The sequence below is a fragment of the Brasilonema octagenarum UFV-OR1 genome, assembly GCF_963888615.1.
Taxonomy (GTDB): domain Bacteria; phylum Cyanobacteriota; class Cyanobacteriia; order Cyanobacteriales; family Nostocaceae; genus Brasilonema; species Brasilonema sennae.
Genome location: NZ_CAWPKW010000256.1, coordinates 1 through 48,361, shown reverse-complemented (window position 1 = coordinate 48,361; position 48,361 = coordinate 1). Strand labels below are relative to the sequence as shown.

The 48,361-nt window shown below is 42.3% G+C and carries 12 protein-coding genes and 3 pseudogenes; 3 read left to right on the top strand and 12 right to left on the bottom strand.

The window, feature by feature from the left end:
• Positions 1–108 precede the first annotated feature (108 nt).
• From AC5590_RS20855 to AC5590_RS20800, 12 genes and pseudogenes are all read right to left on the bottom strand, one after another.
• A complete protein-coding gene (locus AC5590_RS20855) occupies positions 109–1,287 on the bottom strand; it encodes a hydroxymethylglutaryl-CoA lyase-like TIM-barrel protein (protein ID WP_169265348.1) in 1,179 nt (392 codons plus the stop codon).
• A 169-nt stretch (positions 1,288–1,456) separates the two neighbouring features.
• Positions 1,457–9,250 (bottom strand): non-ribosomal peptide synthetase, encoded by a 7,794-nt coding sequence (locus AC5590_RS20850; protein ID WP_169265347.1) that lies wholly within the window; start codon positions 9,248–9,250, stop codon positions 1,457–1,459.
• Between the two features lie 34 nt (positions 9,251–9,284).
• Positions 9,285–10,595: a valine--pyruvate transaminase gene (locus AC5590_RS20845; RefSeq protein WP_169265346.1), complete on the bottom strand. Its 1,311-nt coding sequence runs from the start codon at positions 10,593–10,595 to the stop codon at positions 9,285–9,287.
• Positions 10,596–10,645: 50 nt separating this feature from the next.
• The gene (locus AC5590_RS20840; protein WP_169265345.1) at positions 10,646–13,855 is read right to left on the bottom strand and encodes a non-ribosomal peptide synthetase; all 3,210 of its coding nucleotides are present in this window, start codon (positions 13,853–13,855) and stop codon (positions 10,646–10,648) included.
• 4 nt (positions 13,856–13,859) lie between these two features.
• Positions 13,860–20,444: pseudogene (locus AC5590_RS20835) on the bottom strand (amino acid adenylation domain-containing protein).
• Positions 20,445–20,564: 120 nt separating this feature from the next.
• Positions 20,565–27,178, bottom strand: a pseudogene (locus AC5590_RS20830) (amino acid adenylation domain-containing protein).
• Positions 27,179–27,343: 165 nt separating this feature from the next.
• The gene (locus AC5590_RS20825; protein WP_248277237.1) at positions 27,344–28,621 is read right to left on the bottom strand and encodes a 3-isopropylmalate dehydratase large subunit; all 1,278 of its coding nucleotides are present in this window, start codon (positions 28,619–28,621) and stop codon (positions 27,344–27,346) included.
• Positions 28,622–28,753: 132 nt separating this feature from the next.
• Positions 28,754–28,897, bottom strand: a pseudogene (locus AC5590_RS20820) (3-isopropylmalate dehydratase); the annotation flags it as partial.
• A gap of 139 nt (positions 28,898–29,036) precedes the next feature.
• Positions 29,037–30,128 carry a 3-isopropylmalate dehydrogenase gene (leuB, locus tag AC5590_RS20815; protein WP_169265343.1) on the bottom strand — a complete coding sequence of 364 codons (1,092 nt, stop codon included), beginning with the start codon at positions 30,126–30,128 and terminating at the stop codon, positions 29,037–29,039.
• 439 nt (positions 30,129–30,567) lie between these two features.
• Positions 30,568–30,960, bottom strand: a complete 393-nt coding sequence (locus AC5590_RS20810) for a hypothetical protein (protein WP_169265342.1) — start codon at positions 30,958–30,960, stop codon at positions 30,568–30,570.
• Positions 30,961–31,135: 175 nt separating this feature from the next.
• Positions 31,136–31,297: a hypothetical protein gene (locus tag AC5590_RS20805; RefSeq protein WP_169265341.1), complete on the bottom strand. Its 162-nt coding sequence runs from the start codon at positions 31,295–31,297 to the stop codon at positions 31,136–31,138.
• A 96-nt stretch (positions 31,298–31,393) separates the two neighbouring features.
• Complete coding sequence (locus AC5590_RS20800) at positions 31,394–33,478, bottom strand: patatin-like phospholipase family protein (protein ID WP_169265340.1); 2,085 nt, start codon at positions 33,476–33,478, stop codon at positions 31,394–31,396.
• A gap of 1,113 nt (positions 33,479–34,591) precedes the next feature.
• Between AC5590_RS20800 and AC5590_RS20795 the strand changes: the two genes are divergently transcribed.
• From AC5590_RS20795 to AC5590_RS20785, 3 genes are all read left to right on the top strand, one after another.
• Complete coding sequence (locus AC5590_RS20795; RefSeq protein WP_169265339.1) at positions 34,592–38,830, top strand: SDR family NAD(P)-dependent oxidoreductase; 4,239 nt, start codon at positions 34,592–34,594, stop codon at positions 38,828–38,830.
• Complete coding sequence (locus AC5590_RS20790; RefSeq protein ID WP_169265338.1) at positions 38,827–42,270, top strand: non-ribosomal peptide synthetase; 3,444 nt, start codon at positions 38,827–38,829, stop codon at positions 42,268–42,270. The genes AC5590_RS20795 and AC5590_RS20790 overlap by 4 nt, the downstream gene beginning before the upstream one ends.
• 2 nt (positions 42,271–42,272) lie before the next feature.
• Positions 42,273–48,361, top strand: a 6,089-nt coding sequence (locus tag AC5590_RS20785; protein WP_169265337.1) for a non-ribosomal peptide synthetase, incomplete at its 3' end; no start/stop codon positions are given.

Genomic DNA, 48,361 nt, shown 5'->3' with positions numbered 1-48,361 from the left:
ACGCCAGTCCCCTGGCTCGGGGGGAACCCCCGCACGGGGCTGGCTCCACAACGCGGGGAACCCGCGCAAGGCACTTCTCTGTGCAGCACTGGACTCACTGATAACTGTTCACTGAAAAGCCCCATTTTTCCATAACTCCAATACTTCGTTCGCTGTGAAATAACGTTCTTGTTCTGTAGCCAGTGATTTGATCACAGAGCGCATTTTCTCGTATTGCTCTCTGGGTTGGGGATTGTGTAGTTGTTTTTCAAACAAATATTGGAAATTACTTGCTCCGCTCCATTTGCCGAAAATAACGTTTATGGTGCTGTGAGCAAAAGCATCATAGCTTTTAGGATCAGATAAAAAAGAATTGACGTGAACACCGGTTTCATGGCGTTGAGCAGCTTGAGAGTAGGGGGGAGCGGGACGAACTCCCAATTTTTCAATAAAATCAGTTACAGGGGCGATCGCATCATAGTTTATCCCCTCAACTTCTATACCAAAACGGACTCGCAACCCATTTAACACCTGCTCAAGGGCAACATTTCCGGCTCGCTCTCCAATACCGGCAAATGTACCCGATACGAAACTAGCTCCGGCCATCACAGACTGGAGGGTATTTTCGAGAGCCATACCCATATCATTGTGGTAATGTACCCCCAATGTCACTCCTGTAGTAGATTGAAGCAGGTCATTAACCCAGATATAGCTCTTTTCTGGAGTGAGAATTCCGACTGTATCGCAGAGAAAGAAGTTTTCAATGTAAGGGCTGCATGAGCGGATACATTGTACTAAAAAGTCAAAATCAGCTCTTGAGGTATCTTCGCCTGCGAAGTCTACGGTCAGTCCCGCAACCTTTGTGGCATAGTGCAAATGTTCGACAATTGAATCAATAGCATTTTGGCGAATTCTATCGATTACTTTGGCTGGGATGTCATCATCAATGGTTTTTCCTTTAAACTCGCTCATCTGACGAATCTCGGGGTCTCGCAGAAACAACAGTCGGTCAGAAAGAGCATAGAATAGGACGATACGCTTTATACCGCAGTCTTTTACTTGATCAATGAACTTCTTGTTCATCAAAGTAGCCGAAAAAATTAGACTATCCAATCCCTTTGAGATTAATGTTTTAGCTAGTTCAGCTTCTTGCTCACAGATAAAGGGCATAATATCGATTCCATGAACCCCAGTTTTGGCAATTAAATGGGCGAGTTGATGTTTAGTTGGATAAGAGAAAAAAACGCCCGCTTGTTGTTCTCCATCGCGCAGGGTATCATCGTAAATTTTGATAGGAAGGGTTTCCATTGTTTTATACTCCTTAAGAAAGAAAAGATTCAGATTTAGTTTTACTAAACACTACTAGACCTCTCCAAAAATGGTTATGAAAGCTTTACGGGGCTTGCACTAAAAATCGATTTTTGGAGAGGTCTACTGCTGTAATTGGCAATTAATCCTTTTTTAGATCATACTTGCGTCATAGTTCAATTTCCTCTTCGTCTGATTTTAAAGGTTCCATATCTGCGGTGGTGGAATTAATCCAAATGCAGGTATCGAGATAATTCGCTAAATCACTGAGGGTGGGGTACTCAAATACCTTACGCAAAGGTAGTTCTACTTTGAAGGTGTCGCGGATGCGGTAGCATAGTTGGGTGGCTAATAGAGAATGTCCCCCCAAGTTGAAGAAGTTATCATGCCGGGCGATTGCTGCATATTTCAGCAGCTTTGCCCATAATTCGGCAAGTAATTTTTCTGTCGATGTTACAGGCAATTCAATGTCTGTTGATGAAACTGCTGTATTTGGTGCAGGTAAAGCTTTACGATCTACTTTGCCATTCGGTGTCAGTGGTAGTTTTTCTAAGACAGTAAAATGGTTAGGAATCATATATTCAGGGAGATTCTTAGCCAGAAAATCTCGCCATTCGGCTAACAAACCTGGATCTACTTGATTGATGCGATATTGCAACGGTTGGTTAGCGTAATGTTGCCAGGGCTTAAGTTGCAAATTTTGCTCTTGATTAAACCGTGGCAGTGTCACCTGTCCAGGAATCTTCCTTTGAAACACAATATCGTAATAAGCAAACCCTGAGTCACTATATTGTATAAAAGGTGTATAGGGTAAATCTGGTACTAAAGCTCGGAACGCTTCGGGTTCTATCCCTAACTTGGCTTGTGCAACAGCCGCTTTCAAGTCCCAAACAGTACCATTTAATTGAGCAATTTGTTCTAACAGCACCATTTCTGAGGTCAGACGTGCATTGGGAATATCCTTAATGCCTAGTAAATCTGGTTGCTGAGTTATTAAAATTTTCTCGATTTTTTCTAGATTCAACTGTTGGTCTTGCCAATTTAACCATTCAGGTTCTGCAACGGGAGTATCTGTCCGATCCAAGTGTAAAACAACGTCATAACGAAAACGGCTCATTTCCGTTTGCGCATAACCCCGTTGCAATTGAATTTGGACATGACTAATTCGAGGAAATCTTTGTTTGAGGGCGATAAAGAAATCAGGATCAATCAGTAATTCGCCTTCGGTGCGGATGCTTTTTTGAATCTGTTGATGCAAGTCCTTGATTGATAACTCATCGGGGGCACGATAAAACTCAACTGCCGTATGAAAAGCTTCCAGCAGATTGAGATTTCGCACATCCCCAATAAAGATTGCTCCTTGAGTCGTCACAGCGTTAACAGCTCCTTGCAAAACTTCCAAAAAGTAATCCAAGGTGGGAAAATACTGGATGACGGAATTCATGATGACTAAGTCATAAGCATTTGTCTCAATGCCGTCAAACTGGTTAGCGGCACTTTGTTTTAAGGTGACTTTCTCCTTGAGAGATTGCTGTTCTAAATTTTGTTCAATATACTGCAATGCGCCCGCAGAAAAATCTGTACCTAGATAATGCTGACAATGAGGCGCGATTTTAAACAATAACATCCCTGTACCGCAACCAATTTCCCAAACCCGTTTCGGTTCAAGTTCCAAAATTTGGTCAACTGTTGTATCTCGCCATTCCTGCATCGCCGCTTGGGGAATGGGTTCTCCTGTGTAGCTATCATTCCAACCAGCTAAATTGAGAGTTGGATCATCGCTTGGGGCTTGTTGCTGAGAGTAGCTATCATTGAAAACTTGCTGCCACAGTTCAACTTGTTCAGTTTGCAGAGTATTATCTTCAAGGTTGTTATGTGTTGGTGTGGGTACAATATAAGCTAGCAAGCGTTGAGCGATAGCTTCGCTGCTGCGCGGAGCGCAGATCGCATCTTCTGCTGCTTCTACAATCACAACTGCTTGCTGAATTTGGGGATGTTTGGTTAACAAGGCTTCAATTTCACCCAATTCGATGCGAAAACCGCGCAGTTTTACTTGATTATCCATCCGCCCCAGGTATTCTAACTGCCCATCGGGCAACCATCTGGCTAAATCTCCGGTTTTGTACACTCGTTCTGGTTTACCAAATAAGTCCAGAGAAATGAATTTTTCCGCTGTGAGTTCGGGACGGTTGAGATAGCCACGGGCTAAACCAACACCCGCAATACAAAGTTCCCCAGGAATGCCAGCAGGTAGGGGTTGGTTGTGGTTATCTAAAATGTAGATACGTACATTGGCAATTGGCTGTCCTATCAATAAATCGCCCACCAGATCCCTTTTTCCAGTTGCTTCGTAAACACAACACCCCACAACCGCTTCTGTCGGCCCATATTCGTTAATCAGGCGGGTATCGCGGGCATGAGTCAACCACGGAATTATTTGGTTGGCGTGTAATGCTTCACCGCCTAAAACAAAGGCATTGACCCGATTTGGCATGAAATCAGGATGAATTTGCTGATTGAGTATTTCCAGATGCGAAGGTGTAATTTTGACTAAGGATAGATGATTGTTTTGTTTGACGATATTTGCTAAGGATTCAATTTCTTGTTTTTCTCTTACCAGGATGGTGGTACGCCCACAAATTAGAGGTAGGTACAGTGAGGTAATCGTTGCATCAAAGCTAAGGGAAGACTGTACAGGTGTACCTTGCCCTTGGGCTACTGCGTAATAGTCTTTTGCCCAGTGTAAATAGTTAGTTAAACCACAGTGTAGTATTTCTACGCCTTTAGGTTGCCCAGTAGAGCCTGAGGTGTAAATCACATAAGCTAAATCATCGAGTTGACTTTGGCAACTAGGGTTATCTGTAGATTGTTTGGCAAAGTTATCCTCATCTAAACATAGTACTTGGTATTGGCGATAGCGAAGCGCTGCGCCCAAGGGGCGATCGCCTTCTTGAATCTCCAATTTATCTTTAAGTTGACTATGGGTGAGCAATACCTTTGCCCCACAGTCTTCGAGCATAAAACGAATCCGCTCTTGTGGGTAGTTGGGATCAATGGGTACATAAGCCGCACCTGCTTTGAGAATGCCAAACAAGCCAATCACCATTGAGAGCGATCGCTCGACGCAAATTGCGATCAATGGGTTGTCAGACAATTGTTGTTCTGTTTTGAGTTGCAACAAATAATTAGCCAGTTGATTAGCTTTCTGGTTCAGTTCTTGATAACTCAGGCTTTGCTCTTCAAACACCACCGCAATATTATCGGGCGTTTGTGCTACTTGTTGTTCAAACAGAGTTACCAGTGTCTGGTCTTGAGGATAATTGATATCAGTTTGATTCCAAACTCGCAGTTGCTGGATTTCTGGTGTTGTCATCAAGGACAGCTTGCTGATCGGCTGTTGGGGATTTTGAGTAATCACTGTCAGCAAAACTTCAAAGTGTCCCGCCATGCGCCTAATTGTTTCTGCCTCAAATAAATCTGTGGCATATTCCCACATACAGTGCAGTTGGTCGTCTCTTTCGCAAAGATCCAGTGTCAAATCAAACTTAGCAAATGGGAAACTTTGTTCCAAGTATTGAATATCAAGCCCTGGTAAACTAACATTCTTCCCCGCCCCTTCCGCGTTTTGCAACACTATCATCACTTGGAATAAGGGATTATGGCTGAGACTGCGTTCTGGTTGCAACTGTTCGACCAAATACTCAAAGGGAATATCTTGATGAGCATAAGCATTTAAGCAAGTTTGGCGGGTTTGTTGAAGTAACTCGCTAAATCCTTGCTCTGGATGAATTTTGCTTCGCAATACTAAGGTATTGACAAAAAAACCAATTAACCCTTCTGTGTAGCTATGGGTGCGGTTAGCGATCGCCGTACCAACACATAAGTCTTCTTGACGGCTGTAACGAGATAGTAAAATATTAAAAGCCGTCAACAGGGTCATAAACAAACTAACCCCGTGTTTTTGACTCACTATTTTGAGTTTCTCAGTCAGTTCATTGCTTAAACGATATTCCTCGCGTCCACCTTGGTAAGATTGTTGCGCTGGACGGGGATGATCGGTTGGTAACTCCAGCAAGCGGGGCGCATCGCCTAGTTGTTGTTTCCAGTAATTTTCCTGATTTGATAAAATCTCCCCTTGTAACCAACTGCGCTGCCAAGCCGCATAATCAGTATACTGAATCGGTAATGGTGACAAATTCGGAGCAGAACCCGCAGCATAAGCAGCATAGGCCTGTTCCCATTCACGCTTAAACACGCCCATTGACCAGCCATCACTGATTATGTGATGTATATTAATCAACAGAATATTTTTTTGTTGGCCCAGTTGCAGTAGTTTGGCTTTGAACAGAGAACCAGTATTTAAATCAAAGGGTTCTTGAGCATGGGTATCGGCTAAATGTTGTATAGTTTGTATTTGCGTCTGCGAATCGAGTTCTTGTAAATCTGCGATTACCAGTACTTCTATATCTTCTACATTTTTAACTACTACTTGCGGTTCTCCCTCCAAGGCAGGGAAATAAGTGCCTAAACTTGTATGACGTTGCAGCAAATAAGTTAAACTTGACCGCAGAGCCTCTACATTGAGGTTGCCATCAAGTTGGAATGCGATCGGCATATTGTAGGTAGCTGAGGTTCCTGTACCTTCAAGTTGAGCTAAAAACCAAAGTCTTGATTGGGCAAAGGACAGAGTTTTGGGTTCATTTTCTGGCTGGGGTGTGATCGCAGGTAAACCGACACTCGAACCGGCTTTGTCAATTTCCCACGCCAACTCAGACAAAACGCTTTGCTCAAATACCTTGCGAACAGGTAATTCTACCCCAAAACTGTCACGAATCCGAGTGATCAATTGAGTCGCCAACAGCGAATGTCCACCTAATTCAAAGAAGTTGTCTCTACGACCAACAGACTTAACTTTTAACAAACCTTGCCATAAACTAGCCAGTAGTGTTTCTGTAGGAGTGACTGGCATTTCAAAGTCAGTTGAAGCGGCTGTATTTGGTGTTGGTAATGCTCTGCGATCTAGCTTACCGTTAGGAGTAAGGGGCAACTTATCCAACACCATAATTTGGCTAGGAACCATATAATTCGGCAGGCGAGTTTTGAGATAGTCCTTAAGTTCACTCCCTAAATTGAAAGATTTTTCCTCTGCCGTGACATAGGCTATTAACCTGGGATTACTATCAGTTTCATATAAAATAACAACAGCTTCTTTAACTGATGGATGTTGCAATAAGAGTGATTCGATTTCACCAAGTTCAATCCGAAAGCCTCGTAATTTAACTTGCTCGTCAATGCGACCTAAGTATTCCAGGTTGCTATCATCACCCCATCTTGCTAAGTCGCCAGTTTTGTAAATTCGCTCGATTTTACCAAATAAATCAATTTCAATAAATTTTTCAGCAGTTAAATCAGGACGATTAAGATAACCTCGTGCTAAACCAACCCCAGCGATGCACAATTCTCCTGGAATTCCAGGCGGGAACGGTTGATTGTGAGCATCTAAAATATAGATACGGATATTTGGTAAAGGTTTACCAATCGATGGTTTTTTGCCATTAGGTTGACAAAGTGCGCTCGCTGCACCAACCGTAGATTCCGTTGGCCCATAGCCATTGAAAAAACGTCTTCCTGGTGCCCATTGTGCCACTAATTCGGCTGGGCAAGCTTCACCACCAACAACTATGGTTTGCAAATCCGGCAAAGGAGCTTGAGGTAATACCGATAACACCGAAGGCGGTATAATCATATGCGAAATCTTGTGATTAATTAAAAAGTCAACCAAGACTTGACTTGGTAACAAAGTTTCTTTTTTCGCAAGATATAAACAAGCACCCACAACGAAGGTAGTAGCAATTTCACCAATAGAGATATCAAAACTAAAAGAAGCAAGTTGAAGGAAACGGCTTTGGGGTTGAACTTGAAAAGTATTCGCTGATGATAAAGCCAAATTGGTCAGTCCACGATGTTCAATCATGACCCCCTTGGGACGTCCCGTCGAACCAGAAGTATAGATGACATAAGCTAAATTATCAGGCGTACTTTGGGAAATGGGATTATCGGTTAACGCCTCAGAAAAATCTGTCTGATCTATACAAATTACTTGACAGGGATGTTTGAGTTGAGTTGTTGGTAATTTCTCTGTTATAAAACTTTGGGTTAACAACAGCGAAGTTCCACTATCTTGTAAAATCCATTGAATCCGCTCTTGAGGATAATTGGGATCAATCGGTACATAAGCTGCACCTGCTTTGAGAATACCGAGTACCCCAACAATCATCTCCAAGGATCGTTCAACACAGATACCAATTAATGTATTTGGCTGGATTTGATGATTTTGAATCAGATAATGAGCTAATTGATTCGCTTTTTGATTCAGTTGTTGATAAGTTAGATGTTGAGATTCAAAGACTAAAGCAATATTATCAGGGTTTTTCGCAACTTGAGCTTCAAACAGGTCAACCAAAGTTTGATTGAGGGGATAATTAGTTTGAGTTTTATTCCAGATTTGCAGCTGCTGACATTCATCCTCTGTAAGCAACGATAGGGTATTAATAGGTTCGTTCGGATTATCGACAATTCCCTTCAGGAGAACTTCAAAATGTCCCGCCATCCGTTGAATAGTTTTAGCTTCAAACAAATCTGTTGCATATTCCCATTCTCCGATCAATCCCTGAGGTGTTTCTCGAAAAATAAGCGACAAATCAAATAGAGTCGTCGTGTTTTCCCACTCAAAACGAGTCAGAGTTAATCCAGGAATTTCTAATTTCTCTTGAGTTGCATTTTGCAAGCCAAAAGCGACTTGAAATAGGGGATGATGAGAAAGCGATCGCTCTAGACCCAATTCATCAACCAATTTCTCAAAAGGTAAGTCTTGATGGTCATAAGCATCCAGGGTGACTTGCTTCACCCGTTGCAATAATTCTAAGAAAGTTGGATTTCCTTGCAGGTTGGTACGCAAAGCTAAAGTATTGACAAAAAAGCCAATTAGTGGTTCTATTTCTCGACGGTTGCGATTGGCGATCGCAGAACCAACAACAATATCCTCTTGTCCACTGTAGCGCGACAATAACAGCGTAAATGCTGCAAGTATTGTCATAAACAGGGTGGTTCCTGACTCCTGACTTAAACGCTTCAGCTTCTGTGTTAAATCTTGATTGAGTTGCAAAAACTCGCTACGTCCCCTAAAACTTTGCACTGATGGGCGCGGTTTGTCGGTGGGCAATTCTAACAGAGGCGGGACTGCGGCTAATTGTTTTTGCCAGTAATTAAGTTGCTTTTGGAGAACCTCCCCCTGTAACCATTGTCTTTGCCAGTGGGCGAAATCGGCATATTGTAGGGATAATTCGGGTAATGGAGAGGGTTTTCCTGTGCAGAATGCGGTATAAAAGGTGAACAATTCCCGGCGGAATATGTCCATTGACCAGCCATCACAAACGATATGATGGATGACAAGCAACAACAAATGGGATTGGTCAGTTAGTTGCAACAACTTTACGCGCAGCAAAGGTGGATTTGATAAATCAAAGGGTTGTTGCAATTCTTCTGTAGCTAACTGCTGCGCTTTCTTTAACTGGTCTTTTTCTGTTAATTGTCGCCAGTCTAGCACTTGTATTGTCAGCTGAGGATTAGCGTGAATCACCTGTATTGGCGATCCATCGACAACTGAGAAACTAGTACGTAAGACTTCATGACGTTGAACAATTTCTGCGATCGCTTGTTCTAAAGCAGCTCTATTAAGAAATCCGTTAAGTTGCCAGAAAAACGGAACATTGTAGACACAATTTTCGCCCTCTAGTTGATCAAGAAACCATAATCTTTGTTGAGCAAAAGAGAGAGCAAGAGGTTGTTCCCGCGATACGGGTATGAGGGGAGGTGGAGATTGCTGTTGCTTTTTCAGTTTTTGTAGGACTAATTCTCGCTTTTCTGGTGAAAGGGCTTCTAGACGTTTTAGTATATCGCTCATAATGTTATTTCTGAAATTTTAGATTAAAATCATCTTACGAGAATGATCCGATAGCCAAAGATGGGTTTTTAAAACTACTACGTTGGTAAACTTGTTGAATGACCTCAGCTAAACGTTTCATAGCAGTTTCGATTTGTTGCTCGCTTGCTGTCAGGCTAATACGAATACATTGATATTTGTGTGACCAATCTTCCTTTAACCCTGGAAAGAAAAACCTTCCAGCCACAACAATGACACCCACTTGCTTGAGTTCTTGATATAAATCTAAGTCACTGATAGGTAAATTATTAAACCACAACCAAGCAAACATTGCTCCTTCACCACAATGTAGAAACCAAGGTAAATTTTTGGGCATTTCTTGGTCAAGTTTGGCTTCGATGAGTAAAATTTTATTTTTGTAAAAGGGTCTTATAACTTCTGTTGATATGTATTCAAGAGCACCAGAATTAATCGCGCGAGCAGCAATTGCTTGTCCATAACCAGAGGGGTGAAGACATAGATTTGCCTGGAAAGATTCTAGAACTTGAATGATTTTAGAATCTCCAATCGCAACGCCAATCCGCTCTCCTGGCAAACCCGCTTTTGAGAAACTCATGCAATGTACAATATTTTCACCAAAGACGAGTGTCATATCTTTAAAATTTATTGCTGGAAAGGGGGGACCATAGGCAGAATCTATGAACACGGGGATATTGTAGGGTTTAGCAAGAACTGCAATTTTTTTAATTTCATCGTTAGATAAGATATTGCCTGTGGGATTACAGGGGCGAGAGAAGAGGATACAACCCGTATTTTCTGTAATAACTAAGTTGTTGAAGTCAGGGTGATACTTGAACCTGTGAGCTTTGGTATCAATATCTAAAGTTGGTTTATATGAGATTAATGCCTCTGGTACTAAACAAATTCCACCGTAACCTGTGTAGTCAGGACTTATTGGTAAGACAATTTGCTTTAAATCTCCTTTGCTTGTGTAGCCGCCAAACGCATTAGCTGCATAGAAATAAAGCATTTGACTACCAGGAGTGATCAAGATATTGCTTTCATTTAAAGAAAGTCCGTAGCGACGATTAAAATCTTTGGCGATCGCTTCAATTAATGGAATGTAACCCTGACTTGAACCATAACGACAAACTACTTCGCCATACTCAGAGCTAGCTAAAAGTTCTGCGGTACAGTCACGCCACATCTGCTCAACTTTTGGCAAAAGCACTGGATTTCCAGCACTTAAATTAATAAAATCTTGCTTTTGCTTAGTTTGTAATGTTTCAATAATATCTTTCGATATCGCCTTAATGCCTGTCAGGCTCGACATTTGCACACCAATTTTAGATAAGTTAGGTATCATAATTTTTCTTGTATAATTTCTACTCTTCCAAACAGTAATTGCTGTGTAACTTATTCTTCTGATAACTGCTCAACTTCTCCTAAAATCCGTGTTAGCTCATCATTTTCTGCTTGTTCAATCTGTTGCTCAATTATTTTTGGGGCGAGTTCAGCAATTGTTGGATTTTCAAACAAATAACGCAGAGGAAAATCCAGACAAAAGGCTTCTCGCAATCTAGAAATTACTTGTGTAGCTAGTAAAGAATGTCCCCCCAACTCGAAAAAGTTATCGTGAATTCCAACCTGTTTTAATTTAAGAACTTCAGCCCAAATTGTGGCTAGTTCTTGTTCAGTAGGCGTGGTAGGAGCAACAAAATCAACCTCTAGATTTCTTTGGGAAGCATCTGGAGCAGGTAAAGCACGGCGATTTATCTTACCATTAGGAGTCAGAGGGAATTCCTCAAGAAATACGAAAGCCGCAGGAATCATATAATCTGGTAACTTTTCCTTGAGGAAGTTTCGCAGAGTGCTGGCAGTTGGTGGGTTGTCCGTGGTTAGGAGATAGGCAACTAAGTATTTGTTTCCAGGTTCATCTTCCCGTGTAATGACAACAACTTGTTTTATGTCAGAATGTTGATTTAAAACTGCTTCAATTTCTTCTAATTCAATGCGAAAACCGCGAATTTTTACCTGTGTATCTATTCGACCTAAAAATTCCAGATTTCCATCCGGAAGACGGCGCACTAAATCTCCAGTTTTGTAAAGTGTGTCACCCTCAATAAAAGGATTAGGAATAAATTTTTCATGGGTTAATGTTGGTTGATTTAAGTAACCTCTAGCAACACTCACCCCGCCCACATAAACTTCGCCCGGAACGCCAATCGGAACTCTGTGTAAATCTCTATCTAGTAGATAAACTGTCCTGTCACCGATGGGTTTTCCAATGGGAATTGAATGAACATTTTCAGCAAGTTGTTTGGGAATCGGATAACAACAGGTAAAAACTGTACATTCCGAAGGCCCATAAGCATTAATTATTTGGGTTTCCGGTAATAGTTCTAAAGCGCGACGAACATGAGGCACAGAAACGGACTCTCCGCCAATTAATAGTTGTTTAACGCCTGACAACCCTTGGGGTATGGTATCAATTATCAGATTAAAGAAAGCGGAAGTCAGCCAGAGGATATTAACTTTTTGTGCTTGGATAATCTGACTTAAGCCAACAGGTGTGGGAATTTTACCAGGGTAAAGTATACAACGTCCCCCGTAAAGCAAGGGCGGCCAAAGTTCTAGGGTTAATGCATCCCAGGAAATTGATGAATGTTGTAGCCAAATCTGTTGTGCATCAAGGTGAATGTAATCAACCCCAAACATAAAACCAAGAATGCTACGATGGGGAACTTCTGTTCCTTTTGGTGTTCCCGTTGAGCCAGATGTATAAATTATATAAGCTAAATTTTCTGGATTAACTTCATTGCTTAAATTGTCTTCTTTGTATTGGGCAATGATTTCCCAATCTGAGTCAAGATTCACTACAGTTTGATTGTGGATTGGCAGTAGCTGCTCGCACAAATGAGTTTGTGTTAGTAAGATGGATGCCTGTACATCTTTTAACATAAACTCTAGTCTTTCTGAAGGATAAGCTGGATCTAACGGAACATAAACCCCACCCGCTTTGAGAATAGCGAGTATTCCTACCACCATTAAAAGTGAACGCTCAACACAAATTCCCACCCGTACTTCGGGTTTAACTCCCAGGGCTTGTAGGTAATGGGCTAATTGATTGGCGCGATTATTCAACTCCCGATAAGTTAAGTTTTGCTTTTCATACACAACTGCTACTGCGTTGGGAGTTTTTTCTACCTGTTCTTCAAATAAATTATGAATACACTTGTAATGAATAGAATCTATCTTTTGTTGACTTTCTTGCAGAATTACTTGTTCTTGTTCGGTTGCACTGAGCAGAGATAATTGGGAAATATCTTGTTGTAGATTGGCTGCCATTCCTTGTAGTAATGTCTGGAAATGTCCAATCATGCGCTCAATTGTTTGTTCCTCGAAGCGACTGGTATCATAGATAATCCTGCCAGACAATTGTGATTCAGGATTAACCACTATCGTTAGAGGATAATTCGTGCGTTCAAAACAACGAAGATGACTAATTTCTAAAGTGTTTTTATTTTTCTGTTCAGCAGAATCGAGCGGATAATTTTCAAATACTAAAAGGCTCTCAAACAATGGCATTCCTGGGGGAACATCACTTAGGTGCTGAATTTCCGCCAGGGAGTAGTAGGCATACTGTTCCTGCTCAAATGCTTGGGTTTGTAAATGCTTGAGCCAGGGTAATAATTCTGTCTTTGCTGTAACTTGTACCCGTATGGGGAGAGTGTTGATCAATAGCCCAACCATTGAATCGACTCCCGCTAGGTTCGGTGGGCGACCGGATACAGTTGCACCAAAGACCACATCGCTTTCCCGACTGTAGCGGGAAAGTAGCAACCCCCATGCTCCTTGCACCAAATTATTCAAAGTTAAATGGTGCTGTCGCGCCTCATATTGCAGCTTGTCAGTTACTGTTTTAGATAATTGGAAAACTTTTTCATCATAGGTTTGTTGTTGCCCTGACTTGTCAAAAGTCAATTTATCTACCCTAAAATGGGTAGGAGTTTCAAACCCCTGGAGAATTTGTTGCCAAAAGTTCTTTGCCTGAGCAATATCCTGTTGTTGTAACCAATCAATATACTCTCGATAGGGACGAGCGGGAAGTAGGCGTAAATGTTCGCTTCGCTGATTAGCTTCATACAAAGCTAAAACTTCTTTTAGGACAATCTGCATCGACCAACCATCGAAGAGAATATGATGATGACTCCAGATAAATTGATAAGTTTTTTCCCCAAGTTGGATAATGGTGAAGCGCATTAGGGGAGGTTGAGAAAGATCGAATTCTTTTTGGCGATCGCCTTCTAAAAAATCCTCTAAATTCTGTTGTTGTTCATCGGCTGTTAAATTCCGCCAGTCCAGTTCCACCCACGGGAGTTCCACTTGCTTACTCACCATTTGCAAGGGCTTTTCTATCTCTTCCCAATAAAAGGAACTGCGTAAAACTGGGTGTCGCGCCACAACTTGCTGCCAAGCTTGTTGAAAGCCAGGAAAATTCAATTCTCCAGAAAGAATACAAAGCAATTGCTCAAAATAAATTTCCGATTCTGGTGCATACAGGGTATGAAAAAGCATGCCCTGCTGCATGGGTGAAAGTTCATAAAGGTCTTCGATATTATCCACGAAACTACCTCTTCTTGGTTTTGTCTTTGTTGATTTTGGCTAAGAATTTATCTAACTGTTTTTGACTCAGTTTGGCTGCTGAGAAGTCAGAAGGAGTATGACCGATCGCATCAGGTGATTGACAGTGACCAATCAGGGTTTTTAATGCTTCCATAAACCCCAAAGCCAAACGCTCAATGGTAGTTCTTTGATGAACTTTCTTGCTGTAAGCCCAAGTCATTTCTAATTTTTCTGCGCGAATCAAGCCGCTTATTCCTAACAGGTGGCTGCGCTTATTGAGTAAGCTTTGTTCAGCTTTCAATTCTTTAGCCAAACCCAACACGTCAGATGTCCTAAGCTGATTGAACTGACCAAGGTAGTTAAAACTCACTTGTGCTTGGGGTAGCGCTTGTAGTTTTGTACGTATTGCGGCGTTTTCGTTCAGATATCGCAGTACACCATAACCAATGCCCCGGTTGGGAATACGCCGCAGTTGTTCTTTGACTAACTTTAAAGCCTCTCCTGGATCGTCATCTTCTTCTAGCTGTAACCGAACGGGAAATGAGGTGGTAAACCAGCCTACAGTGCGCGACAAATCCACATCCTCAAATAAATCTTCTCGTCCATGACCTTCAAGATCAATCAGCAGAGAACGTTCTCCCGTCCATTGGGCAAAGCTTTGTACTAGGGCAGTCAAAAGCACATCATTAATTTGAGTATTGTAGGCAGAGGGTACATCTTGCAATAGGGCGCGGGTTTGTTCTTCAGTTAAAGAAAGTGACACAGAAGCGGTTGAGGCTACGGTGTTATCTTCTTTATTTGAAGGATAGTCAACTGGCAAGGCAGTAACTTTAAAATTTTACTCACTGAGCCAGTAATCTAATTCCGTGGCGAGCGCCTCTGATTGTCCATATTCTGTTAGGCGATCGCTCCAATATTGAAAGGAAGTTGTTTTCGGTGGTAATTTAATAGCGTCGCCACGGCTGATTTGCTGGTAAGCAGTAGCCAAATCTTCGAGCAAAATTCGCCACGAGATGCCATCTACTGCTAAGTGATGGACGATGAACAGCAACCGACCTGGTTGATTCTTGCCCAATATAAACAGTGCCACTCGGACGATTGATCCAGTAGATAAATCCAAACTAGCCTGTAGTTCAGCATCTTTAGCTTTCATCGCTGTTTGCTGTTCTTCTGGCGAAAGGTGCGACAAATCGATGACGCTCAATGGTACACTTTCCTGGGTAGCGGCGTAAATTTGCTGCCAGTTTTCTCCTTGTTGCACAAACCGCAAACGCAGAGCATCATGATGTAGTAACAATTGTTGTATAACTTGCTGCAATTGCTCATGTGTCAACTCTGGCGGCACTTCCAACATGGTGGACTGGTTAAAGTAATGAGGTTCAGGCAACTTCTGCTCAAAAAACCACTGCTGGATTGGTGTCAACGCCACTAATCCTGTTACTAACCCAAGTTCTGCTTTAACTTGGCGAGTTATACCTGCTACGACAGCTAACTCAGCAATGGTTTGGTACTTGAATAGCTGTTTAGGAGCAATTTGGATACCCGCCTGATTGGCACGGGAAATTATCTGAATGCTGAGGATAGAGTCTCCGCCCAGTTCAAAAAAGTTCTCGTGGATGCCGACTTTTTCTAGTCTTAAGACTTCCGACCAGATTGCCGCCAATTTCTCTTCTGCAAGTGTGCGCGGAGCAACAAATTTATCTTCTATACTGCGAGAAAATTCTGGTGTTGGTAGAGCACGATAGTCTACCTTTTGGTTGGGAGTCATCGGCAACGTTTCTAGCAACACAAACGCTGACGGCACCATATAATTAGGCAGTTTCTGTTTGATAAAATGGCGCAAATCATCGATAGTTGGTTGCGGTTGGTGCGGTACGACATAAGCCACAAGCCGCTTTTGTCCGGGAATGTCAACGCGTGCAATGACGACAGCTTGCAATACTTGTGGATGTTGACGTAGTACCGTCTCAATTTCTCCCAACTCAATGCGGAAGCCACGAATCTTCACCTGATTGTCAACTCGACCGAGATATTCCAGGGTGCCATCTGCTCGAAATCTTGCTAAATCTCCTGTTTTGTAGAGTCGGTCACAGGTTGCATAAGGAATCGGATTCTGAATAAATTTTTCTGCCGTAAGTTCAGGACGCTGCCAATACCCTCTAGCTAAGGAAACTCCACCAATGTGCAGTTCTCCAGGAACTCCTACAGGTACAGGTTGCAGATATTTATCTAAAACATAAACCTGAGCATTGCTTATAGGTCGTCCAATCGAAACGGAAGTAACTGCTGAGGAATTGAGGTACTGTAGGGTGGTGATAACCGTTGCTTCAGTTGGTCCGTAACTATTAAATAATTGCGGTGGATGGGGGATATGAGCCACGCAACTATGCCAATGCTTCACTTTTTCCTGTTGAACTTCTTCTCCCCCAATAATCACAGTTCTCAAACTTTCAGGAACTCGGGAGTCTTGAGGAGTAAGTTCCGCTACCAACTGATGCCAGTATGCTGTAGGCAGATCCAAAACAGTTAACTGCCATTGGTCGCAACATCGCCAAAATTCGTCGCTGGAGTGCAGTATTTCTTCGGTGCGTAGCACTAAGGTTGCACCGACACACAAACAAGGAAAGATTTCTTCAATAGATGTATCAAAGCAAACAGACGCAAATTGGAGAATGCGGTCAGCCGCATTAATTCCATATTCATGAGTAGCGGTCATGACAAAATTCAACAATGACCGATGTTCAATCATCACTCCTTTGGGTTTACCCGTAGAACCAGAGGTATAAATAATGTAGGCAAGATTATTAAGTTGAACGTCACTAATCGGGTTGGCTGTACTGTGTGGCGCGATTACTGGCCAGTCCGTATCCAAACAAACTGTTTTTCCGGTATAATTTAGCAGTTTATTTTGGAATTTATCTTGCGTCAGCAAAATGCCTAGTTGCGTATCTGCGAGAATGTCAGCTAGTCGCTCTTTGGGATAAGCGGGGTCAAGGGGAACATAAGCACCACCCGCTTTGAGAATGCCGAGTAAGCCAACAATCATTTCAAGAGAACGGTCAACGCAGATACCAACTAGGGTTTCTGGTTTGACTCCCAAAGTTTGCAGATAGTGGGCTATTTGGTTAGTGCGATCGCTCAATTCGCGGTAGGTTAATTGTTGACCATCCTGCTCTACAGCTACAGCATCGGGCGTTAACTCTACCTGAGACTCAATCAACTTATGAATACACTCTGTTTGAGTATATTCCCTATAAGTCTGATTCCATTCCACCAGCAAGTTTTGTTGATATTGCGTTAATACAGGTAATTTACCAATCTGTTGTTCTGGATGAACTACAATTTTTTCTAGCAATTTTTGATACTGCTCTAGCATTTGTTGGATTGTGGCAGCATCAAAAAGGTCGCTGTTATATTCTAAGACTAGGGTAATTCCCTTAGCTCCGGTTTTAGCACCGTTCTGCACGCTTTGTTCAAAACGCGGTATGACCAGGAAATCCAGATCAAACTTGGCGGATTTGTTGCTGATGGGTTCATGCAAGCTGATGTCCAAGCCTGGGAGACTCAAATCCGGCATTGGGGAATCATGGAAGCTGAACATCACTTGAAACAGGGGATTGTGACTCAGGTTGCGTATTGGCTTGAGAACTTCCACCACTTTATCAAAGGGTAGGTCTTCGTTAGCGTAAGCTTCCATTGTCACTTGGCGCACTCGGCCGAGTAACTCCCGAAATGTGGGATTACCGGACAAATCGGTGCGTAAAACCAAGTTATTGACAATCATGCCAATTAACTTTTCTATCTCATGCATCCGTCGATTGGCAACAGCAGTCCCAACGCAAATATCATCTTGCCCAGTGTATCGGTGCAACATGACAAGAAAAGCTGCCAGCATCGTCATGAATAAGGTCACCCCCTCTCGACGACTGAGAACTCTGAGAGATCCACACAAGTCGATGGGAAGTTCCATCCTAATTTGATCGCCTTGGTAAGTTTGCTCTGTCGGTCGCGGGCGATCTAATGGTAATTCTAACAGGGGTGAACTGCCTGATAACTTTTGTTGCCAGTAGGCTAATTGGGCTTGGGCTGCTGCGGTTTTTACCCATTCACGCTGCCAATGGGCAAAGTCCGCAAACTGCAAGCGTGGTTCATTTAGTGGGGAGGGTTTACCCGCACAGAAGGCTTGATACAGTTCCACTAACTCACCCAAGAACACGTTGAATGACCAGCCATCATGAGCCATGTGATGCTCAATGTGGATCAATAGATGTTCTTGATCGCTCAACTTTAATAAAACCCACCTCACAAGGGGTAGTTGATTCATGTCAAAGGGCTGCTGCACTTCTGCCTCAACTAGCTTTTGAGCCTCAGCTTCTTGCTCAGATTCCGGGAATGACTGGAGGTCAATTACTGTGAAACTGATTGGTTGGTGTGGGTTGATGACCTGAAATAGCCGCCCATTTATCGCTGGATAAGTCGTGCGAAAGATTTCATGACGCTGTACAATCTCGTTGAGGCACTGTTGTAAGACTGTGACATCAAGCCGACCTCGAAATCGCATCGTTGCCTGGAATTGGTAGGCACTATTTTCCGGCGCTAATTGCTGGATGAAGTACACTCGCTCTTGAGCAAAGGAGACGGGCAAGAGTCCTTCATGGGGAATTCGTTCTATGGCAGGACGTTGCCACTGTTGTTCTTTGTCACCCTGAGCGATAAGTTGAGCTAGACTCCCGATATTGGGGTTTTCAAAGATTTGGTGAAAGAATAACTCGACCGGTAAAACTTCGCGCACGCGAGAAAGCATCTGAGTTGCAATTAGGGAATGACCACCCAGATAGAAAAAATTATCATTGACTCCAATTTGTTCAAGTCCTAGTAACTCCGCCCAGATGACCGCTAACTTCTCCTCAATTGGGTTACGAGGTGCCACAAAGGTTGCTTCCAAATCGGGGCGTGTGCGATCAGGGGCGGGCAGGTTCCGACGATCCACCTTGCCATTAGGCGTGAGGGGCAAGGAGTCCAAAATCACAAAGGCTGCTGGCACCATGTAATTGGGCAGCTTTTCTTCCAGGAAGCTTTTTAAAGTAGTAGCGTAGGCAAAGCCCGCCGCGGGCATCGCTTCCAGTTTTTGATTAAGGACAATATAAGCAACAAGCCGCTTATCACCAGGGATATCTTCACGGACGATTAGCACTGCCTGAGATACATCCGGGTGTTGACTCAAAACCGCCTCAATTTCTAAGAGTTCAATACGAAAGCCACGAATCTTTACCTGATGATCGACTCGACCCAAAAACTCAATATTACCATTTGGTAAATAGCGGCCTAAGTCACCTGTTTTATATAATTTTGAATTGCCAAAGGGATTGGGAATAAATTTTTCTTCGGTTAAATCTGGGCGATTGAGATAGCCTCGTGCCAAGCCGTCGCCACCAATATATAATTCACCAGCAGTACCAATAGAGACTGGTTGAAGTTTGGAGTTTAATATATATATTTGTGTATTAGATATCGGGCGACCAATTGGGAGATTTGTTGCCCCTTCTGGTACATCTTGCACAAGGTACCAACAAGAGAATGTTGTACTCTCAGTCGGTCCATAAACATGTAGCAATCGTTGTGGCAATCCATTTCTCAGAACTGCTTGAACTGACTTGGGATCTACAGCTTCACCACCAAATAGCAAGTATCGCAGGTCTTTAAATGCTTGGGGAACAATACTCGCTAACTGATTAAATAAGGCTGTGGTCAAGAATAATACACTGATTTTTTGTTCGTGGATGCACGCGGCAAAATCCTCGGGCGAAAGCACAACATTCTGAGGAATCACCACCAGCCTAGCCCCGTGCAGGAGAGAACCCCAGATCTCGAAAGTGGCTGCGTCAAAGGAAGCATTATTAGCTTGGGCAATGCGATCGCTAGCTGTAAACTGCACGTAATTGGTATTGCATACTAGCCGATTGACAGCCCGATGCGGTACAGCGACTCCCTTTGGTGTTCCTGTAGAACCGGAGGTATAAATCACATAAGCCAGGTTTTCAGGCGTCACATCGCTAGTAGGATTTTCTTGACTCTGGCGGCTAATCGCTTCCCAATCCCTATCCAAACAAACCGTCTTCACCCCGCTTTCAGAAAATTCTTCAACAAACTTTTGCTGGGTTAACAGTACTTGCACTTGTGAATCTGACAGCATAAACGATAAACGCTCTTTGGGATACGTTGGATCTAGCGGCACATATCCTCCACCCGCCTTGAGAATTCCCAACATTCCCACTACCATTTCCCAAGAACGTTCAACGCAAATCCCTACTAGTACTTCTGTCCCTACACCCAAAGATTGCAGATAATGTGCTATTTTGTTGGCTCGGTGATTCAACTGTTGATAAGTAAGTTTCTGCTCATCGAAGACGACAGCAATATTGTCTGGAGTTTTTTCTACTTGTGCTTCAAATAGTTCATGTATGCACAAATGTTTAGGATAATCTACCGTTGTATCATTCCATTCCACCAATATTTTATGTCGCTCCTGCTCAGTTAAGGCAGAAGAATCATCAACAGAATGAGTATAGCCAACCACTATTTCTTGCATAAACTTAATTCAATGGACATCAATATTTCATCTTTGGGATCAAGCAGCAGACAGAATCATTTGAGATTTGAGATTTGAGATTTGAGATTTGCAATTGTTCAATTCAAGTCTACCAGTAATTCACTTAACTCCTGGTTTTTTTCTGTTGATTTTGGCTAGGAATTTGTCAAGTTGTTGTTGATTGAGTTTGGCAGCAGCAAAGTCAGAAGGCGTATAGCCTTGGGACTCTTTTGACTGACAGTGAGTTATTAGGGTTTTTAATGCTTCCATGAATCCAAAACTCAACCTTTCAATACTGGATCGTTTGTGAATTTTCTTACTATAAGCAAACTCCATTTCTAACTTTCCTGAGTGAATTAATCCGCTCACTGCCAAGAGATGGCTGCGATTTCCACGCCTACTCTGTTCTGATTTCCATTCTTTAACGGCTCCGAACATCGCAGAAGCAGACAGAACTTGGTCAAATTGACCTAAATAATTAAAACTAACTTCTGCTTGAGGTAAATTCCGGAATTTCTGTTTAACTTCCGGATTTGGATGTAAATATCGCAAAATACCATAACCAATACCATGTTTAGGTAGGCGACGCAGTTGTTCTTTAACTAATTTTAAAGTTTCTTCTAACTGTTCAACAGAAGCCAGTTTTAATTGCACAGGAAATAAAGTAGTAAACCAGCCGACGGTACGGGATAAGTCTACATCCTCAAATAAGTCTTCTCGTCCATGTCCTTCTAGATCAACAACTAAGGAATTTTCTCCTGTCCATTGGCTAAAGCTTTGTACCAACGCAGTCAACAAAATATCGTTAATTTGTGTGTTGTAAGCAGAGGGAACATCTTGCAACAAGGCGCGGGTTTCATCCTCATTTAAAAAGAGAGTTAGAGAATTAGTTGCAGCTATGGTATTTTCTTCTTTAGCTAAGGAATAATCTCTAGGTAAATAAACAATATTACCCTCAAACTGAGATAACCAGTAATCAAGTTCTGCAGCAAGGGTTTCTGATTGACTATATGCTTGTAGCTTATTTGCCCATTCTTGAAAAGAAGTTGTTTTAGGTGGCAATTTGATGGCTTCGCCACGGTTAAGCTGCTGATAAGCGGTTGCTAAGTCTTCCAACAAAAGTCGCCATGAGATGCCATCTACCGCGAGGTGATGGATAATAATTAGTAGTTGACTTGGTTGATTGATTCCCAGGTTAAACAACGCGACTTTTATAATTTCTCCTGATGACAAATTCAGGCTGGCTTGAAGTTCAGCATCTTTTGTTTTGATTGCGGTTTGTTGTGCTTCGGGAGAAAGTTCGGACAAATCCACAATGGTGAAAGGCACTGTTTCTGGGAGTGGATCGTTAATCTGTTGCGGAGCAACGCTTTTTAGAACAAATCGCGATTCTCCCAAGGGGAGACGTGCAAAGCACGAACGCAAAGTATCGTGATGCGATAATAATTGTTGCACCGCTTGTTTTAATAACTCTGGTTTTGTCCCTGATGGAATTTCTAGTAAAGCTGACTGGTTAAAGTAATCAGCATCCGGAAAATTCTGCTCGAAAAACCAATGCTGGATGGGTGTTAGCGGTACTGAACCCGTGACTACCCCCTGGTTGGCTTTTATTTGACTGGTTGTGCCTACAACAGTGGCTAACTCGGCAATGGTTTGATGCTGAAATAGTTGTTTTGGAATTAGTTGTAACCCGGCTTGATTTGCTCTAGAAATCATCTGAATACTGATGATCGAATCGCCACCCAACTCAAAGAAATTGTTGTGAATGCTGATATTTGGTCGTCTTAATACTTCAGCCCAAATAGCGGCTAACTTTTCTTCTGTGGGAGTTCGAGGAGCAACAAATCCTACCTCTACATTTCTATCAGCAGTATCTGGGGCAGGCAAAGCACGATAGTCTACTTTACCATTAGGGGTCATCGGTAACTGATCCAAAGGGACGAAGGCAGAAGGAACCATGTAGGGAGGCAACTTCTGTTTGAGGAATTGGCGGATCTCGTCAATTTGTACTTGTCCTTGATTTCCCACCATATAAGCTACAAGACGCTTATTGCCAGGATTTTCTTCATGGGCAATGACAACAGCTTGAGCAACCTGCGGATGTTGATTTAAAACTGTTTCAATCTCACCAAGTTCAATCCTAAAACCGCGAATCTTCACCTGAGAATCCATCCGCCCTAAATATTCCAGATTCCCATCAGGTCGATAACGGACTAAATCTCCTGTTTTATATAATTTTGAATTTTGAGATTGCGTCGCTTTGCTCGCAACGCTACGCAATTTTGAATTGTCAAAGGGATTGGGAATAAATTTTTGCAATGTCAATTCTGGACGGTTCAAGTAACCCCGCGCTACACCTGCACCGCCAATATGGAGTTCCCCTGGTACTCCGATAGGAACGGGCTGCAAGTATTGATCTAACACATAGATTTGAACATTATTAATGGGTTTGCCAATAGGAACTTCCTGATGATTAAGGACGTTGTCTGACAACTTAGATAAAGTTGCAACCACACTGGTTTCAGTTGGGCCATAACTATTAACTAACTGCGGATAATTGCCCACCACTTGATGCCACATTGCAACTTTTTCTGGTAGCACTCGCTCTCCACCAAGAATTACCAGTCGTAATGATTCAGGTAATAATAAATTTCCACTGGTTAATTCACTTACCAATAAATGCCAGTAAGCTGTTGGTAAATCCCATACTGTCAATCCCCATTGTTGAGACTGCTGTATAAACGCAGACACAGACTGCAACATTTTCTCGGTACGCAGCACGAGTGTCCCACCGCAACTTAAACAAGGGTAGATTTCTTCGGCGGCAGCATCAAAACTAATTGAGGCAAATTGAAGAACGCGTTCGCTTGCTGTTATTTTATATTGAGCGATCGCTGCTTGCGTAAAATTAACCAAGGATCGATGTTCAATCAGCACCCCTTTGGGCTTGCCTGTGGAACCTGATGTATAGATAACATACGCCAAGTTACTGGGTGCGACCTCATGTACAGGATTTTCTTGACTCTGGTTCGCAGCAATCAAGTCCTTTTGAGTATCTAAACAAACCATTTGTAGGGGATGTTCAGCTTCCAGGGTTGCCCATTGCTGCATTGTCACCAAAATTGGTATTTGAGCATCGTTGATGATTTCAGTCAATCGTTGTGCTGGATAGGCGGGGTCTAAGGGTACATAAGCACCAGCCGCTTTGAGAATTCCCAAAAGTCCCACTATCATCTCTAAGGAACGCTCAATGCAGATTCCGACTAATGTATCGGGTTTTACTCCCAAGTTTTTCAGATAGTGAGCAAGTTGATTAGCTTGTGTATTTAATTCCTGATAGGTAAGTTTTTGGTTCTCAAATACCACTGCTACTGCATCAGGGGTCAAAACTCCCTGTTCTTCCACTAGCTGATGAATACATTTCCCTTCAGGATAGGCTGTTTTCGTCTGGTTCCACTCAACCAATAATTGCTGCTGCTGTTCGGACGTTAGTAAGGGATACTGCGAAATGGGTTGATCAGGGTTAGGCACAATCCCTTCTAGCAATATTTGATACTGTGCCATCATCCGCTCGACGGTGGCAGCATCAAAGAGGTCGCTGTTATATTCCCACACAAGAGTTATGCCCTCTGTTTCGATTCCCTTGGCTTTGTCTTGGGAATTACGTCCTACTCGTTGTTCAAAACGGGGAATAACAACAATATCCAGATCGAATTTGGCTGATTTATTGTTGAGTGTTTCATGCTGTTTAATGGTCAACCCTGGTAAACGCAATTCAGGTAGGTGAGCATCATGGAAGCTGAACATCACCTGAAATAGGGGATTGTAGCTGAGATTTCTCTCTGGTTTTAGAATCTCTACAACCTTATCAAAGGGTAAGTCTTCGTTAGCATAACCTTCTAAAGTTACTTGACGCACTTGAGCCAGAAGTTCTCGAAAGGTGGGGTTTCCGGAAACATCTGTGCGGAGAACAATATTATTGACAATCATGCCAATCAACCCTTCTGTTTCCCGCCAACGTCGATTAGCGACTCCAGATCCTACACAAAGGTCTTCTTGTCCCGTGTAGCGGTAGAGCATGGTCACGAACACCGCAAACATACTCATAAATAAAGTTACCCCTTCTTGACGACCCATATTTCTTAGGGCTTCGCAGACATCAAGAGGAAGCTCCATCCGCAGCATTCCGCCTTGGTAAGTTTGCTCGACTGGTCGCGGGCGATCTAATGGTAATTCTAGTAAAGGAGGACTGCCAGATAATTTTTGTTGCCAATAGTTTAGTTGGGCTTGTGCTTCCTCCGTTAACACCCACTGTCGCTGCCAATGGGCAAAATCTGCAAACTGAAGCGAGGGTTCAGCTAGGGGTGAGGGTTTTCCTTCAGAAAAGGCTTGATATAGTGTTAATAATTCCCGCAAAAATAAATTGAATGACCAACCATCATGAACCATGTGATGTTCAACATGAACTAACACATGTTCTTGGTGATTTAATTTTAATAATGTCCAACGAATTAAAGGTAATTCACTAATCTTAAATGGTTTTTGAACTGCGATGTCTGTTAATCTTTGAACTTCGGCTTCCTGTTCAGATTTGGAAACACTTTGGAGGTCTATAACTTCTAATTTGACAGGTTGCGGAGGGTGAATGACTTGTACTAGCTTCCTTCTACAGCCGGAAATGTGGTGCGAAAAATCTCATGACGGCGTAAAATTTCGCTGAGACTTTGTTCAAGAATAGGTATATTCAAATTTCCCTGAAAGCGCAAACTCTCTTGAAATTGGTAAGCACTCATAGAGGGTGCTAATTGCTCAATGAAATATACCCGTTCTTGGGCAAAGGAAACTCTTAAGTAACCCTTTCTGGAAATTGGCGTAATTTTAGCTTGGGGTGATGGCTGTTTTAATTGTTGTTGTTTAATGACCTGAATTAAGTCATTGATCGTCGGATTTTCCAAGAGTTGCTTAAAGGATAGCTCAACTTGAAAAACGTCTCGTATCCGAGACAGAATTTGTGTGGCGATGAGAGAATGACCACCCAGTTGGAAAAAATTGTCATTGACTCCGATTTGTTTCCATCCGAAAACCTGACACCAAATTTCTGCTAGAGTTTCTTCTTGGGCGTTACGCGGGGCGAGAAAGGCTTCTTGGAGGTGGGGACGTATGGGATCGGGGATGGGAAGTGCCTGACGATCAACTTTCCCATTGGGAGTAAGAGGTAAAGTCTCTAAAGAAATCAAGACGCTTGGTATCATGTAACTGGGTAGCTTGTATTTAAGGAAGCTTTCCACAGTTGTGAGAGTAATCTCCATCTGTTGATGGAGAACAAGATAAGCTACCAAACGTTTGTTTCCAGGGGAATCTTCGCGAACAATGACTACGCTTTGAGATACTTGGGGATGTTGATTGAGGACAGATTCTATTTCTCCTAGTTCAATTCTGAAGCCGTTAAATTTTACTTGATAGTCAATACGTCCTACAAATTCTAGGTTGCCGTCTGGTAGATACCGTCCTAAATCACCAGTTTTATATAACTTGGAATTGTCAAAAGGATTTTCAATAAATTTTTCTGTAGTCAATTCTGGACGGTTGAAATAGCCCCTTGCTAATCCAGCACCACTAATGTATATTTCTCCAATTACTTCCGTCGGGACTGGTTGCAGATTTTGATCTAATACATAGACGTGGATATTCTCTCCCATTGGCTTACCAATAGGTATTGCTGTTCCCTCAAGTTGCGTGGTGCTCAAACTTGATAAAGAGCAAAGTGTAGCTTCAATGGTAGTTTCGGTAGGTCCATAGGCATTAATCAACTCAGGAAATTTGCCTACACACTTGAGCCACATCTTAACTTGTTCTGGCAGTACCGGTTCTCCACCAATAATCACCAAGCGTAATGATTCGGGTAATGTTATTTGACCAGTAGCTAATTCATTGACTATTAAATACCAGTAAGCTGTGGGTAAATCCCACACAGTGATTTGCCAATCTTGAGATTGCTGTACAAATGAGGCGACCGAGTTTATCATGTCCTCAGTTCGTAGGACTAAAGTTGCACCACAACTCAGGCAAGGATATATTTCTTCGGCGGCGACATCAAAACTCATCGAACTGAACTGGAGAATGCGTTCGCGAAGCGTACCCGTAGGGTTCTCACACTCAGATATCTTGTATTGTGCGATCGCCATCTGGGTAAAATTCACCAACGAGTGATGTTCAATCATCACTCCTTTTGGTTTTCCAGTTGACCCTGATGTGTAGATGACGTAAGCCAGATTATGAGGTTTTACTGTATTAACAAGAGGGCGATTCCTGCGGAACGCTACGCGATCGCTGTGGTGAAAAATTTCATCTTGTTGGCTATCTAAACAAATTACCTGTCCTGAATAATCAGATATTAAAGTAGACCATTTTTCTTGCGTTACTAACACAGAAATTTGAGCATCTTGTACCATGTAGCTCAATCTTTCTGCTGGATAAGCAGGATCTAGAGGAACATATGCTCCTCCAGCTTTGAGAATCCCCAATAAACCCACTATCATTTCTAAGGAGCGATCCAGACAAATTCCGACTAGTACCTCAGTTCCTACCCCGAGTTCTTGTAGATAATTAGCGAGTAGGTTAGCTTGAAAATCTAATTCCTGGTATGTCAGTTCCTTCTGCCCAAATACCACAGCTATTGCTTGCGGAGTTCGCGCAACTTGGGCTTCAAATAACTGATGAATACATTGTTTCAACATAAGCCAGATATTTTTGCAATAAGGTTCTTCTACTGACCAGAATGCACTCTCCAAGGTAAGCCTAAAAAACCGGGTTTCTGAACGAAATATTAATGTTTTTAGGCTGAGTGATTTGCAAGAAACCCGGTTTTTATTTATCCTGACTTGATAATAGCTTAGTATTTAATCAAGATTGTGACTGATTTTGCCGAGAACAGCAGAGATCGCCACCGTTCTCGGGGAGGCCAAATAGTTTTTGCCTGTTGGATCGCCACTGCGTCCTTTAAAATTGCGATTGGTTGCATAAACTCCTGTTTCTTCTTTGTCCAAAACCCCAAGTCCAGAATTGATACAAGCCCCACAACCTGACTTGAGAATCTGTGCGCCTGCTTGTTCAAAAATCTCAAGATAGCCTAATGCTTCAGCTTTTTCACGAATCTCCACGGAAGCAGGTACAATAAACAAGTTGACTTTGTCTGCTATTTGACGACCCTGCAAAACTTCCGCAGCCTGAGCCAAATCGTAGAGTTTGCCCCCCGTACAAGAGCCAATAAAAGCTTTGGTAATCGGAATCTCCTCTAACTGACTAATCGGGACTACCTGATCGGGTTTCGGGGGGCGGGCGACTTGCGGTTCTAAATCACTGAGGTCAAATTGATACACTCTTTCGTACTCAGCATCTGGATCGGCAAGAATTTCTTCAAATCCTTGTGAAGATCGGCTTCTCACATAGTTCCGAGTCGTGTCATCAGGAACAATCAAGCCACACATAGCACCACACTCAATGGCCATATTGGCTAGAGTTAACCGTTCATCAAAGGGTAGTTGTGCAAGAATTGACCCTCTAAACTCCATGACCTTACTGGTAGCGCCAGCACAGCCGATTTGCCCCAGAATAAACAGGATAATATCTTTAGCGCTGATTTGGGGAGGTAGGGTTCCAGACAACTCGAATACTAGGGTTTGCGGAACACGAATCCACATATCACCCATAGCATAAATATTCGCCATATCCGTCGTGCCTACACCCGTGGAAAAGGCTCCCAATGCCCCATATGTACAGGTATGAGAATCTGTACCAGCAATTATCATTCCTGGTCGGACAAATCCTTTTTCTGGTAGTAGAACGTGGCAGATGCCTGCTGCTTCGCCTGGAGAAACTATATCAAATAAATGGCATCCTTGGTCGTGGGCAAACTGAACCATCTGTTCATACATGAGATGGGCTTTGTTATCAGGACGGATGTCATTAACTTGAATAAAGTGATCTGCTACCAAAACCACTCGTTGCGAATCCCACAACTTTGCCCCTTCTCCATAGTGTTTATAAAATGTCTTGGCTACAGGCGCAGCGACAGCATCGTGGGATAAGGCTAAATCAACCTGGGCAAAAACCACTTCTCCTGGCTGGACGTAGGAATTACCAGAGGCTTTAGCCAAGAGTTTTTCGACTAAAGTCATGGATCGTTCCGGAGTCAGGCTGGGAGGAACGGTAATTTTCCCCTGACGACGCATCTGATTAAAAGGTATCAGCCCACCAACAGCTGATATCGCATCAACTACTGGATTCTGCTGTTTTTCCCCCAGAATTTCTAGGGATAGTCCAATATTAATGCTATTACGGTAAAAAATTTCGGCGAATGATCGCGCCCGAATCTTCTCAATTCCAGCGGCTTTGAGGGCAATGGGGGCAATTTCTCGACTAGAACCACACCCAAAATTTTCTCCCGCTTCAATCACATTATATTTTAATAACTCCCCTACTCCAATAAGATGTTCTAAGGCATACTGTTTTAAGTGATCAGGATCATCTGTTGTTCCTCGATTAGCAGGAATAATATCATCGGTATTGATATCATCTCCTAAATGTAAAACCTTATTTGCATGACTCATGAAGTACTCCTAATTCAGAATGTTGCACGGTGGAAAGTTCTTCGAGCAAAAGGTCAACTAAGGTTTCAGTCTTGACAGAAATTTCTGCTCCTTCGGGAGACAAATCAGCTGTTCGATATCCTTTAGCTAAAATTCGGTCTTGTGCTGCAATAATCCGTTGGGCAGCCCCCACTTTTCCCCATTGCTGAAGCATTAAAATACACGCTGCGAGAGTTCCGAGAGGATTCGCAATTCCTTTGCCAGCAATGTCTGGGGCTGTGCCGTGAATCGCTTCGTACAGCCCAAATCCATCAGCATTCAGACTGGCTGATCCTAATAAGCCGATAGAGCCAACTAAGGCACCGCCAATATCGCTCAGAATATCTCCAAACATATTGCCCGCCAAAATCACATCAAATCTCTGAGGATTTAGAACCATTTGCATAGCTAAGTTATCCACCAGCATTGGCTCCACGATAACACCTGGAAACTGTGTAGCTTCCTCTTGCACTAGACGAGTCCAGGGCAAGTGGGGTAAGGCGTTTTCTTTGTGGGCTACGGTGAGTAATCCTCGTCGTTGTTGGGCTTGCTGTAAGGCTTTGCGAGCAATTCGCCGAATCTCTTCATCATAATAGCGCATGGTATGATAGCCATAAGCTCCGTTATCATCGCAAGACCGTCCAGCTGGTCCAAAATAAATCCCACTGACCAGTTCTCGAACGATTAGCATATCGAGTCCTTGAACTTTCTCTGGTCGGAGGCTAGATTTATGTAGCAGACTGTTAACAATACGAATCGGGCGAAGATTGCAAAAAAAGTCGAAGTGCTTTCGCAGTTCTAGCAGTCCTCCAACACTTGTCGCGCCAAATACAATTCCATCAGATCCATCGCATAGTTGGGCAGTAGCTTGAGGGAAGTAAGTACCAAATTGCTCTTTAGCTGCTGCACCAAGCCAACCATAGTCTACCTGCAAAGTAAATCCTTCAAGTTTAGCAACGTGTTGCAGAATTTCTAAGCAAGCTTCCACAACTTCTGGTCCAATCCCTTCCCCAGGAATGGCGACGATCCGATAAGACGGCTTATTTAAAGACCCCATTGTTCCATAACTCCAACACTTCGTTCACTGTAAAATAGCGTTCTTGTTCAGCTTTGGGATTTTTATTGAGCGATCGCTAGCTATTGCTTGCGGAGTTCACACAATTTTGTTTTCAAATAACTGATGAATACGTTGTGACATGAGCTAGAGATTTTTCAAATAAGGGTTAAAGGATGAAAAGTATCAGGGTATAAGATAACCATTGTTTGAGAAACTACTGGAACACTATCAGTTAGATAATTTTGAGTAATGACCTTTGAGTATTTAATCCAGGATAGTTGGACTCAAAGGTCATTATTTTTCAAAAAATGTCGTAGATTAAGTTTTTCTAAACTCTACATCTACATAACTCTACCTTCCTGTACAAGAAAGTTACAAATTGAGCTAACACCTACATAGTGACATTTTAGATGAAGCATCACCGAATTTAATAGTGAAATTATTCTTCAACAATTTCAACTGTCCTTGGTTCATCAGATGGCACAGTATAAGTATTAGTTTCTGAACTAATATGATTTTTCAGTTTGAGTTTTAGTTCGTCTGAAATGGGTAAATCATTAATTTCTTTGAGGAGAAATCTCACGGATTCCGTTTTGCTACGTTCTGCATAAACTGCCTTGAGAATAGCTTCAATTCCATATCCTGCTATAGTATCTCCCAAAACTGTTATTAGACCAAGCAATCCTATACCTCCTACGATGCCAAACGGTCCTCCCACCGCTGTGAGGGCAGCAGCAACAGCAGCTGAACTCCCTCCTGCTGTGGCTGTTAGAATCACGAGAATTATGCCAGGAAGACCCAGACCGGCAAGTTTTTTAACGATTTCATCCATTGGAATTACCTCAAATTTTAGGTTTTGGTTCAAACATTACTCAGGGTATCAAACTGGAGTCTTTGTAAACAAAGAAACCCATTATTAAATCTAGACTAAGCGAGAATAGAGTGACTTACGCTCAGATAGAGTTAAGATTTTAGAAAATTTTCTCTATTTACCCTTACTTGATAGCTTAGTCTTTAATCAAGATTGTGACTGATTTTCTCGAAAAAAACTGAGATCGCCATCGTTTTTGGGGAGGCGAAATAGTTTTTGCCTGTTCGACCGCCACTGCGCCCTTCAAAATTGTCATTGGTTGCATAAACTCCTGTTGCTTGCTCTGATTAAGACTCATACTGTAGTTGAGAACTCTTGTAAAATATGGAATTTAAGACTCAAAGCCAAACCTAGAAACTGTTTTACCTCTGAATTCTGAATTGTTCTATAAAATTTAGTTTGATAAAACACTACACAACTCATCGATGTCTTGGCTCTTTTCGGCAATCAATCGATGGGCTATAACTTCTAGCTTCCGGAGATTCTCCAGTTTTGCATTATCTATTTCTTCCAATTCAGGAGTTAAAAATGTTTGGAAGCGATAATAACTTTTCGTTTCCTTGTTATTAGACTCAAATAATCGTTCTAATTCTCCGGCTACTACTTCACTACCACCGTCCAAAACAATATTTAAAAGCGGTTTTGCCCATTGCAAAAGTCCCCAATTCTTGACATCGTTATAAGGGTAAACACTCGTCAGGGAACCTGTACCTAAGGAAACGACTAAAATATCCTCTGTATTGAGGAGTTGTGTTTTGTCTTGTCTACTAATTTGTGCTTCCACAATCGCCAAATTTGCTGGATTATTAGCTACTAATCCTCCATCAACTAAAGTATAGAAGTTATTGGAATTATGATAACTAGGAATACGATGGGGAGCAAAATAAGTGGGAGTAGCGCTAGTCGCTAGTGCCGCGTCTGTAAGGGTAAAACCTGCGCATAACTTGCGAAAGTTTCGAGATACTGTCTCTTGTTTGTCCAGCTTATTTGTAAAAAATATAGGAATTCGCTGCTCAATATCGTAGCTAGTGACGAAAACTTCTTTCAAACTTTTTTCTAAAGGAGTGTCTCCAAAATATTGCCGGAAAATTTCCTCTCTGCCGTCAGAAGAATATTTTGGCTGGACAAATATATCCTCTAGCTGACCGAGTATTCTTTCAAATAATGGCTCGTAAAAGATTTCACATCCATATTCAAGAAAGATTTGTACAAGTTCCTCTGCACTGTATTGGGCGACTGACAAGTTTTCAGATAGATCTGGTGGAGTTAATCGAGGTTTAGTTAGTCCGAGTGCAAGAATTCCTCCGCTTGAAGTGCCAGCAATCAAATCAAACAAACTAAAAATTGGCTTTTGTGTCCGCTTTTCAATTTCTGCCAGTATGAGTGCTGGAATAATGCCTCGAATACCGCCTCCATCAATGGCAAGTATTTTATATTTGGAATTCGCTGCCGTATTCATGGTTTCTTGAGATTCTTCCTGAGTTAATTTTTGTGCTTGTTTCTGCGGTTGAATAGTGACTAAAACTCCGCTTTGATTCGTTTGGTTTATTTTGATTTCCCCCTCTTTTGGCAAGGAGGTTAGAGAGGTTTGGGCGTTAGTAGATTTTTTCTCTGTCTCTTTTTCTTCCTTTGGTTGATCCTCATCCCCTACCACTGGCGCTAAATCAGTCATCGCTTGAGTGGAGGAATCTTCCTGTAGTACTGCAATTTCTGTTAGAGGGGAAGTGTTCTCTAGACTTGCCGTTTCACCTTGTTTCTCGCCTTCACTGGAGGACTGTGCGAGCGTAAATGGAAGTTCTGCTAAATCCCAAGTAGGATTACCATGCAGCTTTCCATCATAGCCATTTCCAGTTTCGTCTCGGATAGTTGTCCCTTCTGCTTCATTTAATGTCCAGTAAGCTACTAATCCTTCTTCATTCCCAACTAGAGGCTGATAGCGTTGCGTTTGAATTTCTGTTTGGGAACAGGGGTAATTCCAGACGCTAATGTTAGCTAATTGACCTGTGAAAAATATGTTGTTGTGTAAAGTCGCGCCAAGAGTTACAGAACTAGTTGCTTTGTTTAAAAAGGTACCTGTTAAAGAGCCAGCATATTCATGGTCATCAAGATGTATGGTTAGTTGACCTTGATTAAAAACAATAGCAAAGAAGTGCCATTGTCCGACACTTAATTCCCCATTGCCAAAGGTTTTGATCACATTGTCAACTTTCTCATCAATGTATACATCTAGATTTCCTGACTCACTTATGCCGAACTCAAAATTATCACTGTATCTATCTGAAGAACGGGCAAAAAAAACATTGCGCGTCCCATAAGTGCTGGCTTTGTTTGTTAGTTGATGAGGATTAATCCATCCAGAAATCGTAAAAGCTGAACTCCCCTCAGCAAAAACACCTCCAATATCACTCTTACCAAAATCTATGTAACTCTCCTGACCATCAAATGTTAGAACTAATCGGGTCTCTACTTTGTTTATCACGAGATTTTTTCTCCAAATATGAGTCTATTTTATAGGTTTATCAAATCTAATTTTAATGTTAAATCATACTCTTCAATTGACTCAACTAGTTCCGTTGTATAGCTACACGATAGGAAAAGCGCGTTAAAAACTTCCTCGCTATGTGAGCAATTGCAGCCATTCTACTATAGTTGCGACTTTGCAGACCGGCTCTAGCTGCAAATCAGTTATGGTTTGTAACTATTCTTGTCTTGATTCACTGTTTTAATTATTTTTTAATTCTTTTAAATATCTGCTTAACTGTCTTAACTGTCTTAACTGTCTTAACTGTCTTAAGTATTGGTACAGTTTTTTTGTGAAGCTCAGGAATTTGTAAGCTGAAGTTGAAAAGATGTTTTAAAATGAGGGGTGTCGTAAGAAACTTCACAAGGGTAATCGTATAAATTTGTAAAATAACAGTTTAGATGGAGGAGAACGAGGGAAAAACTTTATGCGAACGCTTATACTGAGCGCTATGTGCTATCACTAAACACATTGTGATGGTCAGTAACTATTTGAGGTTTTCACGATGAATGTATTTGTTTCATTCGTTAGCAGGCCTGTAATCGCGCCCCTTTTGCGCTCATATTTTGCACCTCTAGGTAAAAATCCAGGCAATGTAAAAAGTGCGCGATAAGGCAACCGGATTTTTCTTGGTTTTTATCGCGCTCATCAAGAATTGTAGTTTAATGACTCAATCTTAAATTACAATTACATCTTTAATATTGGTGCAAAATGTGAGCGATCGCCTTGCTAGAAATGGAGAAAATCCAGAGAAGGGTAATTTATAAAGTAAATATAAAGAGATGGCTTTAAAGAAGATGCAATACACCTTTTGGTGTTTGCTTTCCTTTGGAATCGCCCATCATACTTTGTGTGTACAAGATAGAGTGTAGATGACAATAAAAGCCTATAAGACGAATTTGAATGACAGGAAAGGGCAAGTGATAGAACTGCTAATTCTGCTAAAATGGTGGCTGAAAAACTGTGGATATGTGTGAGGTTTAAATGTCATCTCCGACGTTATTCGTACTGTATGGCAGTTAGGTAATCTTAATTTTCAAAGAACGGACTTTAAGAAGGATATACAAGTTAATGCAGTTAGAGAATTCTAATCAACTTTTAGTCAATTTCAGTCAAAAAAGTTTTACAGATAAGGAAATAGAAGTTGCTATCCGAGCCAGTTTGACTATTAATGATTGTGTAGTAATAGAGAGACAAACAAAAAAAAGAACACACGAGTTAGTTGCTTATGTAGTTCCATCAGGTTTATTTGTACCAGAACAATTGTTGTCTCACCTGCAAACAATTCTGCCTACCGAATTGATACCTACAGCATTCGTACCAGTTTCCACCATACCCTTAACAGATGCAGGGCAGGTAGATGAAGTTACTCTAGCTTCTTTAGAAGTGATTGACTCTGACTTAATGCGTCGCATAGAGGAGCAATTAGAGTCATTGTCAGAAATTGAACGTGTTGCAGTGGTTGTTGAACCCCACGTTAAAAGAATTCCTCCCGTACATTTAGAAGATTTACTACTCGAAAATCACGCACTCGCCTCTGAAGATAACCAGCAAAAAGTACAAGCAATTATACCTAGTGAAAAGGTAGAAAATCAAAACTCTGACTCGTCACAAAAGCTAGCTATTAGTCACGGAGAATTACAACAATCCTTCCAAAACACTCCCAAAACTTTAAAAGAAGTACTGCAACGTGCTGCTCAAAGTTTAACTAAAGGTATCATCTACGTTCAAGCTGATGATACTGAAAAAGTTCAATCTTATCGGGAATTATGGCAGGATGCTCAACGGATTTTAGCTGGATTGAGAAACCTAGGACTAAAGCCCCAAGACAAAGTCATTTTTCAACTGGAGGATAATCAAGATTTCATTTGTGCTTTTTGGGGTTGCGTGCTGGGGGGCTTTGTTCCAGTGCCAATCTCCATCGCCTCAACTTATGAGCCAACCAACAGTATCGCAAGCAAACTACAAAATACTTGGCAGATGTTGGGTAAACCTCTTGTACTGACGAGCGCTTCTTTAGCTTCCAACATTGATGATTTATCTAAACTTTTAAATTTAAAAAACTTTCAACTTGCAACTATTGATAAGTTGCGTGAGTACGAAGCAGATTTTAATTTATATCAAAGTCAACCAGAGGATTTAGCAATATTGTTTTTGACTTCTGGTAGCACTGGTATACCTAAGTGTGTGATGCTAAATCATCACAATATATTGAGTATGACGGCTGGCTTAGTTTTAATGGGTAACTTCTCCAGTCAGGAAAGCGTTTTAAACTGGATGCCTTTGGATCATGTTGGGGCGCTAGTGTCTCTCAGTATTATGGCTGTTAGCCTTGGTTGCCAACAAATTCATGCGCCTACTAGTTTGATTGTGCAAAATCCGCTCAAGTGGCTAGATTTGATTGACAAACATCAAGCTACGATTAGTTGGGCACCTAATTTTGCCTTTTCCTTAATTTGTGACCGCGCTTTCGATATCAGTTGCAAAAACTGGGATTTATCTTCAATAAAGTTTGTGATTAATGCTGGCGAGCCGATTGTAACTAAAACAGCGAGGAATTTTTTAAAACTGCTCAAAGGTTACGGTTTCCAAACTAATGCTATTCACCCAGCCTTTGGGATGTGTGAAACTTCTTCTGGTATTACTTATTCCGACAGTTTTTCTCTAGAATATTCATCAGATGATACCTCATTTGTAGAACTTGGACTTCCAATTGCTGGTGCTTCACTGCGTATTGTTGATGAACACGAACAAATAGTGACAGAAGGTAAAATTGGGCGTTTACAAGTAAAAGGTGCATCTGTGACTTCTGGTTACTACCAAAATCCACAAGCAAACCAAGAAGCTTTCAGCGCTGATGGTTGGTTTAACACCGGGGATTTAGGATTTCTCCATCAAGGGCGTTTAACTATTACTGGGCGGCAGAAAGATGTCATTATTATCAATGGGTTGAACTACTATTCCCACGAAATCGAAGCCGCTGTTGAAGAAGTTAAAGGAGTAGAAGTTTCTTATACAGCTGCTTGTGCAGTGAAAGAACCCGGAATAAATATTGATAAACTAGCTATATTTTTCAATACTTCCCTCTCTGTTGATACCAGTTTAGTAGCTCTACTTCAGGAAATTCGCACTTCCGTGATCAACAAGGTGGGAATAAATCCAGATTATCTAATTCCAGTAGCTCAAGAAGTTGTTCCTAAAACCGCCATTGGTAAAATCCAACGCTCTCAATTGAGTCAGCGCTTCAAGAGAAACGAGTTTAAATCCATTATTAAACGAATTGATATATTACTGGGTAACACCAATACCGTTCCTAACTGGTTCTACCGTCAAGTATGGAAGCCCAAATCTCCTATTACTTTTAGTTCTTCTTTAATTGTTATTAATCCTACTCTAGTATTTCTAGATTCTTTCGGGTTGGGGACATATTTATGTCAAATCTTGTCAGAGCAGAACCTGCCATACATCACTGTTTCAGCCGGAGAAGATTTCAAAAAAATTAATCACTCAAGCTACACAATCACTCCAGAAAAACCCAAGGAATACCAACTTTTAATCGAATCCCTAGCAGCAGATAACATTATAATTGGTCAAATTCTTCACCTATGGACTTATGACCAGTATATTGGGGAAGTCGAAAATCAAAAAGCTCTCGAACAAGCACAAGAGCATGGAATATACAGTTTATTGTTTCTGGTTCAAGCTCTAGCCAAAGTTCAGGGTTCTGATAATTCTATTCAATTACTATTTATTTCTTCTCATATTCAGTCTATTTCCTCAGATGACCCAACAGCCTATGAAAAATCAGCAGTATTAGGGCTATTGAAAACCATTCCTCAAGAATTACCTTGGTTGAACTGTCGCCATATCGATTTGCCTTTCGCTGAAGTGAAAACAAATGGAGCTTATATCTTACAAGAGATGCAAGTTTCCTCAAAAGAACGAGAGGTTGCCTACAGAAATGGGCAGCGTTTCATTCCTCGTCTAGAAAAAGTTGAATTTACCAGCAAACAGAAATCCTCAATTCCTTTTAAGCAAGGAGGAACTTATTTAATTACCGGAGGACTCGGTGGTATAGGTATTGAAATTGCCCAATACCTGCTGAAAAATTACCAAGCAAGACTAGTGTTGGTTGGCAGAACTGCAATACCTGAAAAAAGTACCTGGAATACCTATTTAGAGAAAGAAGATTCTATTGCACAACGCTTGAAAGCATATCAAAAATTAGAACGGCTGCAAGGAGAGATAATTTACGAAGCTGTTGATATTTGTGACTTAAAACAGTTACAGATAATAGTTGAAAAAGCTAAATCCCGATGGGGTAAGAATCTGGATGGGATAATTCATTTAGCCGGAACTTTCCATGAGCAGCTTGTATTGGAAGAGACTCAAGAGAACTTAGCAGCAGTACTGCGTCCCAAGGTGTTGGGTGCTTGGGCATTGCATCAACTGGTGAAAGACAATAAAGGCAGCATTTTCATCAACTTTTCTTCGGCACACGGTTTTTTTGGTAGCACTGCTGTTGGTGCTTATGCTGCTGCCAATAGTTTTCTTGATCGCTTTTCTCATTACCAAAATTCCAACAGTAAATTAGCGAGCTATTGTATGAGTTGGAGTATGTGGGATGAGACAGGGATGAGCCAGGGATATCAGATGAAGAATCTGATCCGTAGCAAAGGTTTTTATGTGATGTCTTCTTCTCAAGCAATATCTTCGATGCTTGCAAGCTTACAACATCAGCAAGCCAATCTATTGATAGGTTTGGATGGCACTAACCAAAACATTCAACGTTGGCAATCGTCAGCTTTTAGTTTACAGAAGTTAACTACCTATTTCACTGCCAGTAGTAACGAGGTTGTTCAATTACCAGACTTTCAGGTTCAAGATTGCTTTGGAACTGCTTGCAACTATAAATTAGTACAACTGCCCCAAATGCCTTGTCTTGAAAACGGCGAAATTGATCGCGTTCGCCTAATTGGGGGAATTAACACTCAAGAAATTAGGGAGCGAATAGAACCACGCAACGAGATAGAGCTCAAAATTGCTCAATGTTGGCAGGAAGTAATGAGAGTGCCACCTTTAAGCATTCACGACAACTTTTTTGAGTTGGGGGGAAATTCCCTGCTAGCTGGTCAAGTGATTTCTCGATTACGCGAACATTTCTCACTAGAATTGTCTTTACAGCGTTTATTTAAAGCGCCTACTATCGCGACTTTAGCCCAAAGTATTGAGGCGATTCGAGGAGTAACTCAGGACAAGAGTGGATCTATTGAGGCACTTGAAGAAGAATATGAAGAGGTAAGGATATGATCACAGAAGAGTTTTTAGCTAGCCTGCAGACAAAAGGTGTAAAAATCTGGATTGACGGAGATCAACTTGGCTGTCGCGCCCCTAAAGGAGTGATGACAGCAGCCATACAGCAGGAACTGCTAAAACGAAAAACAGAAATCCTTGCTTTTCTTAAAGAAGCTCAAACAGCCACACAATCTACCTCTTTCCCCCTAATACCAGTTTCTAGAGATGGGGAGTTGCCTTTATCTTTTGCTCAACAGAGGATGTGGTTTCTTCATCAGTTGGATAAGGAAAGCCCATTCTACAATGAAAGTCTCCAATTACGGATTAATGGCAAGCTTTCCGTGACAGCCTTAGAACAGAGCATCAACGAAATAATCCGCCGTCACGAAGCCTTACGGACTACCTTTACTGTTATTGAGGGCGTTCCTTTTCAGGCGATCTCGCCCACCTTTACCATCACCATACCAGTGATGGACTTACAAGGTTTAAAAGAAGCTGATATTCAACAAATAGTCACTCAAGAAGTTCGCCAACCCTTTGACTTGGGTATCGCTCCTTTGTTACGAGCTACTCTACTGCGCCAGGAAGCAGATTCTCACTTGTTAATCTTGACCATGCACCACATCATTACTGATGGCTGGTCAATGGGGATATTCTTCAAAGAGTTAGAAGTCCTTTATGACGCTTTTAGTAAAGGTGAACCAAATCCCTTACCAGAGTTAACAGTACAATACGCTGATTTTGCCCTTTGGCAACGCCAGTGGTTAACTAAAGAAGTTCTAGAAAAGCAACTTGATTACTGGAAACAACAGTTAGCGGGAGCGCCACCTTTGTTGGAGTTGCCAACGGATTATCCTCGTCCAGCAGTGCAGACTTTCTCTGGTGCTACTAAAAAATTTCAACTCCCAGAGCATTTAACTTTCGAGCTGGTAACCCTCAGCCAAAAGTCTGGTGTCACCTTGTTTATGACGCTGCTGGCAGCTTTTGCAGTTTTACTCCATCGCTATAGTGGTGTAGATGATATTTGTATTGGTTCGCCTTTTGCTAACCGCAATCGTCGAGAAATTGACCCACTAATTGGCTGTTTTGTCAACACTTTAGTGTTGCGTACTCAAATCGAAGATAATCCTAGCTTCTCTCAATTCCTCCAACAAGTCCGCTCTGTTGTCTGGGATGCTCACGCACAGCAAGACGTACCATTTGAGCAAGTGGTAGAAGCACTACAGCCAGAACGTTCTCTTGGCTACAACCCCCTGTTTCAGGTGATGTTTGTTCTGGAAAATTTCTCGCTCGATACTTTAGAGTTACCTGGTATTAGTCTGACTCCAGAGATGGTAGAACGAGGTACGTCTCAGTGCGATTTGAGCCTTTCGATTTGGCAGACACAAGAGGGATTAATTGGGTCGTGGGAATATAACAGTGATCTGTTTGAGGCAGATACAATTGCTAGGATGACAGGTCATTTTCAGACTTTGTTAGAAACAATAGTCAGCGATCCCAATCACAGAGTTGGAAAATTACCTTTGCTAACTGAGTCAGAACGGCATCAGTTATTAGTGGAATGGAATGATACTCAGGTAGACTATCCTCAAGATAAGTGTATCCATCAGTTGTTTGAGGAACAGGTAGAGCGCACTCCAAATGCTGTGGCGGTGGTGTTTGACAATCAACAACTCACTTATCAACAATTGAACACCCAAGCTAATCAGTTGGCACATTACTTGCGCTCACTGGGTGTGAAAGCCGATGTGCTGGTGGGTATTTGTGTGGAACGCTCAGTAGAAATGATTGTGGGTATACTGGGCATTCTCAAGGCGGGTGGGGCTTATGTGCCACTTGATCCAGAGTATCCCCAAGAGCGTTTAAGCTTTATGCTTGAAGATACTCAGCTATCAGTGATATTGAGTCAGGAAAAGTTAGTTAGTAAGCTGGGCGATCGCGAAGCGCGGCAGCTATTCGCTGATTGCAAAGCTAGTGTCATTTGCTTAGACTCAAACTGGGATATCATCAATCAACAAACAAAATACAACCCGACTACCAGCATCAAACCTGATAGCTTAGCTTATGTAATGTACACAAGCGGTTCTACAGGTCAACCCAAAGGTGTTAGTATTATCCATCGAGGTGTAGTTCGATTAGTCAAACAAACCGACTATATCAGCATTTCTACTCAAGATGTCATTGCACAAGCCTCAAATTACGCCTTCGACGCTGCGACTTTTGAAATTTGGGGAGCCTTACTAAATGGAGCGCGGTTAGTTGGGGCAAGCAAAGAGTTAGCAATTTCGCCCAAAGATTTCGCAGCCTTTATTAAAGCGCAAACTATCAGCGTTTTATTCTTAACAACCGCGTTGTTCAATCAAATTGCTCAAGAAGTACCCTCTGCTTTCAATTCACTACGGCATCTTTTATTTGGAGGCGAGGCTGTCGATCCTAAATGGGTGAAAAAAGTACTGGACAATGGTGCGCCGCAGCGACTACTGCATGTTTATGGACCGACAGAGAATACAACATTTACTTCCTGGTACTTGGTGCAGGATGTTCCCGAAGACGCTACAACTATTGCTATTGGTCGTCCAATTGCTAATACCCAAGTTTATATCTTAGATAAAAATCTCCAGCCCGTAACTGTAGGTGTACCAGGAGAGTTACACATTGGTGGTGCTGGATTAGCACAAGGCTATTTTAATCGTCCTGAAACTACTGCCGAAAAATTTATTGAAATTGAATTATTTAATAAAGTTGAACGCCTCTACAAAACTGGGGATTTAGTACGCTATTTACCAGATGGCAACATTGAATACGTAGGACGCATTGACAATCAAGTAAAAATTCGGGGTTTTCGCATCGAATTAGGCGAAATCGAAACAGTTGTGAGTCAATATCCCCATGTGCAGGCATCTTGTGTTATCGCCCGCGAAGATACTCCTGGGGACAAACGCCTAGTCGCTTACATTGTGCCTCAAAAAGAGCAGACTTGTACTTCGACTTCGCTCAGTACACTTACAGTTAGCGAACTGCGTAGCTTCCTGAAGCAAAAGTTACCAGAGTATATGGTGCCAAGTGCAATAGTGATCCTAGAAGCTCTACCGCTTACTCCCAACGGCAAAGTAGATCGCCACGCCTTACCAGTACCCGATTTCTACAGTGAAGTAGCAGACAAATATGTAGCTCCGCGTACCTCTATTGAAAAAACGTTGGCACAAATTTGGGCGCAAGTGCTAAAAGTAGAGCAAGTAGGCATTCACGATAATTTTTTTGAACTAGGGGGACATTCCCTACTCGCTATCCAAGTCCTGTCAGAGATCAACTCAGCTTTTGGACTTGACCTATCTATACAGATAATGTTTGAGTCTCCCACAGTAGCTGGGATAGCAGCGTACATAGAAGTAGTGGATTTGGTAACACAAAATTTATCAATTAAAGAAGTCGGTAGTGAGGTAGTGGAGTTTTGAGCATGACTAACAGCACCCTTGAATTCATTCGTCACCTGACAAACTTAAGTATTGAACTAGAGGTCGATGGCGAGCGCTTACGTTGTCACGCACCAGAAGGGGCGTTAACTCCAACACTACGTCAGGAAATAGCTGGGCGCAAAACAGAAATTGTGCTGTTTTTACAACAAGCAAAGCAGGTTAAAGCTGCTCATCAGTTGTCGATTCAACCAGTGCCACGCGACGTTGAACTACCGCTATCTTTTGCACAGCAGCGGCTCTGGTTTTTGCACCAGCTCTCACCCGACAGTCGTTCTTATAATATGCTACTCATTCTGCGGCTAGAGGGATCGCTGAATATAGTTGCACTAGAGCAGAGCCTGGGTGAACTCGTTTGTCGCCACGAGATTTTAAGAACAAATTTTCCCACAGTAGACGGAAAACCTGTTCAGCGAATTGCCCCTTTTACTGCCTTAACTTTACCAGTCTATGATTTGCAGGGGTTGTCAGTTCAGGAACAAAGCGATCGGATTCGGCAAATGGCCAATTCTCAGGCATCTGACCCTTTCGATCTAGCTGTTGGGCCATTAGTGCAATTCACTTTACTCCAACTGAGTAACCAGGAGTATGTACTGCTGTTGAAGATGCACCACATTATCTATGATGGCTGGTCTTTGAACATCTTCAACCGTGAGTTATCGCAGCTATATGCAGCTTTCACTCAAGGATTACCCAACCCATTACCTAAATTACCTATCCAATACGCTGACTTTGCAGTTTGGCAACGCCAGTGGCTGACAGGCGAAGTCCTAGAACGCCAACTCGATTACTGGCAGCAACAGTTAGCGGGTGTCCCTGGCGTACTAGAACTGCCTACTGATAAGCCACGTCCCCCAGTTCAGACCTTCCGAGGTGGAGTTGAGCGTTTTCAACTGGATCGTCACCTCACACAACGCCTCAAGCAGCTGAGCCAAGAGTCAGACGCAACTTTATTTATGACTCTAGTGGCAGCTTTTTTGGTATTAATTTCTCGTTATAGTGGTCAATTAGATATTGTTGTTGGCTCGGCGATCGCTAACCGCAACAACAAAAGCGTCGACCAGCTCATGGGATTTTTTGCTAATACCCTAGCATTAAGGGGCGATCTCTCTGGCAACCCCAGCTTTGCTGACTTTTTAGTGCAAGTACGGCAAACAACTTTGTCAGCATACTCCCATCAGGACTTACCCTTTGAGATGTTGGTTGAAAAATTACAGCCTGAGCGAGATTTAAGTCGTAATCCTCTAGTACAAGTGATGTTTGCCCTTCAGAATGCTTCACTGTCTTTTGGGGATTTGCCAGGTTTAACCATCCAGAACATGTCCGCGCCAATTGATGAAATGGTCAGGTTTGACCTGGAAGTGAACTACTGGGAAGTTTCAGGAGGTTTGGAGGGTGTTTGGAGTTACAGTGCTGATTTATTTGATGCAACGACAATTACTCGCATCGCCCAAAATTTTCAAACTTTACTACAAGCAATTGTTGCCAATCCTAAAGAGCGAATTGCAGAATTACCACTGTTGACGACCGCAGAGCGTCATCAATTGTTGGTGGAGTGGAACAACACTCAAGTAGACTATCCTGGTGAGAAGTGTATCCATCAGTTATTTGAGGAGCAAGTAGAGCACACCCCGGATGCTGTAGCAGTTGTATTTGAAAATCAAAAGCTTACCTACCGAGAGTTAAATCAACGCGCTAACAAAATCGCCCATTATCTCAAAACTCTAGATGTGAAACCAGACGTATTGGTTGGGATCTGCATGGAACGCTCTTTAGAGATGGTAATTGGGATATTAGCAATTATTAAAGCAGGTGGTGCTTATGTACCTTTAGATCCCACTTATCCTAAAGAGCGTTTAGCATTTATGTTGGCAGATGCTCAAGTGTCGGTGTTGTTAGTGCAACCACATCTAGTCCCAGAACTACCGCCACACCAAGCGCAAGTGATATGTATTAACCCCAATTGTCAAGAGTTTGCTGCTTACAGCCCTCAAAACCCAATTAATGAAGTTACAACAGAAAACTTAGCTTATGTAATTTACACCTCCGGTTCCACAGGAAAGCCTAAAGGTGCAATGAACACTCATAAAGGCTTGTGTAACCGTCTATTGTGGATGCAAGATATATATCAACTAACAGTAACCGATAAAGTTTTACAAAAGACACCCTTTAGCTTTGATGTTTCAGTTTGGGAATTTTTCTGGCCTTTATTCACAGGTGCGAGTTTAATTATCGCTAGACCAGGTGGACATCAAGATAGCCGTTATTTAGCCCAACTAATTGCCCAAGAAAAAATTACGACAGTTCACTTTGTTCCCTCAATGTTGCAAGTGTTTCTAGAAGAAACCGAACTAGAAAAATGTGGTAGTATCAAACGGGTAATTTGTAGCGGAGAAGCTTTATCTATTAATCTAGAAAAATGCTTTTTTGAACGATTAAACGCTGAATTACACAACCTTTATGGGCCAACTGAAGCGGCAATTGATGTAACTTTTTGGGCTTGTCAACCCAATAGTAATGAGAAACTTGTTCCTATTGGTCGTCCAATTGCCAATACACAGATATATATCTTAGATAAACATTTACAACCTGTTCCCATTGGAGTTAGTGGTGAGTTACATATTGGTGGTGTGGGATTAGCACGTGGTTATTGGAATAAACCCCAATTGACTCAAGAAAAGTTTATTTCTAGCCCCTTTGAAGCAGGAAAATATTTATATAAAACGGGTGATTTAGCACGTTATCGTTCTGATGGAAACATTGAATATTTAGGCAGAATTGACCATCAAGTAAAAATTCGTGGCTTCCGCATAGAGTTGGGAGAAATTGAGGCATTACTGGCTTCTCACCCAGATGTGTGGGAAAGCGTGGTGATGCTACGAGAGGATGAACCGGGCGACAAACGTTTAGTAGCTTATGTAGTGCCGCAGATTGAACAATCTCCCACAGTCACAGAACTGCGTCAGTTTCTGAAAGCAAAGCTACCAGAGTACATGATACCAAGTGCTTTTGTGCTGCTGCAGTCCTTACCTCTGACTCCCAACGGCAAAGTAGATCGCCACGCCTTGCCAAAACCGGAGTTAGACAGCACACTGCTAGAAAAATTTGTCGCCCCGCGCACACCCATTGAGGAAATGCTGGCACAAATTTGGGCGCAAGTCTTAAAAGTAGAACAAGTTGGCATTCATAATAACTTCTTTGAACTGGGTGGACATTCCCTATTAGCAACGCAACTAGTTTCACGCATCCGCAACATTTTCAAAGTAGAACTACCATTGCGTAGCTTGTTTGCCGCAGCCACAGTTGCCCAATTGGCACAAGAGATTGAGCAGTTACAGCAACAGGACTTAGAACTAACTGCCCTACCCATTTTAAGGCGGGCAAGAGATGCAGAATTGCCACTATCATTTGCCCAAACACGGCTGTGGTTTTTAGACCAGTTCGAGCCGAACAGTGCTTTCTACAACATACCCTTTGCTTTGCATATAGTCGGAACTCTGAGCGTGACAGCCTTAGAACAAAGCTTACAAGAAATAATTCATCGCCACGAAGCTTTACGCACCAACTTCATCACAGTTGATGGACAACCAACGCAAATTATTCAAAAACAGACGAATTGGACAGTATGTGTTGTTGAGTTGCCACATTTGCCAACCAGTGAACAAGAAATCGCCACACAGCAATTAGCAAAAAAACAAGCTATTCAACCGTTTGACCTGGCAAACCAAGCATTAGTCAGAGCAACATTAGTAGTGCTGTCCGAGACAGAACACGTTTTATTACTGTGTATGCACCATATTGTCTCAGACGGCTGGTCAATGGGTGTGTTTATCCAAGAACTAGCGGCACTGTACAAAGCTTATTCTCAAGGTCAGCCGTCACCGTTAGCACCACTACCTCTGCAATACACAGATTTCGCCATTTGGCAAAGACAGTGGTTGCAAGGAGACGTATTACAAAGTCAATTGAATTACTGGCAACAAAAACTGGCAAACGCACCAGCTTTATTATCGTTACCCACAGACCGACCCAGACCTGCTGTGCAGACTGACAACGGAGCATATCAAGAGTTTGCACTCTCACAGAAGCTAACTGGTGAACTGACACAACTGAGTCAGCAACAAGGAGTCACCTTGTTCATGACGCTGTTGGCAGCGTTTGATACGCTACTTTATCGTTACACAGGACAAGAAGATATTTTGGTGGGTTCGCCAATTGCTAATCGCGATCGCAGTGAAATAGAAGGGTTAATTGGCTTTTTTGTCAACACTTTGGTCATGCGTTCTAACTTGGCAGGCAACCCCAGTTTTAGCGAATTACTAGGTCGTGTTCGTTCCATGGCAATGGAGGCATACTCTCATCAGCATTTGCCATTTGAAATGCTGGTGGAAGCATTGCAGCCAGAACGGAATCTGGGCCATACACCACTGTTTCAGGTAATGTTTGTCCTCCAGAATGCGCCCACATCCGGGGTAGAACTGACTGGGCTAAGTGTCAGTCCATTCCCAATCAAAGGCGCAAATGCAAGGTTTGATTTAACTTTAATCATGCATAACACTGCCTCTGGGTTGGTAGGGATTTGGGAGTACAACACTGACTTGTTTGATGCTAGTACCATAGAGCGAATGACGGGTCATTTTGTTACCTTGCTTGAAGGTATTATTGCTAACCCAGAACAGCAAATCTCCCAGTTGCCCCTATTGACACAACAGGAGCAACAAAAGTTACTTGTCGAATGGAACGATACAGGGGTGAATTATCCTTCTGATAAGTGCATCCATCAGTTGTTTGAGGAGCAGGTGGAGCATACACCCAATGCAGTGGCAGTGGAGTTTGAAAATGAACAGCTTACTTACTATGAATTAAACTACCGCGCTAACCAGTTGGCGGACTACTTGCGCTCATTGGGTGTAGAAGCTGATGTCCTGGTCGGTCTGTGTGTAGAGCGTTCTTTAGAGATGGTCATAGGACTACTGGGGATTCTCAAAGCAGGTGGTGCATACCTGCCACTTGATCCTGAGTATCCGCCTGAGCGTTTGAGCTTTGTTTTAGAAGATGCTCAAGTTTCAGTTTTGCTGACCCAGCAGTCACTCGTTGACCGACTGCCCCAGTGTGAAGAAGCAGGGGGGCTCTTAGCAGGGGGCAGGGGGAAAGAGGGGGCCTTGAGTTCTCCTGCCTCTTATCAAGCACAGCTTGTTTGTTTGGATACTGACGCTGAACTGATTTCCCAGTGCAGTCAGGGTAATCTTATCTCCGACGGACAAGCAAATAACTTAGCTTATATAATTTATACTTCTGGTTCTACAGGTCAACCTAAGGGTATAGCCATGAATCAGGTTGCCCTTTGCAATTTGATTATGTGGCATAGGGACAATCTGAAAATTGCTCGTGGAGCAAAAACCGTGCAATTTGCTTCGATTAACTTTGATGTCTCCTTCCAAGAAATATTCACCACCTGGTGTTCTGGAGGCACATTGTTCCTAGTTGGGGAGGAATTACGCCGAGATGCCTCAGCTTTGTTAGGTTTTCTTCAACAAAAAGCTGTTGAAAGACTATTTGTTCCCTTTGTTGCCTTACAGCAACTAGCTGAAGTCGCTGTTGGTAGCGAATTAGTTAATACTCATTTGAGAGAAATCATTACCGCTGGGGAACAGTTGCAGATTACTCCCGCTATTTCTCAATGGTTAAGCAGATTAAATGATTGTACATTGCACAATCATTATGGACCGTCAGAGACCCATTTAGCCACTAGTTTTACTGTGAATAATTCAGTAGAGACTTGGCCGCTACTTCCTCCGATTGGGCGACCTATTGCCAATACACAAATCTATATACTAGATAAATATTTACAGCCTGTACCCGTTGGTGTACCAGGAGAATTGTATATTGCTGGTGTCCTTTTAGCGCAAGGCTATTTCAACCGAAGTGAGTTAACACAAGAAAAATTTATCCCTAACCCCTTTAAAAGAAGCAGGGGAGCAGAGGAGTCAGTGCGTTGCGGAGAGCAGCGCCGTGCGGGGGTTCCCCCAAAGTCTGCCGGGGGAAGCTTCCCCCGGCGAGCTTTGACCGTTGT

Coding starts and splice junctions, on each gene's coding strand:
- AC5590_RS20845 (WP_169265346.1), bottom strand. CDS start 10,595: ATGATACCTAACTTATCTAAAATTGGTGTGCAAATGTCGAGCCTGACA.
- leuB (WP_169265343.1), bottom strand. CDS start 30,128: ATGGGGTCTTTAAATAAGCCGTCTTATCGGATCGTCGCCATTCCTGGG.
- AC5590_RS20850 (WP_169265347.1), bottom strand. CDS start 9,250: ATGAGCGATATACTAAAACGTCTAGAAGCCCTTTCACCAGAAAAGCGA.
- AC5590_RS20810 (WP_169265342.1), bottom strand. CDS start 30,960: ATGGATGAAATCGTTAAAAAACTTGCCGGTCTGGGTCTTCCTGGCATA.
- AC5590_RS20855 (WP_169265348.1), bottom strand. CDS start 1,287: ATGGAAACCCTTCCTATCAAAATTTACGATGATACCCTGCGCGATGGA.
- AC5590_RS20825 (WP_248277237.1), bottom strand. CDS start 28,621: ATGACTTTAGTCGAAAAACTCTTGGCTAAAGCCTCTGGTAATTCCTAC.
- AC5590_RS20795 (WP_169265339.1), top strand. CDS start 34,592: ATGCAGTTAGAGAATTCTAATCAACTTTTAGTCAATTTCAGTCAAAAA.
- AC5590_RS20805 (WP_169265341.1), bottom strand. CDS start 31,297: ATGAGTCTTAATCAGAGCAAGCAACAGGAGTTTATGCAACCAATGACA.
- AC5590_RS20790 (WP_169265338.1), top strand. CDS start 38,827: ATGATCACAGAAGAGTTTTTAGCTAGCCTGCAGACAAAAGGTGTAAAA.